The 55841-nt window shown below is 70.3% G+C and carries 54 protein-coding genes and 1 riboswitch (2 of these 55 only partly in view); of the genes, 29 read left to right on the forward strand and 25 right to left on the reverse strand.

What is annotated here, in order from left to right; translation table 11 throughout:
• The 3 genes in view from bioD to bioB are tightly spaced (at most 3 nt apart) and all read right to left on the reverse strand, a layout consistent with a single transcriptional unit that may run on beyond the window.
• Nucleotides 1–594, reverse strand: partial view of a dethiobiotin synthase gene (gene bioD / locus AB0M67_RS22920; RefSeq protein WP_365748129.1) — the 5' portion only. 165 nt of this gene lie to the left of the window's left edge; the window shows 594 of its 759 coding nt (coding positions 1–594); the start codon lies at nucleotides 592–594; its stop codon lies off the left edge, out of view.
• Between the two features lie 3 nt (nucleotides 595–597).
• Nucleotides 598–1887, reverse strand: coding sequence for an adenosylmethionine--8-amino-7-oxononanoate transaminase (locus AB0M67_RS22925; RefSeq protein ID WP_365748131.1), 1290 nt, complete (start codon nucleotides 1885–1887; stop codon nucleotides 598–600).
• Nucleotides 1880–3034 carry a biotin synthase BioB gene (gene bioB / locus AB0M67_RS22930; RefSeq protein WP_365748133.1) on the reverse strand — a complete coding sequence of 385 codons (1155 nt, stop codon included), beginning with the start codon at nucleotides 3032–3034 and terminating at the stop codon, nucleotides 1880–1882. The genes AB0M67_RS22925 and bioB overlap by 8 nt, the downstream gene beginning before the upstream one ends.
• Nucleotides 3035–3176: 142 nt before the next feature.
• Here bioB and AB0M67_RS22935 point away from each other — a divergent pair, with 142 nt between their 5' ends.
• Complete coding sequence (locus AB0M67_RS22935) at nucleotides 3177–4328, forward strand: 8-amino-7-oxononanoate synthase (protein ID WP_365748135.1); 1152 nt, start codon at nucleotides 3177–3179, stop codon at nucleotides 4326–4328.
• A gap of 27 nt (nucleotides 4329–4355) precedes the next feature.
• Here the strand turns inward: AB0M67_RS22935 and AB0M67_RS22940 are convergent, their stop codons facing one another.
• Nucleotides 4356–4562 (reverse strand): DUF397 domain-containing protein, encoded by a 207-nt coding sequence (locus tag AB0M67_RS22940; protein WP_365748137.1) that lies wholly within the window; start codon nucleotides 4560–4562, stop codon nucleotides 4356–4358.
• Nucleotides 4563–4570: 8 nt separating this feature from the next.
• The gene (locus tag AB0M67_RS22945) at nucleotides 4571–5425 is read right to left on the reverse strand and encodes a helix-turn-helix transcriptional regulator (protein ID WP_365748139.1); all 855 of its coding nucleotides are present in this window, start codon (nucleotides 5423–5425) and stop codon (nucleotides 4571–4573) included.
• Nucleotides 5426–5681: 256 nt separating this feature from the next.
• Between AB0M67_RS22945 and AB0M67_RS22950 the strand changes: the two genes are divergently transcribed.
• Entirely contained in the window at nucleotides 5682–6122 is a 441-nt protein-coding gene (locus AB0M67_RS22950; RefSeq protein ID WP_365748141.1) for an ATP-binding protein, read from the forward strand.
• Nucleotides 6123–6311: 189 nt separating this feature from the next.
• Here AB0M67_RS22950 and AB0M67_RS22955 read toward each other — a convergent pair whose 3' ends face one another.
• Nucleotides 6312–6785 carry a C40 family peptidase gene (locus AB0M67_RS22955; RefSeq protein WP_365748143.1) on the reverse strand — a complete coding sequence of 158 codons (474 nt, stop codon included), beginning with the start codon at nucleotides 6783–6785 and terminating at the stop codon, nucleotides 6312–6314.
• A gap of 3 nt (nucleotides 6786–6788) precedes the next feature.
• Nucleotides 6789–6985, reverse strand: a riboswitch (cyclic di-AMP (ydaO/yuaA leader).
• A 318-nt stretch (nucleotides 6986–7303) separates the two neighbouring features.
• Nucleotides 7304–7951 carry an ATP-dependent Clp protease proteolytic subunit gene (locus AB0M67_RS22960; protein WP_365748145.1) on the reverse strand — a complete coding sequence of 216 codons (648 nt, stop codon included), beginning with the start codon at nucleotides 7949–7951 and terminating at the stop codon, nucleotides 7304–7306.
• Between the two features lie 131 nt (nucleotides 7952–8082).
• Between AB0M67_RS22960 and AB0M67_RS22965 the strand changes: the two genes are divergently transcribed.
• From AB0M67_RS22965 to AB0M67_RS23000, 8 genes are all read left to right on the forward strand, one after another.
• Nucleotides 8083–8397, forward strand: coding sequence for a type II toxin-antitoxin system Phd/YefM family antitoxin (locus tag AB0M67_RS22965; RefSeq protein ID WP_365748147.1), 315 nt, complete (start codon nucleotides 8083–8085; stop codon nucleotides 8395–8397).
• A 232-nt stretch (nucleotides 8398–8629) separates the two neighbouring features.
• Nucleotides 8630–8932 carry an urease subunit gamma gene (locus AB0M67_RS22970; RefSeq protein WP_365748149.1) on the forward strand — a complete coding sequence of 101 codons (303 nt, stop codon included), beginning with the start codon at nucleotides 8630–8632 and terminating at the stop codon, nucleotides 8930–8932.
• Between the two features lie 16 nt (nucleotides 8933–8948).
• Complete coding sequence (locus AB0M67_RS22975; RefSeq protein WP_129769228.1) at nucleotides 8949–9260, forward strand: urease subunit beta; 312 nt, start codon at nucleotides 8949–8951, stop codon at nucleotides 9258–9260.
• Nucleotides 9253–10974 carry an urease subunit alpha gene (locus AB0M67_RS22980; RefSeq protein WP_365748152.1) on the forward strand — a complete coding sequence of 574 codons (1722 nt, stop codon included), beginning with the start codon at nucleotides 9253–9255 and terminating at the stop codon, nucleotides 10972–10974. Before AB0M67_RS22975 ends, AB0M67_RS22980 begins: the two co-directional genes overlap by 8 nt.
• Nucleotides 10974–11648: an urease accessory UreF family protein gene (locus AB0M67_RS22985; protein ID WP_365748154.1), complete on the forward strand. Its 675-nt coding sequence runs from the start codon at nucleotides 10974–10976 to the stop codon at nucleotides 11646–11648. The genes AB0M67_RS22980 and AB0M67_RS22985 overlap by 1 nt, the downstream gene beginning before the upstream one ends.
• A gap of 62 nt (nucleotides 11649–11710) precedes the next feature.
• Entirely contained in the window at nucleotides 11711–12388 is a 678-nt protein-coding gene (gene ureG, locus AB0M67_RS22990) for an urease accessory protein UreG (protein WP_365748156.1), read from the forward strand.
• A complete protein-coding gene (locus AB0M67_RS22995) occupies nucleotides 12385–13146 on the forward strand; it encodes an urease accessory protein UreD (protein ID WP_365748158.1) in 762 nt (253 codons plus the stop codon). The genes ureG and AB0M67_RS22995 overlap by 4 nt, the downstream gene beginning before the upstream one ends.
• A gap of 143 nt (nucleotides 13147–13289) precedes the next feature.
• A complete protein-coding gene (locus AB0M67_RS23000) occupies nucleotides 13290–14867 on the forward strand; it encodes an alpha/beta hydrolase (RefSeq protein ID WP_365748160.1) in 1578 nt (525 codons plus the stop codon).
• 153 nt (nucleotides 14868–15020) lie between these two features.
• Here AB0M67_RS23000 and AB0M67_RS23005 read toward each other — a convergent pair whose 3' ends face one another.
• Together AB0M67_RS23005 and AB0M67_RS23010 are read right to left on the reverse strand one after the other, a co-directional pair.
• Nucleotides 15021–15737: a lysophospholipid acyltransferase family protein gene (locus AB0M67_RS23005; RefSeq protein WP_365748162.1), complete on the reverse strand. Its 717-nt coding sequence runs from the start codon at nucleotides 15735–15737 to the stop codon at nucleotides 15021–15023.
• A gap of 185 nt (nucleotides 15738–15922) precedes the next feature.
• Nucleotides 15923–17125, reverse strand: a complete 1203-nt coding sequence (locus tag AB0M67_RS23010; protein WP_365748164.1) for an erythromycin esterase family protein — start codon at nucleotides 17123–17125, stop codon at nucleotides 15923–15925.
• A gap of 69 nt (nucleotides 17126–17194) precedes the next feature.
• On the opposite strand from AB0M67_RS23010, the gene AB0M67_RS23015 reads away from it, so the two are divergent.
• From AB0M67_RS23015 to AB0M67_RS23060, 10 genes are all read left to right on the forward strand, one after another.
• Nucleotides 17195–17956 (forward strand): TioE family transcriptional regulator, encoded by a 762-nt coding sequence (locus AB0M67_RS23015; protein WP_365748166.1) that lies wholly within the window; start codon nucleotides 17195–17197, stop codon nucleotides 17954–17956.
• Nucleotides 17957–18178: 222 nt separating this feature from the next.
• Nucleotides 18179–18457, forward strand: coding sequence for a DUF6296 family protein (locus tag AB0M67_RS23020; RefSeq protein WP_365748168.1), 279 nt, complete (start codon nucleotides 18179–18181; stop codon nucleotides 18455–18457).
• A gap of 57 nt (nucleotides 18458–18514) precedes the next feature.
• Nucleotides 18515–18910, forward strand: a complete 396-nt coding sequence (locus tag AB0M67_RS23025; RefSeq protein WP_365748169.1) for a DUF2267 domain-containing protein — start codon at nucleotides 18515–18517, stop codon at nucleotides 18908–18910.
• A gap of 220 nt (nucleotides 18911–19130) precedes the next feature.
• On the forward strand, nucleotides 19131–23219 hold the full coding sequence (locus tag AB0M67_RS23030; protein WP_365748171.1) for a Pls/PosA family non-ribosomal peptide synthetase: 4089 nt from the start codon (nucleotides 19131–19133) through the stop codon (nucleotides 23217–23219).
• Nucleotides 23216–23917, forward strand: coding sequence for a BPL-N domain-containing protein (locus AB0M67_RS23035; RefSeq protein WP_365748173.1), 702 nt, complete (start codon nucleotides 23216–23218; stop codon nucleotides 23915–23917). The genes AB0M67_RS23030 and AB0M67_RS23035 overlap by 4 nt, the downstream gene beginning before the upstream one ends.
• A 145-nt stretch (nucleotides 23918–24062) precedes the next feature.
• Nucleotides 24063–25382 carry a histidine kinase gene (locus tag AB0M67_RS23040; protein ID WP_365748175.1) on the forward strand — a complete coding sequence of 440 codons (1320 nt, stop codon included), beginning with the start codon at nucleotides 24063–24065 and terminating at the stop codon, nucleotides 25380–25382.
• The gene (locus tag AB0M67_RS23045) at nucleotides 25375–26085 is read left to right on the forward strand and encodes a response regulator transcription factor (protein ID WP_365748177.1); all 711 of its coding nucleotides are present in this window, start codon (nucleotides 25375–25377) and stop codon (nucleotides 26083–26085) included. The genes AB0M67_RS23040 and AB0M67_RS23045 overlap by 8 nt, the downstream gene beginning before the upstream one ends.
• A 187-nt stretch (nucleotides 26086–26272) precedes the next feature.
• The gene (locus AB0M67_RS23050) at nucleotides 26273–27085 is read left to right on the forward strand and encodes a class I SAM-dependent methyltransferase (protein WP_365748178.1); all 813 of its coding nucleotides are present in this window, start codon (nucleotides 26273–26275) and stop codon (nucleotides 27083–27085) included.
• A 135-nt stretch (nucleotides 27086–27220) separates the two neighbouring features.
• Nucleotides 27221–28276 (forward strand): chitinase, encoded by a 1056-nt coding sequence (locus AB0M67_RS23055; protein ID WP_365748260.1) that lies wholly within the window; start codon nucleotides 27221–27223, stop codon nucleotides 28274–28276.
• A gap of 268 nt (nucleotides 28277–28544) precedes the next feature.
• Entirely contained in the window at nucleotides 28545–30164 is a 1620-nt protein-coding gene (locus AB0M67_RS23060) for a chitobiase/beta-hexosaminidase C-terminal domain-containing protein (protein ID WP_365748180.1), read from the forward strand.
• A gap of 83 nt (nucleotides 30165–30247) precedes the next feature.
• Here the strand turns inward: AB0M67_RS23060 and AB0M67_RS23065 are convergent, their stop codons facing one another.
• The gene (locus tag AB0M67_RS23065) at nucleotides 30248–33004 is read right to left on the reverse strand and encodes a beta-galactosidase (RefSeq protein ID WP_365748181.1); all 2757 of its coding nucleotides are present in this window, start codon (nucleotides 33002–33004) and stop codon (nucleotides 30248–30250) included.
• A gap of 330 nt (nucleotides 33005–33334) precedes the next feature.
• On the reverse strand, nucleotides 33335–34099 hold the full coding sequence (gene aztA, locus AB0M67_RS23070) for a zinc ABC transporter ATP-binding protein AztA (protein ID WP_365748183.1): 765 nt from the start codon (nucleotides 34097–34099) through the stop codon (nucleotides 33335–33337).
• Nucleotides 34100–34115: 16 nt separating this feature from the next.
• On the opposite strand from aztA, the gene aztB reads away from it, so the two are divergent.
• The 4 genes from aztB to aztD all read left to right on the forward strand — a co-directional run bounded on the left by aztB (nucleotide 34116) and on the right by aztD (nucleotide 38508).
• A complete protein-coding gene (aztB, locus tag AB0M67_RS23075; protein WP_365748185.1) occupies nucleotides 34116–34964 on the forward strand; it encodes a zinc ABC transporter permease AztB in 849 nt (282 codons plus the stop codon).
• A gap of 21 nt (nucleotides 34965–34985) precedes the next feature.
• On the forward strand, nucleotides 34986–36221 hold the full coding sequence (locus AB0M67_RS23080; RefSeq protein ID WP_365748187.1) for a hypothetical protein: 1236 nt from the start codon (nucleotides 34986–34988) through the stop codon (nucleotides 36219–36221).
• Nucleotides 36218–37195 carry a zinc ABC transporter substrate-binding protein AztC gene (gene aztC, locus AB0M67_RS23085; RefSeq protein ID WP_365748189.1) on the forward strand — a complete coding sequence of 326 codons (978 nt, stop codon included), beginning with the start codon at nucleotides 36218–36220 and terminating at the stop codon, nucleotides 37193–37195. Before AB0M67_RS23080 ends, aztC begins: the two co-directional genes overlap by 4 nt.
• Nucleotides 37196–37287: 92 nt before the next feature.
• A complete protein-coding gene (gene aztD / locus AB0M67_RS23090; RefSeq protein ID WP_365748191.1) occupies nucleotides 37288–38508 on the forward strand; it encodes a zinc metallochaperone AztD in 1221 nt (406 codons plus the stop codon).
• Nucleotides 38509–38558: 50 nt separating this feature from the next.
• Here aztD and AB0M67_RS23095 read toward each other — a convergent pair whose 3' ends face one another.
• The 3 genes from AB0M67_RS23095 to AB0M67_RS23105 all read right to left on the reverse strand — a co-directional run bounded on the left by AB0M67_RS23095 (nucleotide 38559) and on the right by AB0M67_RS23105 (nucleotide 42121).
• Nucleotides 38559–39176, reverse strand: coding sequence for a DedA family protein (locus AB0M67_RS23095; protein WP_365748193.1), 618 nt, complete (start codon nucleotides 39174–39176; stop codon nucleotides 38559–38561).
• A 215-nt stretch (nucleotides 39177–39391) separates the two neighbouring features.
• Nucleotides 39392–40201: a pectate lyase gene (locus tag AB0M67_RS23100; protein WP_365748194.1), complete on the reverse strand. Its 810-nt coding sequence runs from the start codon at nucleotides 40199–40201 to the stop codon at nucleotides 39392–39394.
• Between the two features lie 135 nt (nucleotides 40202–40336).
• Nucleotides 40337–42121, reverse strand: coding sequence for a rhamnogalacturonan lyase (locus AB0M67_RS23105; RefSeq protein ID WP_365748262.1), 1785 nt, complete (start codon nucleotides 42119–42121; stop codon nucleotides 40337–40339).
• 543 nt (nucleotides 42122–42664) lie between these two features.
• On the opposite strand from AB0M67_RS23105, the gene AB0M67_RS23110 reads away from it, so the two are divergent.
• Entirely contained in the window at nucleotides 42665–42886 is a 222-nt protein-coding gene (locus tag AB0M67_RS23110; RefSeq protein ID WP_249948713.1) for a hypothetical protein, read from the forward strand.
• 47 nt (nucleotides 42887–42933) lie between these two features.
• Entirely contained in the window at nucleotides 42934–44145 is a 1212-nt protein-coding gene (locus AB0M67_RS23115) for an SPFH domain-containing protein (RefSeq protein ID WP_365748196.1), read from the forward strand.
• Nucleotides 44146–44237: 92 nt separating this feature from the next.
• Here AB0M67_RS23115 and AB0M67_RS23120 read toward each other — a convergent pair whose 3' ends face one another.
• From AB0M67_RS23120 to AB0M67_RS23150, 7 genes are all read right to left on the reverse strand, one after another.
• Nucleotides 44238–44612 carry a metalloregulator ArsR/SmtB family transcription factor gene (locus tag AB0M67_RS23120; protein WP_365748198.1) on the reverse strand — a complete coding sequence of 125 codons (375 nt, stop codon included), beginning with the start codon at nucleotides 44610–44612 and terminating at the stop codon, nucleotides 44238–44240.
• Nucleotides 44609–45070, reverse strand: a complete 462-nt coding sequence (locus tag AB0M67_RS23125) for an SRPBCC family protein (RefSeq protein ID WP_365748200.1) — start codon at nucleotides 45068–45070, stop codon at nucleotides 44609–44611. Before AB0M67_RS23125 ends, AB0M67_RS23120 begins: the two co-directional genes overlap by 4 nt.
• A 110-nt stretch (nucleotides 45071–45180) precedes the next feature.
• Entirely contained in the window at nucleotides 45181–45339 is a 159-nt protein-coding gene (locus tag AB0M67_RS23130; RefSeq protein ID WP_249948717.1) for a hypothetical protein, read from the reverse strand.
• Between the two features lie 61 nt (nucleotides 45340–45400).
• Nucleotides 45401–46351: a cytochrome c oxidase assembly protein gene (locus tag AB0M67_RS23135; RefSeq protein WP_365748202.1), complete on the reverse strand. Its 951-nt coding sequence runs from the start codon at nucleotides 46349–46351 to the stop codon at nucleotides 45401–45403.
• A gap of 128 nt (nucleotides 46352–46479) precedes the next feature.
• Nucleotides 46480–47505 carry a 6-phosphofructokinase gene (locus AB0M67_RS23140; RefSeq protein WP_365748204.1) on the reverse strand — a complete coding sequence of 342 codons (1026 nt, stop codon included), beginning with the start codon at nucleotides 47503–47505 and terminating at the stop codon, nucleotides 46480–46482.
• A 173-nt stretch (nucleotides 47506–47678) separates the two neighbouring features.
• Nucleotides 47679–48407 (reverse strand): glutamine amidotransferase, encoded by a 729-nt coding sequence (locus AB0M67_RS23145; RefSeq protein WP_365748206.1) that lies wholly within the window; start codon nucleotides 48405–48407, stop codon nucleotides 47679–47681.
• 49 nt (nucleotides 48408–48456) lie between these two features.
• Nucleotides 48457–49695, reverse strand: coding sequence for a MurT ligase domain-containing protein (locus AB0M67_RS23150; protein ID WP_365748208.1), 1239 nt, complete (start codon nucleotides 49693–49695; stop codon nucleotides 48457–48459).
• Between the two features lie 115 nt (nucleotides 49696–49810).
• On the opposite strand from AB0M67_RS23150, the gene def reads away from it, so the two are divergent.
• The gene (gene def, locus AB0M67_RS23155; protein ID WP_365748211.1) at nucleotides 49811–50356 is read left to right on the forward strand and encodes a peptide deformylase; all 546 of its coding nucleotides are present in this window, start codon (nucleotides 49811–49813) and stop codon (nucleotides 50354–50356) included.
• A 123-nt stretch (nucleotides 50357–50479) separates the two neighbouring features.
• Here def and AB0M67_RS23160 read toward each other — a convergent pair whose 3' ends face one another.
• Nucleotides 50480–51124 carry a TetR family transcriptional regulator gene (locus AB0M67_RS23160; protein WP_365748213.1) on the reverse strand — a complete coding sequence of 215 codons (645 nt, stop codon included), beginning with the start codon at nucleotides 51122–51124 and terminating at the stop codon, nucleotides 50480–50482.
• A gap of 176 nt (nucleotides 51125–51300) precedes the next feature.
• On the opposite strand from AB0M67_RS23160, the gene AB0M67_RS23165 reads away from it, so the two are divergent.
• Nucleotides 51301–52527 (forward strand): acyl-CoA dehydrogenase family protein, encoded by a 1227-nt coding sequence (locus AB0M67_RS23165; protein ID WP_365748215.1) that lies wholly within the window; start codon nucleotides 51301–51303, stop codon nucleotides 52525–52527.
• 58 nt (nucleotides 52528–52585) lie between these two features.
• On the opposite strand, the gene AB0M67_RS23170 is transcribed toward AB0M67_RS23165, so the two are convergent.
• Complete coding sequence (locus tag AB0M67_RS23170) at nucleotides 52586–53074, reverse strand: glutathione peroxidase (protein ID WP_365748217.1); 489 nt, start codon at nucleotides 53072–53074, stop codon at nucleotides 52586–52588.
• A gap of 129 nt (nucleotides 53075–53203) precedes the next feature.
• Here AB0M67_RS23170 and AB0M67_RS23175 point away from each other — a divergent pair, with 129 nt between their 5' ends.
• A complete protein-coding gene (locus AB0M67_RS23175; protein WP_249949069.1) occupies nucleotides 53204–53395 on the forward strand; it encodes a DUF6011 domain-containing protein in 192 nt (63 codons plus the stop codon).
• Nucleotides 53396–53417: 22 nt separating this feature from the next.
• On the opposite strand, the gene AB0M67_RS23180 is transcribed toward AB0M67_RS23175, so the two are convergent.
• Together AB0M67_RS23180 and AB0M67_RS23185 are read right to left on the reverse strand one after the other, a co-directional pair.
• The gene (locus tag AB0M67_RS23180; protein WP_365748219.1) at nucleotides 53418–54296 is read right to left on the reverse strand and encodes an acyl-CoA thioesterase II; all 879 of its coding nucleotides are present in this window, start codon (nucleotides 54294–54296) and stop codon (nucleotides 53418–53420) included.
• 37 nt (nucleotides 54297–54333) lie between these two features.
• Nucleotides 54334–55841 carry the 3' portion of a DUF3516 domain-containing protein gene (locus AB0M67_RS23185; RefSeq protein WP_365748221.1) on the reverse strand. It continues 1066 nt past the right edge of the window, so 1508 of the gene's 2574 nt are visible here — the last part of the coding sequence; the start codon falls outside the window, past its right edge; the stop codon is at nucleotides 54334–54336.

A 55841-nucleotide genomic window follows, 5' to 3' on the forward strand; every position in this document is an offset into this window, starting at 1 on the left:
CGCGCCCAGCAGCGGCGCTCCCGCGGACTCCGGCAGATCCGTCAGATTGCACCGCGCCGCGAGATCGGGCACGGCCGGCCAGCTGCCGATCACGACCCCCGCGAGCGTCAGCGACCTCGCCCGCAGCGCCTCCGCGGTCAGCGCGGTCATATTGAGCGTGCCGAGCCCGGCGGGGGCCACCATCAGCACCGGGGCCGCCAGCAGCCGGGCCGCGTCCGCGAGCGTCGCGCCCGTCTCGTCGAACCGTACGAGCAGTCCGCCCGCGCCCTCGACCAGCACCAGATCATGCTCGGTCGCCAGCTTCTCGGCCGCGTCGGCGATCTCCTCCGGCCCCACCGGCGCCGCGCCGGCCCGCCGCGCCGCGGTCGCCGGGGCCAACGGGTCGGGGTACCGCGCCAGTTCGACGGCGGTGACGGACCCCGCCAGCCGCGCGACCTCCGCCACGTCACCCGCCGCGTCAGGACCCAGCCCGGTCTGCGCGGGCTTGAGCACCGCGACCGAACGCCCGCGCGCCCGCGCGACCGCGGCCACCGCCGCCGTGACGACGGTCTTGCCGATCTCCGTCCCGGTCCCCGTCACGATCAGCACCGGCATACGTCAGCCCTCTCCCGCCGCCGCCGTCACCGCGCGGCAGATCCGTTCGACATCCTGGTCATCCGTGACATACGGCGGCATCGTGTACACCAGATCGCGGAACGGCCGCAGCCACACGCCCTCCCGCACCGCCGCCCGCGTCGCGGCCGCCATGTCCACCGCGTGATCCAGCTGGACGACGCCGATGGCGCCCAGCACCCGTACATCCCGTACACCGGGAAGGGACGCGGCCTGCGCGAGCCCGTCGCGCAGGCCCGCCTCGATCCGTTTGACCTCCCGCGCCCAGTCCTGGTCGAGCAGCAGCTCGATCGAGGCACGGGCGACCGAGGCGGCCAGCGGATTGCCCATGAACGTCGGCCCGTGCGCCAGCACCGGGACCTCGCCGCGCGAGATGCCCTCGGCCACCCGCGCGGTGCACAGCGTCGCCGCCATCGTGAGATACCCGCCGGTCAACGCCTTGCCGACACACATCACATCGGGCGAGACGCCCCCCTGCTCGGCGGCGAAAAGCGTCCCCGTACGTCCGAACCCCGTCGCGATCTCATCGAGGATCAGCAGCACATCGTGCTCGTCGCACGCCTCCCGCAGCACCCGCAGATACGCGGGGGAGTGAAACCGCATCCCGCCCGCGCCCTGTACCACCGGCTCGACGATGACCGCGGCCAGTTCGTCCGCGTGCCGGGCGATGAGCGCGCGCAGACCGTCGGCGTACGGCGCCTCGTACCCGGCGGGCGGCGCGTCCGCGAAGATCTGCCGGGGCAGCACCCCCGACCAGAGGTCATGCATCCCGCCGTCGGGGTCGCACACCGACATCGGCTGCCAGGTGTCGCCGTGGTAGCCGCCCCGCCAGGTCAGCAGTCGCCGCTTCGCCGGGCGGCCCACCGAACGCCAGTACTGGAGACACATCTTCACCGCGACCTCGACCGACACCGAGCCCGAGTCGGCGAGGAACACATGGCGCAGCGGCTCAGGCGTGATGTCGACGAGCAACGCCGCGAGACGCACGGCGGGCTCATGGGTGAGCCCGCCGAACATCACATGGCTCATACGGTCCAGCTGGCCGCGCGCCGCGGCGTTGAGCACGGGGTGGTTGTAGCCATGGATCGCCGACCACCAGGACGACATGCCGTCGACCAACTCGCGCTGTCCGTGGGCGGGTTCGGCGAGCCGCAGCCGTACCCCGGACGCGGACTCCACGACCAGCGGTTCGGCACGGCCGGGCATGGGGCCGTACGGATGCCAGACATGGGCCCGGTCCAGGGCCAGCAGTTCACCGGGGGCCATGTCAGGCATTGGGCGCCAGGTCGGTACCGGCGCCGCGGCGGCGTACCGTCACCAGGTCCGTACGGGGCGCCCCGGTGTCCGTGGCCTCATCGTGCGCGGCATCCGGAGCGGACCGGCCGGGTTCGTCCCCGCCACACGGACCGCATCCCCCGCGACGGTGCTCGGGCAGCGTGGTCGTGTCCGCGCCCTCCACCTCGAAGCCCGCGTCCGCGATCATCTCCAGGTCCGCCCGGCCCTCCTGGCCCTCGCTGGTGAGATAGTCCCCGAGGAAGATCGAGTTGACCAGATGGAGCGCGAGGGGCTGCATCGAGCGCAGATGCACCTCGCGCCCGCCCGCGAGCCTGACCTCCACATCGGGGCAGACGAACCGCGTCATGGCCAGAATGCGCAGACAGCGCTGCGGGGTGAGGTGCCACTCCTTGGCGAGCGGTGTCCCCTCGAACGGGATCAGGAAGTTGACCGGCACCGAGTCCGGGTCCAGCGCGCGCAGCGAGAAGACGACATCGACCAGATCCGCGTCACTCTCCCCCATACCGGCGATCAGCCCCGAACACGCGGACAGCCCGGCGGTCTGCGCCCGCCGCACCGTGTCCACCCGGTCGGCATAGGTGTGGGTGGTGGTGATGTCGCCGTAGGTGCCCTCGGACGTATTGAGGTTGTGGTTGTACGCGTCGGCGCCCGCGGCCCGCAGCCGCTCCGCCTGGCCGTCCGAGAGCAGCCCGAGACAGGCGCAGATCTCGACGTCCTCGTTCTGCTCCTTGATCGCCTCGATGGTCTGCGAGACCCGGTCGACATCCCGGTCCGTCGGACCCCGGCCGCTCGCGACCAGACAGACCCGCTTCGCCCCGCCCGCCACTCCGGCCGCCGCCGCCTTCGACGCCTCGTCCGGCTTCAGCCAGGTGTACTTGAGGATCTCGGCCTTGGAGCCGAGCCGCTGCGAACAGTACGAGCAGTCCTCGGGGCACAGCCCGGACTTCAGATTGACCAGATAGTTGAGCTTCACCCGCCGCCCGAACCACTGACGGCGCACCTTCCCGGCCGCGGCCACCACTTCGAGCAGATCGTCGTCGGAGGTCGCCAGTACGGCGAGCGCTTCTTCGCGGGTCGGCGGCTCGCGCCGCAGGCCCTTCTCCACCAGCGTGTTCAGCAGGTCCATGGTGCTGATCCTGGCCCACCGGGGACGTCCGGGGAAAGGAGGAACCCCACAACACCGTCGGATCGAGGTGTGTGTATGACCACACCCTGACCCGGTCGCCACCCGGTTAAGGTCTGTGCGCTGCCTACAAAAGGACCTGACCATGGAGCGCGACCCCTTCGGCTGGACCGACGACGAGGCGCGTCGCCGCGAACGGTCCGGTCTGGTCCGTACGCTCCGGCCGCGCCCGGCCGAATCCGAACTGCTCGACCTGGCGAGCAACGACTATCTGGGGCTCACCCGCCACCCCGCGGTGACCGGCGCGGCGGCGGAGGCCGCGCGCCGCTGGGGCGCGGGCGCCACCGGCTCCCGACTGGTCACGGGCAGCACCGAGTTGCACGCCGAACTGGAACGGGAACTGGCCGCGTTCTGCGGCTTCGAGGCCGCGCTCGTCCTCTCCTCCGGGTACGCGGCCAATCTGGCCGCCCTGACCGCGCTCACGGCCCGCGACTCGCTGCTGCTGTCCGACGCGGGCAATCACGCCTCGATCGTGGACGGCTGCCGGCTCTCGCGCGCCGAGACCGTGGTCGTACCGCACGCCGAGCCCGAGGCCGTACGCAAGACACTCGACGCGCACGCCGGGCGGCGGGCGCTCATGGTGAGCGACGCGGTGTTCTCGGTGGACGGCGACGCGGCGCCGCTCGGGGAGCTGGCCGAGGTCTGCCGTACCCGAGGCGCGGCCCTGCTCGTGGACGACGCGCACGGCCTGGGGGTGCTCGGGGCGGGCGGCCGGGGCACGCCGGACGCGGCGGGCATCGCCGGGGCGGACGGTGTGGTGGCCACCGTCACGCTCTCCAAGTCCCTGGGCAGCCAGGGCGGCGCGGTACTCGGTCCGGCACGCGTCATCGGCCATCTGGTCAACGCGGCCCGTACGTTCATCTTCGACACCGGACTGGCGCCGGCGGCCGTCGGGGGCGCGCTGGAGAGTCTGCGGCTGCTGCGCCGGGAGCCCGCCAGAGCGGACCGCGCGCGGGAGGTGGCCCGTACGCTGCACCGGCTGCTGACCCGGGCGGGCCTGACGGCCGTACGCCCGGACGCCGCCGTGGTCTCCGTACGGGCGCCGTCACCTGAGGCGGCGGTGCGCTGGGCCGCGGAGTGCCGGGCGGCGGGGCTGGTCGTGGGCTGCTTCCGTCCGCCGTCGGTGCCGGACGGTATCTCCAGAATCCGGCTCACCGCCCGTGCCGATCTGACGGATCAGCAGATCGGCACGGCGGTGGACACGATCGTCGCGCTCGCACCCGGGGGGACGAGCTGAGCCGACCGGGCCCGGCGGGCCGAGCGGTCAGTGCGTCGGCGCCCCGTCGCGCAGCGCGGAGACGAAGGAGGTCCAGGCGTCCACGGAGAAGAACAGATGAGGTCGGGTCACTTCCTTGGAGTCACGTACGGCCAGTCCGCCCGCGTCGCTGGGGGCGCACTCCACGCAATTGTTCGCGCCGGTGCTGTAGCTGCTGCGATGCCATGCGTATGGCCATGTCAGGTGGGGGGTCATGATGCTCCCTAGGCGCCGTCACCGATCCCGGCGATGAGATCCAATGAATCCTCTGTCGAGAGGGCATGCGCCTGCATAGTGCCGAACGCCGCGCAGTACGCCTCAAGGTCTTCTTTCCGTTCCAGATAGAGGCTATTCGTCAAATGGTCGAGGACGACCAAATCCAGATCAGTAATGTGCGGAAACGAGAAGATAACGAAAGGGCCGGTGAGTCCCACATAGCCACCGGCCGTGAACGGCAGCACCTGAAGACAGACATGCGGAAGCCGCGCCAGCTCCGACAGCCGTAGCAACTGCTCCCGCATCACGCCCGGTCCGCCCACCTGACGGCGCAGTACCGCCTCGTCCAGCACGGCGTGCAGCTCCAGGGGTATGCCGGTGCGCAGCACCTCCTGGCGGGCGAGCCGCACCTCGACCAGGGAGTCGACCGTCGCGGCGGGCAGCCCGCCGAGCGCGGCACGCGTCACGGCGCGGGCGTACGCGGGGGTCTGGAGCAGCCCCGGGACCACGGAGGTCTCCAGTGTGCGCGCGGTGCGGGCCTGGGACTCCAGGCTGATGAAGTCCCGGTACTGTGGCGGGATCACGCCGCCGTACGCCATCCACCACCCCTGTCCCTTGTTGGTGGTACCGGCCAAGGCACCGAGCAGCAGCCGCAGTTGTGGATCGGTGACGCCGAGCGCGTCGAGCAGCCCCGCCAGATCCTCGTCCTTCACCCCGCTGACGCCCGTCTCGATCCTGCTGACCTTCGACTGATGCCAGCCGAGCAGCCGCGCGGTCTGGCCGCTCGTCAGTCCCGCGCTCTGCCGCAGCTTGCGCAATTCCTCACCGAGCCTGCGCCGACGCACCTCTGGAATATGCCGCATGAATGATTGCCTCCCCGCCCTGTGTGGGTCGCCCCCTTGGGCGCCGCGGCGGAGAAGATATCTTTTCACCGCCCAAATACGGTCTCGCGTTGCAGAGTTCACCGCTTTGAGCGACAGATATATGCAGATCTCGGTGGATCGGCCCTGGGAACGGCACGATCAGTGGCAGGCTGGCGCGAAGCACGGTCCGAGGCCCTCCGCGCAGTCATCCACTCTGTGCCGGAGCCAGGCCCGGCGGGAAAGGGACGGCGTCGCCATGGCAGACCACCAGGAAGCATCCATCACCCTGCCGAGCGATCCCGCCTCGGTCACCGCGGCGCGAAGATACGTCGTGGACCTGCTGGCCGAGTGGGGGCTGCCGGCGCGGGAGGACATGGCCGAGACGGTCCGGCTGATCGTCTCGGAGCTGGCCACCAACGCGGTGCAGCACACCCTCGGCCAGTCACCCACGTTCACCGTGGAGATCCGGCTCGAACGCGACGAGCAGCTGCGCGTCGGTGTCACCGACAGCCATCCGCGCTGGCCGCAACGGCTGCCTGCGGCCGTGCAGCAGGACAACGGCCGCGGCATGGTGATCGTCCGCTCGCTCACCGCCGAGCAGGGGGGACAGCTCTCGGTCACCCCGACCCCGGAGGGCGGCAAGACGGTCTGGATCGTCCTGCCATGGGCGGCCCCGGTCACGGCCGACGCGAGCTGACCCCGGCGGCACGGGCCGGCCCCGGCGGCACGGGCCGGCCCCGGCGGACCGGGGCCGGCCCCGGCGGACCGGGGCCGGCCCCTCCGACGCTTCGTCAGCGTCCTTGCGCCCGGCGGCTGAGGGCGCTGACGGGGCTGAAGGGGGTGTGGAGGGCTGTGGTGGCGAGGGGGCCGGTGTCGGCGGCCGGGGTCAGTTCACCCGGCCGTACAGGACGCTTCGGGTCCAGATCCGTTCCAGCCGCACCAGCGCCCCGGTCTTCGGCGAGTGCCAGATCCTTCCCCTGCCGGCATAGATCCCGACGTGGTAGACGCTGTTGCCCCAGTGGAAGAACACCAGATCCCCCTTGCGCCGCTCGGAGGACGCGATATGGCGGGAGTTGTTGTACTGCTGCTGGGCTGTACGGGGGAGCTTCTTGCCGGCCTTCTTGAACGAGTAGAGCGTCAGCCCGGAGCAGTCGAAGCGATGGGGCCCCGTGGCTCCCCACCGGTACGGCGAGCCCTTCTTCGAGGCGGCGATCTTGAGTGCCTCGACCGCGCGCGTGGCGGCCTCGGCCTCGGACGTGGCGCCGGGCACGAGCATCGTGCTGCCGAGCGCGGCGAGTGTGAGGACCGAAACCGCACCGGTCCTGGACAACAGAGACGGGACAGTCGTCTGCGCGGTCATGTGCAACCCTTCGTCAGCCGCCTGTGAAGGATGACCTGTCGGGTTCGGGCTGGCGAAGTTGCCCGGCCGCTCTCACGGCTTCACCCCGAGGGACGACCACAACGGGCGTCGTCCCGTACTGCCTGGGTCCTCCACTCCTGCCGATCCACTCCTGTCGACCAGGCATCCGGTGCGGCGGCAGGACTCGGCGTCCGCCCGGACCGCCCCGCCGCGGTGGCGGGGGCTTGTCGTCCCACGGATCTTGACGCAGGAACAGGTGGATATCCGAGACGAAACGACTATATGTGAAGTTCGTCACGGATGATCCAAAAGGGTGGCGAAGGGGGTGTGTCGCGCCGGAGCCCGAGCCCTGATGAGGGCCTTACCCGCGCGGGAGTTGGGGAGCGCTTCACCGATGCGGTCGTTCCGCGCAAGTTGCGTCCCCTTACTCGTCCAGTCGGTTCATACGCCGAACGTGCGAGTCGTTCCCGTATGGGGGGCGTCCATACGGGAACGACTCGCCGCCCGGGCACCGGCGTTCATCGCTCGCCGAACGGGGAACGCGGCGTGTTGAGGGACGTCTTGCGGTTCTGTACGACGTGATCGAGCAGCCCGTACGCCTTGGCGGCCGGCGCGTCGAAGATGGTGTCCCGTTCGATGTCCTCGGTGATCCGCTCCGTGCTCTGCCCGGTGTGACGCGCCAGCATGGAGGTGAGCAGGGACCGTAGTCGGAGCATCTCCTTCGCGTGGATCTCCAGATCGGACGGCTGTCCCCGGACCGGTTCCTCGATGGCGGGCTGTTGGAGGACGAGCCGCGCGCCGGGCAGTGCCAACCGCTTGCCCGGCGCCCCGGCGGCCAGCAGTACGGCGGCGGTCGAGGCCGCCTGACCGAGGCAGATGGTCTCCACGTCGCAGGTGACGATCTGCATCGTGTCGTAGATCGCGGACATGGCGCTGATCGACCCGCCGGGGGAGTTGATGTAGAGCGAGATGTCCTGGTCGGGCGCGGCGTATTCGAGATGGATGAACTGCGCGATCACATCGTTGGCCGCGGTGTCGTCGACCGGGGTGCCGAGGAAGATGATCCGCTCTTCGAGGAGCTTGGAGTACGGGTCGAGGGTGCGGGTCCCGTTGGACGTCCGCTCGGTGAACTCGGGCAGGACGTAGCGGGCTGAAGGACGGTTCATGGCATGCCTCTCCTCGTACGCGGGTCTCGCGGGGCTCGCGGCTCTCTGTGAAAAATGTACAGGACGTACAGAAGGCGTCGCCCTCGGCCGATCGAACACTCGCGGTGCGGTGCCCTCTTAAGCTGGGGAACATGGCCTACGAGATTCCGGTGACCCAAGCCCGGGCAGAGCTCGCCGATCTGATCAACCGCGTGGTCTACGGCGGTGAGCGCGTGGTGGTGACCCGGCACGGGAAGCCGCTGGTCGCGCTGGTCTCCGCCGCCGACCTGGAGCGGCTGGAGAGCGAGCCGGACGCGGCCGAGGAGCAGGTGATCAGCTCGGTCTCGGCCATCCGGCCCGTGCCCTCCGTGCCCGGTGAGCGGCGGCGGTTCGGGATCGCGGCGGAGCATCGGCCCGACCGCCATGGCCCGGAGGGCGGTGACCGGCCTCCGGGCCATGGCAGGTGACGGCGACGGCTCCGTATACGACCCGGTCCTCGATCGCCCCGGGGGCGTCCCGGGTTGCGTGGCCTGATGTCCATGGGTGAGCAAAAGATCAGTTAACGCGCTGGAAAAACTTCCGCCCTAACGTGCAATGCCTGGCCCCGAACGACCCGATGATCGTTCAACAGAGTGTTGAAGTTGGCTAGGGTTCCGCTGCGCCCGGCCGTCACCGGGCCGGAGACGATGAGGTGGAAGCGTGCAACTGACCCCGCACGAGCAGGAACGCCTGCTCATCCATGTGGCCGCGGATGTGGCGGCCAGGCGCAGGGAGCGCGGACTGCGGCTCAACCATCCCGAGGCGGTCGCCCTGATCACCTCGCACATCCTCGAAGGCGCCAGGGACGGCCGTACCGTCGCCGAACTCATGGCCTCGGGGCGCGCGGTGCTCGGCCGGGACGATGTCATGGAAGGCATCCCCGAGATGATCCACGACGTCCAGGTGGAGGCCACCTTCCCGGACGGTACGAAGCTCGTCACCGTCCATGACCCGATCGTCTGACGGGGGAGCGCGGCCGATGATTCCCGGAGAGATCCTGTACGCCGACGGTCCGATCGCACTCAACGAGGGCCGCGAGGTCACCGCGCTGACCGTACTCAACACCGCCGACCGGCCCGTTCAGGTCGGCTCGCACTACCACTTCGCCGAGGCCAACCCGGGCCTGGAGTTCGACCGGGCCGCCGCGCGCGGCAAGCGGCTGCATATCGCCGCCGGTACCGCCGTGCGCTTCGAACCCGGCATCCCCGTCGATGTCGTACTCGTACCCCTCACCGGACTGCGCGTCGTGCCCGGCCTGCGGGGAGAGACCGGAGGTCCCCTCGATGACTGAGCTGTCCCGTGCCGGATACGCCGATCTGTTCGGTCCCACCACCGGCGACCGGATCCGGCTCGCCGACACCGATCTGCTGGTCGAGATCGAGGAGGACCGCTCGGGCGGACCGGGACTCGCCGGGGACGAGGCGGTGTTCGGCGGCGGCAAGGTGATCCGCGAGTCGATGGGCCAGTCCCGTACGACCCGGGCCGAGGGCGCGCCCGACACCGTGATCACCGGCGCGCTGATCATCGACCACTGGGGCATCGTCAAGGCCGACATCGGGGTACGGGACGGCCGGATCACCGGAATCGGCAAGGCCGGCAACCCCGACACCATGGACGGCGTCCACCCCGAGCTGGTCATCGGGCCCGAGACCGAGGTCATCGCGGGCAACGGGAAGATCGTCACCGCCGGCGCGATCGACGCGCATGTCCACTTCATCTCGCCGACCGTCGTCGACCAGGCGCTGGTGAGCGGAGTCACCACCCTCGTGGGCGGCGGCACCGGACCGGCCGAGGGGACGAAGGCCACCACCATCACCCCCGGAGCCTGGCATCTCGCGCGGATGTTCGAGGCGCTGGAGACCTTTCCCGTCAATATCGGGCTGCTCGGCAAGGGCAACACGATGTCCCGGGCCTCGATGCGCGCCCAACTGCGCGCCGGAGCACTGGGGTTCAAGATCCATGAGGACTGGGGCGCCACCCCCGCCGTGATCGACGCGTGCCTGCGGGTGTGCGAGGAGTCCGGGGCCCAACTCGCCATTCACACCGACACGTTGAACGAGGCGGGCTTTGTCGGCGACACGCTCGCCGCCATCGCGGGCCGCACCATTCACGCGTACCACACCGAGGGCGCGGGCGGCGGGCACGCCCCCGACATCATCACCGTGGTCGGCGAGCCGTACGTACTGCCCAGCTCCACCAACCCCACCCGGCCGCACACCGTCAACACCATCGAGGAACACCTCGACATGCTGATGGTCTGCCACCACCTCAACCCGGCCGTGCCCGAGGATCTCGCCTTCGCGGAGTCCCGTATCCGGCCCTCCACCATCGCGGCCGAGGACATCCTGCACGACCTCGGAGCCATCTCGATCATCTCCTCCGACGCCCAGGCCATGGGACGCGTCGGTGAGGTGATCATGCGCACCTGGCAGACCGCGCACGTGATGAAGAAGCGACGCGGCGCCCTGCCAGGCGACGGCCGCGCCGACAACCACCGCGCCCGCCGCTATGTCGCCAAATACACCATCAACCCGGCGGTCGCGCAGGGACTCGACCGGGAGATCGGCTCCGTCGAGACCGGCAAACTCGCCGATCTGGTGCTCTGGGACCCGGCCTTCTTCGGTGTCAAGCCGCGACTCGTCCTCAAGGGCGGCCAGATCGCGTACGCGCAGATGGGCGACGCCAACGCCTCCATTCCGACCCCGCAACCGGTGCTGCCACGGCCGATGTTCGGCGCGCTGGGCCGCGCGGCGGCGGCGGGCTCGGTCAACTTCGTCGCGGAGGCGGCGATCGAGGACGGACTGTCCGAACGCCTCGGACTGGCGAAGAGGTTCGAACCGATCGGCAACACCCGGGGGGTCACCAAGGCGGACATGCGGGAGAACGACGCACTGCCGCGCGTCGAGGTCGACGCCGACACCTTCACGGTCACCATCGACGGTGAGCCGGTGGAGCCCGCGCCCGCCGCCGAACTCCCGCTGGCCCAGCGTTACTTCCTGTTCTGATGAACCGCGCCGCACTGCTCGTACTCGCCGACGGCCGGTTTCCCGCCGGTGGTCACGCCCACTCCGGCGGGGCCGAACCCGCCGTCAGGGCGGGGCGGATCCATGACGCCGCCGGCCTGGCCGCGTTCTGCCGGGGCCGGCTGAACACCACCGGACTGACCGCGGCGGCCCTCGCCGCCGCGGCGGCCGGGGGTCTCGACCCGCTGGAGCTCGACGAGGCCGCCGACGCCCGTACCCCCTCACCCGCGCTCCGGGCGACCGCGCGCAAGCTCGGCCGGCAGCTGATGCGCGCCGCCCGCGCCACCTGGCCCAGCGGCGAACTGGACGCGCTCGCCGCCGCCCGGCCGCGCGGCGCGCACCAGCCGGTCGTCCTCGGCCTCACGGCCCGCTCCGCCGGGCTCACCCCCGAGGACGCCGCGTACTGCGCGGGGTACGAAACGGTCAGCGGCCCCGCGACCGCGGCCGTACGGCTGCTGAGTCTCGACCCCTTCGAGGCCACCGCCGTCCTCGCCCGCCTCGCACCCGAACTCGACCGGGTCGCCGGACGGGCCGCGGAACTGGCGGGGCGGGCGGCAAGGGACGGTCTCGACGCGCTGCCCGCCGCCTCCGCCCCGCTGCTCGACATCACCGCGGAGGCGCACGCGGGCTGGCCGGTGCGGCTGTTCGCCTCGTGAGACCCGGCCCGCCCGTCCCGCCCCCGCGTCCTCTCCCCGTACCGCCCGACAGGAGCCGCATCATGCATCTCGACCACAGCCACTTGGGCCCGGCAGCCGTCAGCGCCGACGCCCTGCGCCCCGACGGCAGGCGGCGCGCTCTGCGTATCGGCCTCGGCGGGCCCGTCGGCTCGGGCAAGACCGCGACGGTCGCCGCGCTCTGCCGTACGCTGCGTGACCGGCTGTCGCTCGCCGTCGTCACCAACGACATCTACACCCGCGAGGACGCGGAGTTCCTGCTCCGTCACGCGGTGCTGCCGCCCGAGCGCATCCAGGCGGTCGAGACCGGTGCCTGCCCGCACACCGCGATCCGTGATGACATCTCCGCCAACCTGGAAGCGGTCGAGGATCTGGAGGACGCCGTCGGCCCGCTCGATCTGATCCTCGTCGAGTCCGGCGGCGACAATCTGACCGCGACCTTCTCCAAGGGCCTCGTGGACGCCCAGATCTTCGTCATCGACGTGGCGGGCGGCGATGACATCCCGCGCAAGGGCGGGCCCGGTGTCACCACCGCCGATCTGCTGGTGATCAACAAGACGGACCTCGCGCCGTACGTCGGCTCCGACCTCGGCCGGATGGCCCGCGACGCCAAGGAGCAACGCGGTGAACTGCCCGTCGTCTTCACCTCGTTGACGGGTGAGGACGGGGTACGGCCCATCACGGACTGGGTGCTGGCGCGACTCGCCGACTGGACCGCATGAGCGTCCACGCCACCGCCCGTATCGTCGCCACCCGTGCCGGACTGCCCGTACTGACCGGCGAGGGACCGCTGGCCCCGCGCCGCACCCGCGCCACCGGGGCGGGCCTCCGGGTCACCGTCGTCGGCGCGATGAGCGCACCGCTCGGCGGCGACCGGCTCGCGATCGAGGCCGAGGTACGGGACGGCGCCCGGCTCACCGTGGACACGGCGGCGGCGACCGTCGCCCTGCCCGGACGCACGGCCGAACCCGCCCGCTACGACGTGCGGCTGACCGTGGGGGAGGGCGGTGAGCTGCACTGGCTTCCGGAGCAGCTCATCTCGGCGTACGGCAGCGATCTGCGGATGCGCACCCGGGTCGAACTCGCCGCCACCGCCCGGCTGGTGCTGCGCGACGAGCAGATCCTCGGCCGGCACGGCGAGGAGCCCGGCAGGCTTCTGACCCGGCTCACCGTCCACCGCGCCGGACGCCCGTTGCTCGACCAGGAGCTCGCCCACGGACCCGGCGCGGCCGGCGGCTGGGACGGCGGAGCGGTCCTCGGCGGCCATCGGGCCGTCGGCCAACTCCTGCTCGTAGGACCGGAGTTCGAGGAGAAGCCGATGCCACCGCGGCTGCTGGGCGACACCGCCGTACTCACCCCGCTGGCCGGACCCGGGGCGCTCGTCACAGCGGTCGCTCCGGACGCCCTGCGGCTGCGGCGGGTCCTGGACGAGGTGCTGCGCGAACACCTGAACCAGGGATCCGTCGCCGCGTACCGCTGAGCGGGACAGCGCGTACCGGTTATTGGTTCGGTAAAGAAATGGCCGGGTGGCCTGTTCTCAGCGGCCACACAGACGAAAGGATCCCGGGAACCAATCGAACGCGTTGCCGCAGGCGGCGCGCATCACTGAGGGGGAGGTTCCACTTGAGACGCACCGCAGTGCTCGGCTCGGCCGGCACGCTGCTCACGGGAACGCTCATAGCGGGCGCGATAGCCGCCCCGGCGGCCACCGCGGACGGCCGCCACCAGGCCGACCCGGCGGCGTACGGCGCCACGGTCGCCGCCGAGCGGGCCGCGAAGAAGGGCATCGACTGGCAGGACTGCCCGGCCGACTGGGCACTGGAGAAGCCCATCCAGTGTGGCTGGGTGAGCGTCCCGCTCGACTACACGAAGCCCAACGGCCGGCAGATCAAGATCGCCGTCGACCGGATCGGCAACACCGGCAGCCAGCCGGAGCGCCAGGGTTCCCTGGTCTACAACCCGGGCGGTCCCGGCGGCTCAGGCATGGCGTTCCCGCGCCGCGTCGTCACCAAGAACGCCATCTGGGCCGACGCCGCGAAGGCCTACGACTTCGTCGGGTTCGACCCGCGCGGGGTGGGCCACTCGACGCCCATCTCCTGCGTCGACCCGCAGGAGTTCGTCAAGGCGCCGAAGCTGGACCCCGTCCCCGACAGTGAGGCCGACAAGCGCGCACAGCGCAAGCTGGCCGCCGAGTACGCGGACGGCTGCCAGGAGCGCAGCGGCTGGATGCTGCCGCACATGACGACGCCCAACACCGCACGCGACCTGGATGTCATCCGGGCCGCGCTCGGCGACAAGAAGCTCAACTACGTCGGCGTCTCCTACGGCACCTACCTCGGCGCGGTCTACGGCACGCTCTTCCCGTCGCATGTGCGCCGCATGGTCGTCGACAGTGTGGTCAACCCGTCGAAGGAGAAGATCTGGTACCAGGCCAACCTGGACCAGGACGTCGCCTTCGAAACCCGCTTCCAGGACTGGATGGAGTGGGTCGCCAAGAACGACGCGTCCTTCCACATCGGGACCACCGTCGCCCAGGTCGAGAAGCAGTGGGACACCCTTCGCGCCACCGCGAAGAAGAACCCCATCGGCGGCCTCGTGGGACCGGCCGAACTGCTCAGCCTGTTCCAGAGCGCTCCGTACTACGACTCCAGCTGGGTGCCCGTCGCCTCGGTCTGGAGCAAGTACCTCGCCGGTGACACACAGGCGCTGATCGACGCTGCCGCCCCCGATATGACGGACACGGTGGGCAACGCCAAGTCCGAGAACGGCAACGCGGTCTACACCGCCGTCGAGTGCGCCGACGCCAAGTGGCCGACGAGCTGGAAGCAGTGGGACCGGGACAACACCCGGCTCCACCGCGACCACCCGTTCCTCACCTGGTCCAACGCCTGGATGAACCTGCCGTGCGCCACCTGGGGCAGCAAGCAGCAGACCCCGGTGGAGGTCAAGACCGGCAAGGGGCTGCCGCCGGTGCTGATCACGCAGTCCACCCGGGACGCCGCCACGCCGTACGCGGGCGCCGTCGAGCTGCACAAGCGGTTCAAGGGGTCGCGTCTGATCACCGAGCGCGACGCCGGTTCGCACGGCATCACCAATGTGCTGAACCCCTGCATCAACGACCGGGTGAAGTCCTACCTGCTGACGGGGGCGCTGGACAGCGCCGATGTGACGTGCGCTCCGCACGCCACGCCCAAGCCGTAGGGCCCGGGGCCATGAGGACGGGGGTGACCGGTTCGCCGGTCGCCCCCGTGTCCCGTCGCACCGATCACCACTGCGTTTCCCCTGGTCTTACGGGGACGCCAGAGGTACGGGAAGTCTCGCGGCCAGAGGCGTTCACCGGTGGCGATTCCGCTCTCAGCGGCGCAGCCGCGGGAACTTCCTGGCCGCTTCCGCCTTCGCCAGCTCCGCCTTCACCTCGGCCGCGTAACGGTCGACGTACTCCTGCCCGGAGAGCCCGAGGATCGCGTACATGATCTCGTCGGTGACCGCCCGGACCGCCGCCTTCTGGTTCTCCAGACCCGCGTAGCGCGCGAACTCCAACGGCTCACCGAACCGGATCGTCACCCGCTTGATCCGCGGGACGACCTGGCCCGGCGGCTGGATCTCGAACGTACCGACCATGGCGCACGGCACCACCGGCACCCCCGCCCTGATCGCCATCACGGCGACCCCGACCTTGCCCTTGTAGAGCCGGCCGTCGTGCGAGCGGGTGCCCTCCGGATAGATCCCCAGCAACTCGTCCTTGGCCAGCACCCCGAGCCCCTCCCGGATCGCCGCCTGCCCGGCCTCCTTCCCCGACCGGTCCACCGGGATCTGCCCGGCGCCGCGGAAGAAGAAGGCCGTCAGCCGCCCCTTCAGCCCGGGGCCGGTGAAGTACTCGGCCTTGGCGAGAAAGGTGATGCGCCGCTTGAGGATGGCCGGCATCAGAAAATGATCGGAGAACGACAGATGGTTGCCCGCGATGATCGCGGCACCGTCGGCGGGTATGTGTTCAAGGCCCTCGATACGGGGCCGGAACAGCAGCCGTAGCAGGGGCCCCAGCAGCACATATTTCAGCACGTAATAGAACACGGTATGCGCTCCTCACTGGCCCGGCCGGCCACAGGACGGCGTTGTCCCAGGTCAACGGGGGGATCCCGGCGGACGCAAGTGTATGTGCAGGTGTTGCCGGTTGTAACTGTCGGCGAGCAGGCAGGGGGGAGGCGGAGTCACCGGAAGGCGGGCGCGGAGAGGGAGCCGGTGCGGCCGGGCAGGACCTAGCTCTTCGGGACGTCCTTGATGAACACCATCCCGTCGTACGCGGCCAGTTGGGCCTGGTCGAGTGGGGCGTAGCCGAACCAGGGGGACACACGGGGCGCCCGCCGCGTGGCGCCGAGGGCGGTGGCCAGCCGGGGAGCATCGATGACGTAGCGGTCCTCCGGGAGCGTGTACAGGAGCCCTTCGAGGGTGTCCGGCGGCGGGGTGTCCACTCCCCGGTGCCGGATCGTGCCGAGGGCCGTGGCCAGGAAGGCGTACCCCTCGCCCAGCAAGGTGCTCATGATCGCGCCGGCGCTCCACCACTCCAGCGGCAGGTCGCCCATCCGCGTCGAGCTCTTGTCCCGCTGGAGATGGCCGTTGTGGGCGTGGATCAGTACCGGGCCGCGTTCGGCGAGGGCGAGGAGGTTGTCGGCCATCAGCTGGCTCCGCAGGCCCATCAGCCGCGTCAGGCGGCTCGGGGAGGCGTCGGCCATCCAGTGGTGGTAGCGCAGCAGGCCCGTCGCGGTGCGCCCGTACAGGCACGCCCGGTCCCAGTCGTCCCGTGAGGTCGCCGTCAGCAGCTGCGGAGTCCGCGCGGCGAGCAGCGCCACCAGATCGTCGGCGAGCAGCCGCAGTTCCTTGGCCTCGGCCGACTGCCCCACGGACCGGGACGGGTCCCTCATCACGGCGGGATCGGTCCACCGGTCGTCGACGCCGAGCAGACGGTCGAGTGTCTCCGCCGAGCAGGGGAGCAGGCCCGGGTCCACCCGGGCCGCGAGGTAGCCGTGGAGCGCGCTGAGGGCCACCCGGGGGCTCGCGGCACCGGTGATCTCCAGCGGGCCGTCGAAACCGGCGAAGCGGAGCCTCTCGGACGCGGGCCGGCCGTCGTTGTAGGCGCGCATCCAGCGCACGAGTTCACGGTTGGCCGCGGACGCCCCGAATCCGTGGCTGAACCCGTGCTCCATGACGTCGTCGAGAGTGCCCGTGCCCGAGGTGACGTAGTCGTCCACGACCAGGCCCATCAGGCAGTCGCTCTCGATGGTGACCGTCCGGTAGCCCTCCTCCTCGATGAGCCGCTGGAAGAGCTCGTTGCGCACGTCGAGCAGAGTGTCCTCGCCATGGGTTGGCTCGCCCAGGGCGAGCAGCCTCGGCCGGGCGGGAAGCAGCTTCATGACGGCGGCGGCCTCGACGGTATGGGCGGTGTGCGTGATGTCAGTTGCCATGCCATAAACGGTATCGTTGAACCCTCGGTGGAGACTTGGCCCGCGATCGGCCGCGCTATCGTCGGGTCCGTGGCACAGAACCTTCAAAACGTCGGGCATCTCAGGCCGATTGATCTGGCGCGCGGGCACGGTCTGTCCACGCAGGCCATCAGGAATTACGAGGAGGCCGGCATCCTTCCGGCCGCCGGTCGCACCCCCGCCGGTTACCGCGTCTACGCACCGCTGCACGCGCGGGCCCTGGGCGCGTTCCTGGCCCTGGTGCCCGGCCATGGCCACCCGACGGCGACATCGATCATGCGGGCCGTGAACGAGGGCGCGGTCGACGAGGCGTTCCGCCTGATCGACGAGAGCCATGCCCAGCTGCTCGACGACCGGCGGACACTCCAGGCCGTGGAGAGCGCCCTGCGCGGCCTGGCGCCCACCACGGGGACCACGCCGTCCGCACCGTCCGCACCGTCCGCACTCGACGCGGCGATGTCCGCGCCCGGCGGTACGTTCATCGGGCCGCTGGCGGGGGAGCTCGGGATCCGGCCCGCGACACTGCGCAAATGGGAGCGCGCCGGGCTGGTGCGCCCGCGCCGCGACCCGCTGACCGGTTACCGCGTCTACGACGAGGCCGACGTACGGGACGCCCGGCTGGCCCACCAGCTCAGACGGGGCGGCTACCTGCTGGAGCGGATTGCCCCGCTGATCGCCCAGGTGAGGGCGGCCGGCGGGCTGGAGCCGCTGGAGGCCGCGCTGGGGGACTGGCGTGCCCGGCTGTCCGCCCGCGGGCGGGCGATGCTGTCCGGGGCGGCCGAGCTGGAGTCGTACCTCCGCGAGCGCGGATGATGAGCCACCACCCCTGAGCCGCCGCTGAGCCACTACCGCGTGAGCCGCCGCTGAGCCACCGGCGCGTCCGACGCCCTGCGCGGCCGGGATGCGGCCATAGGGTCCGTTTGGTTTCATCGGTGGTGGGGCCCGCCGCGAGCGGGGCCCGCACGCCGCGACTACGGGCTCCCGATGCCACGAGGCACCGCTCTCCGTGACGGGTGAGCTGTTCCAGGAGGCCGCATGGGAAGGTCGGATACGTACACGCTGCTCTTCGCGTACCCGGACGCGCCCGCGAGCGATCCGGGTGACGAGGACGTCGTGGTGGTGCACCGTACGGACCGGCTGGGGCCGGGCGGACATCCGCTGTACGCGGACGAGACCGGCATCGTCCTGGCAGAGATCAGCGACCAGGACGAGGTACGGATGGTCGCCAGTGGCGGACACCAGGACCTCAAGGCGTCGGTCCGGGCACGCCCGGCCGAAGACCACCACGGCTCAGGCCGCGCGCGCCCGGCCTGAGCCAGGGTCTTCCCGTCGCGGCGTCGCGGTAGGTGCTGAGGAGGAGGTGCGGCCGCCATGGTGATGCGGTGGGACGCGTTCCTGGCCGCGGTCCAGGAGCGTGGCGAGTACTCCGCGCCGCACGAAGCCGAACGGGCGGTCCGAGTCGTGCTGGCCCTGCTCGGCGCCCATGTGGTGGGAACCGAGAGGGCCCAACTGGCCGCCCGGCTGCCGGAGTCCTGCGCCCTGGTGCTCCTCGATCCGCTCCCGGCGGCCGAACCGCTCACCCCGGAGCGGTTCGTACGGGCCACCGCCGCCTGGATCGACGGAGCGACCGACGAGACCGCGCAGTGGGATGTCGGGGCCGTCCTGAGCGTCGTGGCCGACGCCGCGGGCGAGGAACTGACGCGCCGGATCCTCCTCCAGCTCCCACCGGGGTACGACCTCCTCTTCGGCCGGCCGCAGCCGACCTGACCGAATCGGCCTCGGGGCCCGTCGGCTCGGGATGCCGAAATGAGCGGATGCCGTTTCACTGGTGAAGCAGCTTGATCGATCGCTGTATCGAACGATTCGCCGGGCGGGGACGGACCATGTCCCCCCGTCCGGGCTGGTGGCTCTCCCGTCGTAAGACAACCCGGGATTCGGATCTCACCCCCCGTAGTCCCGCCGTGCGCCGCGATGAAGGACAGACGTCATGAGATTGCTCGATTCCGCGCGTGGAACGCCGTCGGGAGGGGCGGCCCGGCGCCTGCACTCCGTGTTCGAGGCCGCGTGCGACCGTACCCCGTCGGCCACGGCACTGGAGTGCGCGCACCACGCGCTGACCTACGCCGAACTCGACGCGCGCGCCAACCGGCTCGCGCACTTCCTCCGTGGACTCGGGGCAGGCCCGGGGGCCCGGGTCGCGATCCTGATACCCCGGTCGGTGGAGGTGTACGTGTCCTTGCTCGGGGTGGGGAAGGCCGGTGCGGTGTTCGTGCCCGTCGATCCGGCGTCCCCTCCGGACCGGCTCGCCTTCATCACCGAGGACGCCGCCGTGGATCTGGTCCTGACCACGTCCGCTCTCGCGCCGGCCGTGGCCGGCCTCGCGTGCCGGGTGGTCGAGCTGGACTCGATCGGCCGTGAACTCGCCGGCGAACCCGCCACCCGGCCGCTCCCGTACGATCTCGATCCCGGCCTCGACCTCGTCCCCGGGGGCGGTCGGCCCGCCGCCTACATCATGTACACCTCCGGGTCGAGTGGCAGGCCCAAGGGGGTGAAGGTCGCCCAGTCGAGCATCTGCAACTTCCTCGATGTGGTGCCCAAGGTCTATGACGTACGGCCGGACGACCGGGTGTATCAGGGCATGACGATCTCCTTCGACTTCTCCATCGAGGAGATCTGGCCGACCTGGTCCGTCGGCGCCACACTCGTCGCCGGTCCGGACGGCGCCGGTCATCTCGGCGCGGAACTCGGCGAGTTCCTCCACGAGCGGCGGATCACGATGCTCTACTGCGTGCCGACGCTGCTGGAGACCATCCCGCCGGAGCTGCCGTACCTCCGCAGCGTCATCGTCGGCGGGGAAGCCTGCCCCGGTCAGCTCGTCGAACGCTGGAGCAGCCCGGGGCGGCGCATGCTCAACACCTACGGCCCGACCGAGGCCACCGTCACCGCGACCTGGGCGGAACTGACGCCGGGCAGGGCGGTGACGATCGGACGGCCGCTGCCGACCTACTCGGTGGTGCTGCTCGACGAGGAGCTTCGGCCCGTGGCGGACGGCGAGACCGGTGAGATCTGTATCGGGGGTCCCGGCGTCGCCGACGGCTACGTCGGGCGGCCGGAGCTGACCGCCGCCCGGTTCGTCGAACACCCGCTGGCGCCCCGGGGCGGTCGGCTCTACCGCACCGGGGACCTCGGCCGGATGACCCAGGACGGGGAGGTCGAGTTCCTGGGCCGGGCCGACGACGAAGTGAAGATCCGGGGATACCGGGTGGATCTCGGCGAGATCGACAGCGTCCTGCTTGAGGATCCCGGCGTGGCCGAGGCGGTCACCGCCCTGACGGCCCCTCCGGACCGGGTGGACGGCGGGGGAGCCGGCGAGCTGTGCGCCTATGTGGTCCGTGCGCCCGGCGGCGCGGCGGAGGAGGACGAGGACGCCCTGATCACCCGGGTGCACGAGAGTCTGCGGCGCAGACTTCCCGCGTACATGGTGCCGTCCTTCCTCGACATCCTCCCCGGTCTTCCCGCCATGGCCAGCGGCAAGGTGGACCGTAAGCGGCTGCCCGCCCCGACCGGCCGGCGGCTGGTGGGCGGCGGCCGGCTGGTGGCCGCCGAAGGTGAGCTGGAGACCCGGGTACGGGACGCCTGGGCGGAAGTGCTCGGGATCGAGCCCGGGATGCTGTCGGCCGAGGCGGACTTCTTCACCGACCTCGGCGGCCACTCACTCCTGGCGGCCCGGGTCGTATCGGTCCTGCGCGGCCGGGACATCGGCGCGAACACCGCGCTGCGCGACCTCTACGCGTATCCGACCGTGCGCGGGCTCGCGGCCCGGCTGAGCGCCACCGAGAACACCGGGCAGCGCTCCGCGCCACGGCGCCCCGCACCGATCCGTCACCCCAACAGCCGTATCGCGGGCGCGGGGGCGGCCCAGGCGGGTGTGATCTATCTGCTGCTGCTCGTGCTCAGCCTGCCGGTGGCGTATGTGTACAGCCGGCACGGCGGTCACGTCTCGGTCCTGACGTCGGCGCAGACCACGATCGGTGTGTATCTCAGCTATCTGGTCGTGCGCTGGCTCATACCGGTCGCGCTCGTGCGCCCGCTGTCGGCGGGTATCCGGCCGGGCCGCTACCCGCTGTGGGGCTCGGTCTACCTACGGCTCTGGACGGTGGATCTGCTGCTGCGGATCGGCCCGCTGCCGGTGCTGAGCGGTTCGCCCATGATGGCCGCCTATCTGCGGCTGCTCGGCGCCCGCGTCGGACCCCGTACCACCATCGCCACCAGCACGATCACCCTGCCCGCCCTGCTGCGGATCGGCGGGGACACCTCGATCGGCTACGGCGTCTCCGTGTGCCCCTGGCGGGTGGCGGACGGCTGGGTGACGGTCGCCCCGATCGAGATCGGGCCGCACGCCTTCGTGGGAGCCAACGCGGTCCTCGAACCCGGCGCCCGCATGGGAGCGGGGGCCGGACTCGGCGAACAGTCGGTCATCGGCCAGGGCGAGACGATTCCGGCCGGCGCGCGCATGGCCGGATCACCGCCGCGCCCGGTGGACGCGCTCGCCCCCGGTGTCGAGGAGATGAAGCGTGCCCACCGCGCGACCGACGGATGGCGGCCTCGTCATCTCGCCGCCGCGCTCGTCGCACTGGCGCTGCTGGAGATCGCCGCGGTGGCGATGACACTGCCCGGGATCGCGCTGTTCTGGTGGGCGACGCTGACCTGGGGCATCGCCGCCGGCATCGTCGCCACGGCGCTCTCCGGTCCGGTGTTCGTCGTCACGGTCTGCTGTGTGGTCGCCGCCGGCAAGCGGCTGACGCTGCCGAGTGTGCCGGTCGGGATCCATCCGGTGCGTTCCTCGCTCGGCGTCCGTAAGTGGGTGTCGGACAAGCTGCTGGAGATCAGCCTCACCTTCACCAACTCGCTGTACGCCACCCTCTACACCGTGCCCTGGCTCAGGCTGCTCGGCGCGCGGATCGGCCGGGGCGCCGAGGTCTCGACCGTCTCGCACATCGACCCGGACCTGCTCACCCTCCGGGACGGCAGCTTCGTCGCGGACCTGGCCAATGTCGGTGGTGCCACCTTCGCGGCCGGCCAGGTCGCGTTCGGCCCCACCGAGGTCGGGGAGCGGGCGTTCATCGGCAACTCCGCGCTCCTGCTCGCCGGCACGCGCACAGGACCGGGGTCCCTGGTCGGTGTGGGAACGGTCCCGCCGCAGGGTGACGTGGCCGACGGCACCACCTGGCTGGGCTCGCCCGCGATACGACTGCCGGTGCGCCAGAGCAGCGGATCGTTCCCCGAGGAACTGACCTTCCGGCCGACCCGAAAGGCCGTACGGCAACGCCTGGGCATCGAGTTCCTCCGCATCACGATGCCCACATCGGTGCTGGCCATGAGCGCGTACCTGTATCTGCTCGCGCTGTCCTGGCTGACCCGCCGTCCCGGCCTGCTGGTGCCGGTGCTCCTGGCGCCGGTCCTCATGATGATCGCGAGCCTTCTGGTGATCTCGTACTGCGCGGCGGTCAAGCGGGTGGTGATCGGGGTCTACCGGCCTCGCGTCGAACCGCTGTGGAGTCTGTTCGTACGCCGCACCGAGTTCGTCACCGGCCTCTTCGAGGCGGCGGCGGTACCGGCGGGCGTGGGCTTCCTGACCGGAACGCCGTATCTGCCGGTGATCCTGCGCCGGTTCGGGGCGCGCGTCGGCAGAGGCACCTGGATCGGCACCACCTTCCTCACGGAGTTCGACCTCGTGGACATCGGGGACAACGCCGCGATCGGTCTCCGTGTCTCGCTGCAAACACACCTCTTCGAAGACCGTGTCATGAAGATGTCGGTGGTCACGGTCGAGGACGGGGCGAGCGTCGGCACCCGTGCGGTCGTGCTCTACGACTCCGTCGTCGGCGAGGACGTCCAACTCGGCGCGCTGTCGCTGCTGATGAAGGGCGAGCACCTCACACCGGGCACGAGCTGGCGCGGCATCCCCGCCGAGGGCGTCGTCGAGCGCCGCCCCGTCCTGGCTCCCGAACCACCGGCTCCGCACGTTCGGGTCTTCGACATCCCGGCCTTCGACGCCCGGACGAGAGGCTCATGACATCCGCGGGACCGGACCTGGCCCTCGTCTACCGGGGGCCCGCCGCCAGGCCCGGCTGCCCGGAGGCCGTGGCCGGACTGCTCGCCGCCGGACCCTGGGGCCTGGACGTCCGCTACACCGGACCGGGGGAGGAACTGCCCCTGTCGGGCGCGTCGTTGGCCCGCGCCCGGGTGTACGCGCAGCCGGGCGGCGGAACGTTGTCGGACGGCTACCGGCACCTGAGGCGACAGCGCGACACCGTCCGTGCGTACGTCCGGGGAGGCGGGCGCTATCTGGGCTTCTGCCTCGGTGGCTATCTGGCCGGGGCCACCCCGGGGTTCGGCCTGCTGCCCGGCGACACCGACCAGTACATCTCCTCGCCCGGCTCAACGGTGCACGGCGAGGACGACACACTGGTCGAGGTGCGATGGCGCGGCCGGCCACGCACCCTCTTCTTCCAGGACGGTCCCCTCTTCCTCCTCGACGACGGCGCGAGCGCCACGGTGCTGGCCACCTACCCCAATGACGCCGTCGCCGCGCTCGTCACACCGTTCGGCGCGGGCCGCGTCGGGGTCGTGGGACCGCACCCCGAGGCCACCGAGAACTGGTACACCGATGTCCACCTCCCGGTGCACCACGCGCGCGACCTGGCGCTCGACCTCGTGAACGAGGTGCTGGCGAGGAGAGGCCCGTCCTGTACTCAAGTACCGCCTCTGTAGGTCGTAAGAACGAGCTTCCCGGACAAGACCATTGAGGGATGTCAGCGACCCCCGGCGCTTTCTAATGTCGACCCATGAGCTTTCGAACCACCCCTCTCCCCGCCACCCCTCTCCCCGCCGGCCCTCTTCCCGGACGGCGGATCTAGTGCGCGACACCACCGGCGGTGCCCCGCGTACCGCGGGCCGGGCCGCCGCGGTGGCCTTCGCCGCGCTGCGCGACGATCTTGTCCGCCATGCGCTCGTCCGGCGGCCCCTGCCCGCGCTGACCGAGTCACCCGCGCTCGACCGCGCCCGGCGCCCGCTGCCGCGCGGCCTGCGCGACACCGTCCGGTGGGCTCCGCACCTGGCGGTGTGCACCGTCGCCGTTCTGGTCATGCTGGCGCAGTCCTGGGTGTCCCCCTCCATCGGGATCGCGGCGGGCCTGCTGGCCGGCGTCCCCGTGGCGCTGACTCTGCTGATGCCGGTCTCGGCCTGGTGGCTGACCCTGCTCACGTCCATGGCCGCGGGGGTCGACCTGGCGGGACTCGGCGGCCTGCGGTGGACCGTCCTCTTCGTGACCGGCCCGCTGGTGCTGGTGCTGTGCACGGTGCGGCTGCGGCCCTGGGCAGCCGCCTGGATGTGGCTGATCAGCGCCGTCGTCCTCATCGAATTGGGCACGTTCGTGGGTGACGGGGTGGAGGACCCGCGCCTCGCCTTCGGTATCGCCCTGGTGATCGCCCTCTTGCTGAGCGGCTGGTCGAGGGCCGGCGTACGGGCGTCCGAGCAGGCTTCCGCCGCCGAGGACGAACGGGGCCGCCGGGCCCGGCTGGAGGAGCGTACGACCATCGCCAGGGAGCTCCACGACGTCGTCGCGCACCATATGTCGGCCGTCGCGATCCAGGCCGAGGCGGCCCAGTACCGGGTGAAGGACCCGCCGCCGGAACTCGCGGAGACGCTCGCGGCGGTCCGAGGGAACGCGGTCGCCGCGCTCACCGAACTGCGCCGTATTCTGGGCGTCATCCGCGCGGACACACCACCGAACGGGCCGGTGGGACGGGCCCCGGCCCCACAGCCCACGCTCGCCGGACTCGACCGGCTGATCGAGGCGGTACGTGTCTCGGGGGCGCCGGTGGAGAAGACGGTCACCGGGAAGGTACGTGAACTGGCCCCGGGCGTCGAGCTGTCGGCCTACCGGATCGTCCAGGAGGCGCTGAGCAACGCCATGCGTCACGCGCCCGGCGCGGACGTCCGTGTGGAGCTGTCCTACGTGGCGACCGGTCTCGGTGTGCGTGTGGTCAACGGATCCGCCGAGCGCCGGGCCGGGGCATCGCCCGGAGCCGGACACGGACTCGTCGGTATGCGCGAAAGAGTCGCCATGCTCGAAGGACGACTGACGACACAGCGGACCGCCGAGGGCGGGTTCGAGGTCGCCGCGTTCCTGCCCGATGTACCGCCCGCCGACGAGAACGGGAACCGGCATGGCTGAGCAGCGGGCCGTGCGGGTGCTGGTCGTGGACGACCAGGTCATCGTGCGCGAGGGGTTCTCCGTCGTACTGGCGGCGCAGCCGGGGATCGAGATCGTCGGCGCCGCGGCGGACGGCCGCGAAGCGCTCGTCAAGGTCGACGAACTCCGCCCGGACGTCGTCCTCATGGATGTCCGGATGCCCGAGATGGACGGCCTGGAAGCCACCTACGAGATCACCGCCAGGACGAGCGACACCAAGGTGCTGATCCTCACCACCTACGACCTGGACGAGTACGTCTACCAGGCGCTGTGTGCCGGAGCGAGCGGATTTCTGCTGAAGGACGCCTCCGCACGCCAACTCGCCGAAGGGGTACGGGTGGTGGCCGCGGGCGACTCATTGCTGGCCCCTTCCGCCACCCGTCGTCTGATCACCGAGTTCACCCGTCTGCACGGCGCCGCCGGGAGCGACACCGGCCCGCGCCCGCCGGCCAGGACCGGCATCGGCGATCTGACGGAACGGGAGACGGAGGTGCTGGCCCTGATCGCACAGGGGCTGTCGAACGTGGAGATCGCCGGCCATCTGTTCGTCACCGAGTCCACCGTCAAGACACATGTCAGCAAGATGCTCGTGAAGCTGGGGCTGCGGGACCGCACCCAGGCGGCGATCTTCGCCTACGAGAACGGGGTGGTGGTCACCACGGGCGCGGCCGAGCGCCGCCGGTGACCTGAACCCGACCTGAACCAGCTGCCCGCGCCGCCGGGCACCCCGCGTTTGCCACGTCCGCCTCGTCGTCGGCGTCTGCCGCGTCTCCCAGGCGCCAACTCCCTGCCCCCGCCTGCCCTTTTCCCTCCCTCCCCGTCCAGATGTCCCGACCTGTCCCCTGTCCCCCCTGTCTCACGAAGGACACGCAATGCCGAAGAAGACCGAGGCGTCCCTGACCGCCAACCGCTCCGCCCTCTCCCACCGCGTCGGCTACGCGCTGCGCAACCCGGCCCGGATCGCCCCGTACGTACGACGCTCCCTGCGGGACAAGTGGCTGAGCCACAAGCACCCTAACCACGTCGACTACTACCGCGCGGTGATGGCCTCCGACACCGGCCGTAACCCCGAGGCGGCCGTCGGCAGCCAGACCCACGAACGCTGGCTGGCGCTCGGCGAGATGCAGTTCGGGTATCTCGCCGAGCACGGTCTGACCCCGGGGCACCGCATGCTGGACATCGGCTGCGGCAATCTGCGCGCCGGCTGGCGCTTCATCGACTACCTCGACACCGGTAACTACTACGGCATCGACATCTCGCCCGACATCCTCATCTCCGCCAAGCGGACCCTCACCACCTACCACCTCCAGGACAAGCTCCCGCACCTCACCATCACCGAGAACCTGTCCCTGGACTTCCTGCCCCAGGAGCACTTCGACGTGATCCACGCGCACAGTGTCTTCTCCCACTCACCGATCGAGGTCATCGACGAGTGCCTCGCCCATGTGGACCGCGTTCTGGCCCCCGGCGGATTCTTCGACTTCACCTTCGACCGCACCGAGGGCGCCGAACACCAGGTGCTGCGCGAGGACTTCTACTACCGTACGGAGACCTTGATCGCCCTGGCCCACAAGCACGGGCTCACCGCGCGCTTCATGGACGACTGGGAGAAGCGGCCGCACGGCCAGTCCAAGATCCGGGTCTCCTCGCCCGAACACACCGCGGGGACCGGCCGACGACACTGACCCGGCCGATTGGTCCAGACCTATTGACGGCAGGTCTGGACCACTCTACGTTTCCCTCAACTACCCGCCGTACGTTCCCAGTCCGCCGCACCGACACGGTCGCGGGCGGACAGGGTCGGAAGGGAGCACAGCATGATCCGCCGAATATCGCGCGTGCTGGGGGTCGGCCTCGCCATGGCCTTCGTCATGCAGACACTGGTCGCCGCGGCGGCGCCCGGCGCGGCGCCGGCCGCCGACACCTGCGCGGTCAAGTCGAAGCCCACCGGCAAGGTGCTCCAGGGGTACTGGGAGAACTGGGACGGCGCGGCGAACGGTGTACACCCCCCGCTCGGCTGGATTCCGATCACGGACTCCCGTATCCGCGACCACGGTTACAACGTGATCAACGCGGCGTTCCCGGTCATCCGCTCGGACGGCACCGTCCTGTGGGAGGACGGGATGGACGCGACGGTGAAGGTCGCGACCCCGGCCGAGATGTGCCAGGCCAAGGCGTCCGGCCTCACGACCCTGATGTCCATCGGCGGTGCGGCGGCCGGGATCGACCTCAGCTCCAGCGCCGTCGCCGACCGGTTCATCGCGACGGTGGTGCCGATCCTGAAGAAGTACAACTTCGACGGCATCGACATCGACATCGAGACCGGGCTCGTGGGCAGTGGCAACATCAACACACTGTCGGCCTCGCAGGCCAATCTCATCCGCATCATCGATGGCGTACTGGCCCAGATGCCCTTGAACTTCGGCCTGACGATGGCGCCCGAGACGGCCTATGTCACCGGGGGCAGCGTGGTCTACGGCTCGATCTGGGGCGCGTATCTGCCCATCGTGAAGAAGTACGCCGACAACGGCCGGCTCTGGTGGCTGAACATGCAGTACTACAACGGCAGCATGTACGGATGCTCCGGCGACTCGTACTCCGCCGGTACGGTCCAGGGGTTCACCGCGCAGACGGACTGCCTGAACAGGGGCCTGGTCGTCCAGGGCACCACGATCAAGGTGCCCTATGACAAACAGGTGCCGGGACTGCCGGCCCAGCCGGGTGCCGGGGGCGGCTATATGGCGCCGAACCTGGTGTCGCAGGCGTGGAACACCTACGGCGGCGGGCTCAAGGGCCTGATGACCTGGTCGCTCAACTGGGACGGGTCGAAGGGCTGGACTTTCGGGAACAACGTGAAGGCGCTGCAAGGGCGTTGATCCACCACGTCCTGGTGGATCCGGGCGAACTCGCGGATCGGAAGGGGTCGGGCTCTCCGGAGTCCGGCCCCTTCGCCATGACGGTACTGGTTCCGTGCCGACAGGTGAGCCGGCCGACGTTCACAGATTTTTCATGAAGTGGTCAGGGAACTCCCCCTCGGTTGCCTGTGTGTGACACCTAACGTCTTTGGTTCAGACCGGTTATCGATTCGTTACGATTACCGCCTCGGAGACAAGGACCCCTGTGAAGTCGCCTGTGAAGTCCCCTGTGAGATTCACTCCTCTCGCCATCGCTGTCGTGTCCGCCGCCCTCGTGTCACCCGTCGTCGCCCACGCCGACACCCGGACCCAGGACGGCGCACCCGCCGCGCCCGGTGTCAGCGTCCCCGGCGGGCGGTACGAGAAGGCCGTCTCGGTCAAGCTGACGTCGGAGCGTGGCACCGTCGTCCGGTACACGCTCGATGGGACCACCCCGACGTACCGGAGCGGGCTGTACGTTCCCGGGAAGCCGCTGCGGATCAGCAAGGACACCAACCTCACGGCTGCCGCCTTCGACGGGAGGGAGAGCGGCGTGCCGGTGTCGTACGGCTATCTCATCAAGACCAGGGAGAAGCCGATCGCCGAGTTCGTGGTCATGTCCGATGTGCACACGGACAGCCACACGGGCGGCGACAAGAGGTACGAGGCGTACTTCGACACCATCGGATCGATCTTCCCGCGGCCCGACGCGATCCTTTCCAACGGCGACATGATCAACGACAACGGGGACGGCCGCGGCGCGGACCACAAGATCGTCTCGGAGATCTTCCAGGCGAATCTCGCCCGCAAGGGCATGACCGACACCCAGTTGCTCATCTCGAACGGCAACCACGACGCGAGTCTGGCGGCCGTACGGGCCGGGTATCCCCGCGAGTGGTTCCCGGACGCGGGCGGCGGCTATTACGAGTCGAACGTCAACGGGGTGCACCTGTTCACGGTCAACACCGAGACGTACAACGGCGACACGGCCCAGCGTGCCTGGCTCAAGAACCGTCTCGCGCAGATCACCGCCAACCCGGCGAGCATCACCAAGCCGATCCTCATCCAGGGCCACCGGCCCGCCCCCGGCACCGTCATGGACGGCCAGCAGACGGCCAACCCGCTGCTCACCCAGGACCTCGCCGACTTCCCGCAGGCGGTGTACCTCAGCGGCCACTCACACCTCAACATCAACGACGAACGGTCCATCGCGCAGAAGGACTTCACGGCCGTCAACGACGGCTCGATGTCGTACGTGGAGGTCGATCACGGCTATCAGGCGATCACGGACACCGGTCTCGCCGACCGCTTCGAGGCGACCACCGCGCAGGCTCTCTTCATCGAGGTCTACAAGGACCGCACGGAGATCGCGCGCGTCAACATGAACGCCGACAAGCACGACATCTACCAGGGCGGCCAGTGGTCGGCGAACCCCCAGCCGCCGTACGCCAGCTCGGGCACCCTCAGCGGACCGACCTGGGTCCTGCGGCTCAAGGGCACGACCAACCAGGAGATCAAGGACAATTTCCGCTACACCGCCGCCGCCCGCGACAAGGTCGCCCCGGAGTTCACCTCCCGGCAGCCGCTGAAGGCGGTCACCACCGACGCGGGCTCCACCGCTGTCCGCATCGCCCAGGCCAAGGACGACCAGATGGTCCACCACTACGACGTGAATGTCACCGAGACGGCGACCGGTGCGAAGGTCGTCTCCGCCAAGGTGCTCTCCGAGTACTACTTCATGCCCCGGCCCAACACTCTCGACATCCCCCTCCCGGCGGGTGCCGCCGGCGCGCGGTACACCGCGCGCGTCGTCGCCGTTGACGCGTACGGCAACGCCTCCCCGGCCGCCTCGCTGGCCTTCGGCGGGTAGCACCTGTCGCCGATAGGGGGCGAGGACCGTGCGGAGCCCCCTCCGCACGGGCCCCGCCCCTTCATGGCGGGGTCGAGGAACGATCAGGTCCAGGCTGCCTCACGCAGCGGGTTCCAGGTCCACCCGGGCAGACTCGGCATGGTGCCGGACGGGCGTGTGATGCCCTGGATCGCGTCGTCCCAGGCGGACACTTCGACCAGAAGGTCGGCGCGGTCGGTGTCGGTGAGGTTCTTCAGATCGATGGTCCAGGTCTCGTTGTGATAGAGGTCGTTCGTGATCTTCGTTCCCGCTCCGATCAAGGTCGCCTCGCCACCTCGGTAATCCAGGATCAGCTGCGCTTCGGCCAGGCCGGCCAGGTCCGCGGGATCGCTGGTGACGCGCCACCGGCCGGTGCCCGCGGCCGTGACCTTCGGGGCGGCGGGGGCGGCGCCGAGCCGGAAGGTGTAGCGCGCGAAGGGGCCACTGCCCCGAGCCTTGTCCCATCCGGCCCTCGGAGCGAGACCGCTCGCCGGCAGGATGTCGGCGGCGATGACGCTTCCCGCCCGGGCGGTGAACCGCACGGTCGGGGCCAGGCCGGAAAGCTGGGCCTCGTCCGCGATGATCAGCCGGTCGCGTCCGTCGAGCGTGGCGACCGCCGCGTCGAGTGACTCGGCCTCGCTCAGCACGACGATCCGCGCGCAGGGGGCCTGTGCGCCGGCCGCGCGCACCAGGAGGGAGGTGCGCCGCCCGGCCGGGACATGCGCGATCCGCTCGGTGCCGGTCACGGTCTGTGTGAAGGATCCCGACTCGTCGGTGAGGACGACGGACGCGTTGAAGGCGAGCGCCCGGTCGGTCCAGTCCGGTGCCCAGTAGACGAAGGTGGGGACGTCGTCGCCCGACACCTTCGCCAGCGGTTCAACGGTGGCCCAGCGCAGGTCGACGCCGTTCAGATCGGTCATGACGGGGAACGCGTTGCAGCGGTCCGGCGGCATGGTCAGCGGCTTGTCGGGCAGTGTGACCGTTCCGGCGGCCGTGTGTATCCGGATCTGCATGTCGTCACGGGTGGGCAGAGTGGCGTTGCGCTGGGTGTTGTTGACGAACACGAAGCCGCGGCCGTCGGTGTCGAAGCGGCCGATGTACCGCAGCCGGCTGGTCTGCGCCGGGTCCATGAGCTGGCCGGGGTCGCGGCTGACCCGCGTCCTGGTGAGCTCCTCGGTGTAGCTGGTGGTGAAGGTGTGCAGCCGCCGGTAGTACCGGTAGGAGTCCCTGGTCTGGCCGAATTCGCCCAGCGGGGCCTGGAAGTCGTAGGTGAGCGCCCAGTCGCCGTTCAGGCCGGCTGTCTGGGTCCCGCCGTGGAACATGTAGTAGCCCAGGTAGTTCGCGCCCCGGCCGACACTGTCGTAGGCATGCGCCACCACATGACCGCGTTCGACGCGGAAGCGGCTGGTGCCGCGCATCGGACTGCCGGTGCCCAGTTCGCAGAACCCGCGCGGGTAGTCGAGGGTGTCGTACCTCGCTTCGCCGATATCGGTGTTGGCGGTCCACTCGTCGGTGCCGTAGATGAACCCGGACACGGGAGAGGTCCCGCCGTTGGTCTCCCACCCGCGGTAGCAGTAGGCGCCCTGCAAGGGAATCGCGGTGTCCTTGGCGAAGTTGGAGTTGGCCGTGACCGTGTAGTACGGCACCACCATCCCGCGCTCCACGCACATCCGGCGCAGGGTGGTGATGTGGGCCGGGTCGCCATGGGCGAATTCGTTCTCCAGCTGGATTCCGACGATGGGCCCGCCGTCCTTCACGAACAGCCCCTGGAGCTGGTCCGCGAGCTGGGAGAAGTAGAGCCCGACCTTGGCCAGATAACCCGGATCATCGGTCCGCCCGCCGGTCAGCGCGAAGGAAGGGATGCCCCCGTTGGTGGTTTCCGCGTTGACGTAAGGGCCGACACGCAGCCAGACCAGCAGCCCCTGTCGCTGGGCGGCGGTCACGAACGCGCGAAGGTCCTTGCGGTCCGACCAGTTCCAGGTGCCCTGCGGCTCCTCGTGGTGGTTCCAGAACACATACGTGGCGACGGTGTCGAGGCCGGCGGCGCGCATCTTGCCCAGCTCGCGCTCCCAGCGCTGGGCCGGGTAGCGGACGTAGTGGAACTCGCCGCTGACCGGATACCAGGCTCGTCCGTTTCTGGACCAGGCGTTGTGTGTGACGCCGTAGGTGACCCCTGCGCCGACTCCTCCGGCGTTGGCCAGCGCCGTGTCCGTCCGCGGCTCGGCCGCCGCTGTGTCCAGGTGGTAGCCGCGCGAGGGCACGACCTTCCACAGCTGGCTCGGGTCCGCGGTGTCGGAGCGGATCTCGATCGTCGCGCCGCCGGTGGTGGCGGACCCCGCCACCGTGAGCAGCTTGCCACTGGGTCTGCTGACGATCTTCACTCGGCCCTGGCCCGCGTCGTCCAGGCGCCACTGCTGGTTGATGCCGCCGGTGCCGTGCCACTGGATCACCTGCGAGCCGTCGGTGGTGCCGACCCCGTACACATCGAGGAGCTTGGCCGACGCCACCGACCCGATCGTCACCCACCCGTCGCCCAATTGGGTCTGTGACCACTGCTGGTTGGTGGCACCGGTGGCCGTCCACTGGATGACCGCGGCTCCGTCGGCGGTGGAGCCACCGTTGACGTCGAGCCGGAGGCCGCTGCGTACATTGACCAGCATCACGGGCTCTGCCGCCGCGCTGTCGGCCGCCAGCGCTTCGGAGGGCCACAGCAGACCACCGAGGACGGGGCCGACGGCGACCGCCGCCGTACCGGCGCCCAGCAGTTTCATCGCCCCTCGACGGCTGACGGCATGGGATCGGGTGTCTGACGAGCGGTTCATCTCTTCTCCTCGGTGAGTGTCGTACTGACACGACGTCACAGCGACTCGGCAAGGTGGTCGGTCACGCGGCTGTGCTGGGGTGTCCGGTACGGCCGCCGGCTCACGGTCGGACTGCTTGTTGACGCTGAACCGCGTGGCATGGGTGACGGGCAGCGGGGCCGGAGAACCAGCCGATGACGGGACATACAACCGCCGTGTTACATCGGATGGATCGCCCTTCCATGTTCGCGTTAACACGAGCGGTTCGGGGGAGAGTTTGGAAGCGGCGCCCGGCGCTGTCAAGGACTTGGACAGGAACGCTCGTTGGATTGACCGGCCGCTATGTTTGCGTCAACATGCTGGTGACGGGCCCGCCGCACGGTGCCGGATCCGGGCCGGTGCCGATGTGGTGAGCACCTGGTCCGGGTGCCCTTGTCCGGCGAGGCGGCCGTCCTGGAGCAGGAGGCATACATCCGCCGCACGTGCGGCACTCAGGTCGTGTGTGGCGTGGACGACCGTCACGCCGTCGGCGACGAGCGCCGTCAGCAGTGCGCCGATCCGCTCTCTCGCCTCCGGGTCCAGGCCCGTGGTCGGTTCGTCGAGAAGCAGCAGGTCCGACTCCTGTGCCAATCCTTGCGCTATGAGGGCGCGTTGACGCTGCCCGCCCGACAGTTCCCCCAGTTGGCGCGAGGCGAGGTCGCCGATGCCGAGCCGGTCGAGCGCGGCGTCCGCCGCCGCGTGGTCCCGGCGGGTCAGCCGACGCCACGGTCCCCGTATGCCCCAGCGCCCCATCTCCACGGTCTGCCGCACGGTGAGCGGCAGGGTGTCGCCGACGGCTCCGCGCTGCGGTACGAACGCGGGTGGCCGTTCCCCGTCATGGTGCAGTTCGCCGGATGTCGGATGGATCACACCGGCGAGAACGCCGAGCAGGGTCGACTTGCCGCTGCCGTTCGGGCCGACGAGTGCCGTTGTCGCCAACTTGGTTATCTCTGAGCTGAGTTCATAAAGGACGGGTCGTCCTGGATAGCCGGCGCACAACCCGGTGAAGCGGACGAGGGGCATCCGCCCCCGGGCCGCGACGGGCGAGGGGTCTGGTTTCTTGAACATGATTTTCATTGTAGTGTCCGTCGGCATGGAATGGTTGACGGCCCCGTTCGAGGTGACCTTCGTGCAACGAGCCCTGTGGGGCGGGATGCTCGTGTCCGCGATCTGTGCGCTCGCGGGCACCTGGGTTGTTCTGAGGGGGATGGCCTTCCTCGGCGACGCCATGTCCCACGGTCTGCTGCCGGGGGTCGCGCTGGCCGCGCTGTCCGGAGGGAACCTGCTGGTGGGCGCGGTGGCCAGCGCCGCCGTCATGACGGCAGGCGTCACCGCACTGGGACGCACACCGAGGCTGTCCCAGGACACCGGCATCGGGCTGCTCTTCGTCGGCATGCTCTCGCTCGGCGTGATCATCGTGTCGCGCTCGCAGTCCTTCGCGGTGGACCTGACCGGCTTCCTGTTCGGTGATGTCCTCGCCGTCCGGCAGCAGGACCTTCTCCTGCTCGCGGTGGCGTTGTTCGTGGCGTTGACGGTGTCGGTGCTGGGGCACCGCGCCTTCCTCGCCCTGGCCTTCGATTCGCGCAAGGCTCAGACCCTGGGGTTGCGTCCGCGCCTGGCCCACGCCGTGCTGCTCGGCCTGCTCGGTCTGGCCATCGTGGCCTCGTTCCACATCGTGGGAACGCTGCTCGTCCTCGGCCTGCTCATCGCGCCCCCGGCGGCGGCCCTGCCCTGGGCGCGCGGCGTCCGAGGGGTCATGGCGCTCGCCGCGCTCCTCGGCGTCGCCGCCACCTTCGGCGGGCTGTTGCTCTCCTGGCACCTGAGCACCGCCGCCGGCGCGACCGTCGCGGCCCTCGCGGTGAGCCTGTTCTTCCTCTCCCACATGGCGTCCGGTCTGCGGCATCGCCGTGAGCGCCCCGCCCCCACCGCCCAAGTCAACTGAGAGAAACCCGAGGCGATCGTCATGACCGTCCGCAGAAACGTCACTCCGTGGGCTTCGGCCGCACTGGTGCTCAGCGCACTGCTCACCACGAGCTGCGCGGGGGAGAAGGACAAGGACTCACCGGCTGCGACGAGTTCCCCGTCCACCACTCCGCACGGGTATGTCGAGGGAGCACAGGAGACCGCCGAGCAGCGGTCCCGTCTGCTCCTCAATGACCCCGACAGCGGACACAGCAGGGTCCTCGACCTCATCACCGGCACGGTGCACAGGACGGCCCGGACGGAAGGTGCCGTCCGGCTGGTCACGGACGGACGGTTCGGCTACCTCCACGCCTCCGGCGGCACGTACGTGCTCGACAGCGGCGCCTGGATGGTGGACCACGGGGACCACGTCCACTACTACAGCGCGGCGATACGCGGCGTCGGCGAGCTTCCCGTGGGCCGTCAGGCGCAGATACGCGGCGACGCCGTCGTGACCGCCGTGACCGACGAGGACGGGAAGACCGTCCTCTACGACCGCGGCGAGCTGGAGAAGGGCAGGATCGCTTCGTCCGGGACGCTCGCGGGCACCTACACCGGGGCCGTCGTGCCGTACGAGGAGCACCTGCTCGCCTTCGCGGACGAGAGCGGCACCGCGAAGCTCGTCGTGCTCGACCGCGAGGGCGAGCGCGTCGCCTCCCCGGACGTGGAGTGTGACGAACCGCGGGGCGACGCCGTCACCCGGCGGGGCGTCATCCTGGGCTGCGCCGACGGCGCCCTGCTCGTCCGCGAGGAGGACGGCGCTTTCACCGCCGAGGAGATCCCGTACGACGAGGACGTGCCGGTGCAGGAACGGGCCACCTCTTTCCGCCAGCGCCCCGGCAGTGCCGTCCTCACCGCTCCGGCCGGGGACGACGCCGTATGGGTCCTGGACGTCTCCGAGCGGGCCTGGACCCGCGTGGACACCGGTCCCGTCGTCGCCGCCAACACCGCCGGAGAGGGCTCCCCCCTGCTCGTCCTGGAGACCGACGGCTCGCTGTACGGCTACGACATCGCCACCGGGAAGCGGATCGCGCGGACCAAGACGCTCCTGACCGGGGAAGAGCCGGCCGGCACCGACAGCGGCGCCCCCGTCATCGAGGTCGACCGCAGCCGCGCCTATGTCAACGACCCCGAGGGCAAGCGGGTGTTCGAGATCGACTACAACGACGACCTGCGCATCGCGCGCTCCTTCGACCTGGACATCGAGCCGGTCCTCATGGCGGAGACCGGCCGATGAGCCGGAGCGCGGCGAAGCGGCGCGTGAGGGTGAGCGCGGCACGGCCGCGCCATCTGGCCGTGGGCCTGCTCGCCCTCGTCATGGCCTCCGCCGCCTCCGCCTGCACCACCGGCGATGAGCGGCCCGACATCGTCGTCACGACCAACATCCTCGGTGACATCACCCGGGAGATCGTCGGTGACGAGGCCGAGGTCACCGTCCTGATGAAGCCCAACGCCGACCCCCACTCCTTCGGTTTGTCGGCGGTCCAGGCCGCCGAGCTGGAGCGCGCCGACCTCGTGGTCCACAACGGCCTGGGGCTGGAGGAGAACGTGACACGGCATGTGGACGCCGCCCGTGAGTCCGGCGTCGCCACCTTCGCGGTCGGCGACGCGATCGACCCGCTGGTCTTCCGTACGTCCGACGACGGCGGCCCCGGGGAAGAGGAAGGACAACCCGACCCGCACTTCTGGACCGACCCCGACCGGGTGCGCAAAGCCACCGGTCTGATAGCCGACCAGGTGATCGAGCACGTCGACGGCGTGGACGACAGCGCGATACGCGCACATGCCGACCGCTACGGCGATGAACTCGCGGACCTCACCGCCTGGATGGAGAAGTCCTTCGACCGCGTCCCCGAGGACCGGCGCGCCCTGGTGACCAACCACCACGTCTTCGGCTACCTCGCCGACCGCTTCGGCTTCCGGGTGATCGGCGCGGTCCTCCCCAGCGGCACCACCCTGGCCTCACCCAGCTCCTCCGACCTGCGCTCGCTCACCGAGGCGATGGAGGGGGCCGGCGTGCGCACCGTGTTCGCCGACTCCTCCCAGCCGGCCCGGCTCGCCGAGGTCCTGCGCACGGAACTGGGCGGCCGGGTCCAGGTCGTGGAGCTGTACTCGGAGTCGCTGACCGCCGAGGGCGAGGGCGCCGACACCTACCTGCGGATGATGCGCGCCAACACCACCGCCATGGCCGACGGCCTGACCGGCGGCTGACTCCCCGAGCCTTCAACGGGCACCGGCCGACCGGACCCGGAACCATCACGCACCCACCGCCGCCACCGAGCGGCGCGGAAAGGAACACACCGATGAACAAGTCGATACGCGGCAGAGCCCTCACCGGGACGGCACTCGCCCTGGCGGTGTCCACGGTCCTGGCCGCCTGCGGAGGGAAGGACTCCTCCTCCGATACCGAGGCCGAGGGCGCCGCGAGCGCCACGCCCACCGCCACGGTCAAGGACCCGCTGGTCGCCACCTTCGACGGCGGCCTGTACATCCTGGACGGCGAGAGCCTCGAACTGACCAGGACCATCGGGCTGCCCGGCTTCAACCGGGTCAACCCCGCCGGTGACAAGGACCATGTCGTCGTCTCCACCGACACGGGCTTCCGTCTGCTCGACGCCACCGGGCAGGCTCTCACCGGCATCGAGTACAAGGGTGCCAAGCCCGGCCACGTCGTACGGCACGCGGGCAGGACCGTGCTCTTCAGCGACGGAACCGGGGAGGTCAACGTCTTCGCCCCCGCCGACCTGAGCAGTGGCGAGAAGCCGGAAGGACGCACCTACACCTCCGCCGAGGCACACCACGGTGTCGCCATCGAACTGGCCAACGGCGAACTCCTCAGCACCCTCGGCACCGAGGAGAAGCGGACCGGCGCGCTGGTGCTGGACGAGAACGACAAGGAGATCACACGCAACGAGAAGTGCCCCGGCGTGCACGGCGAGGCGGCCGCCCGGGACGAGGCCGTCGCCGTCGGCTGCGAGGACGGTGTCCTGATCTACCAGGACGGTGAGTTCACCAAGGTCGACGCCCCCGACGCCTACGGCCGCATCGGCAACCAGGCCGGCAGCGACACCTCCCCGGTCCTCCTGGGCGACTACAAGACCGACCCCGAGGCCGAGCTGGAGCGGCCCACCCGCATCTCCCTCATCGACACCGAGAAGAAGAAGCTGCGCCTGGTCGACCTGGGCACCAGCTACTCCTTCCGCTCCCTCGCCCGGGGACCACGGGGCGAGGCCCTCGTCCTCGGCACCGACGGCGCCATCCATGTCATCGACCCGGACACCGGCAAGACCGAGAAGAAGATCCCGGCCGTGGGGGAGTGGCAGGAGCCGCTGGACTGGCAGCAGGCCCGGCCCACCCTGTTCGTCCGCGACGACACCGCGTACGTCTCCGACCCCAGCGGGAAGGCGCTGCTCGCCATCGACCTGGCGACCGGTAAGAAGATCGCCTCCGTGACCTTGCCGAAGGGCACCAACGAGCTGTCGGGCGTCGTGGAAGAAGGCGGCAGTCCGCGCCAGCGCCGCTGAGGCCGGACGGAGCGGTCCGGGGTGTGTCGTGGGCGTCGCGCCCGGTCCGGTCAGTGGTGCGGTGGGCGTGTCCGGCGGTGTCGCCGGTACGCCCACACGGCCAGCCCGAGCACGACCACCCCGGCGATCACGGCCCCGGCGATCTGCCCCAGCTGTGACTCGATCCGGGTGAACGCGGCCCCCGCGAAGTAGCCGACCGCCGTACAGCTCACGCCCCAGCACAGCCCGCCCAGCGCGTTGAACAGCAGGAACCGTCGGTACGGCATGTCCGAGAGCCCCGCCAGCGCCGGCATCAGCGCGCGGAGGAACGCGATGAAGCGGGCGAAGAACACCGCCGAGGCCCCCCGTACCCGGATCATCTCGCGCGCCCGCTCGACCTCGGTCCGGCGCTTGCGCAGGCTCCGGGTCGCCAGGATCCGGTCACCGAAGTGGTGGCTCACCGCATAGCCGGTGCTGTCGCCCAGGATCGCGGCGACCACCACGACCACCGTCACCCACCACACCGACACCTCGCCCTGGGCGGCCAGCAGCCCGCCCAGTACGGCGGCGGTCTCGCCGGGAAGCACGAAGCCGAAGAAGAGGGCGTCCTCGCAGAACACGAGCAGGCCGACCACGGCGTAGATCACGGGGCCCGAGAGACCGCCGAGCCAGTTGGTGATCGTATTCATCCGGAGAGTCCCTCCGTTCCGCCGCCGCCGGGCGATACCGGTCTTACCGATGATGACAGCGTGTACGCGGTCACGGGCGCAGCGCGCCGTATGCGGAGGCGTCCGGCCCGGGGCCGGGGGCGTGGGAGGCACGCGCCGCGCCCCTGCCGCCGACGACCGGCGGAGAGGGACGCGGCGCGCGCTCGGCTCACGCGTCGGCGTTCACTCCTGTCCGCCTACCTGTAGGTGAGGTCGGCGGCGCTGTACTTGCAGTACGTGCCGTCCGCGTCGGAGCCGTTCTTCGTCGGCTCGGCGCCGGTGTTGTTCCCGATGTACTTCTGGCACGGCACGATCTTCTTGCCGCTGTCCCCGACGATGGTGATACCCCGCAGGGTCAGTGAGTCACCGTAGTTGGTGTTGATGCCGCCGATCACACCGCCGGGAGCGGTGATCTCCGTGTCGGTCACATTGATCGTGCGCTTGTACTGGCTTGAGCAGTTGCCGCACGAGCGGACGAAGGTCTTGAAGTCCTGGCCGGCGAAGTTGGAGATGTTCAGTGTGCCGCCGCCGTTGAACTGGAAGATCTTGTCCGCGGCCTTGCGGGCGCCACCGCCATTGACGGTGAACGTCTTGCCGGTGCCGCGGAAGGTGGCCGCGTCCTCGCCGACATCCTCCCACCACACGTTCTGCAGGGTGCAGCTGCCGGAGCAGTGGATACCGTCGGCGGCGGGGGCGCCGATGATGACGTTCTTCAGCGTCGCTCCGTCGGCGAGCTGGAAGATCGGGTCCTGGTCCTCGTTCTGACCGTCGCCGCCCAGGTCACCGGTGCCGTAGTAGCGCCTCATACCGCCGTCCACCGAACCACTGATGGGCTTGGTGGCGCCGACCGCCTCGCTGCCGTTGGGCGACGGCCAGGTGGCGGCCGAGGCGGTGGGCAGGGTGAGTCCCGAGGTGAGGGCGGTGAGGACGAGGGCGGCGGCGCCGACGCCGCCGGCGATCACCCGCCGCTTCCCGGTGCCGAGTCGGGTGCCGTGTTGTCGCGTCATGCCGGGGGCTCCTTCTGTCGTGTGAACGGTGAGAAAGGCTCGATCGAGGTGATCGGTGTGATCGCTGTGATCGGTGCGGACCGCGGATTCAGGGAGTTCGCTGACGCACGGAGTCCGCGCACGGAGTCCGCGGACTCACGGGGTCGTGATGGCCGGCCGGGGAGGCGCGGGCATCTTGTCGCCGATGGGGAAACTGGGGTGCGGCGGCTGGTTGTAGGCGGTGTTCTGCCAGGCCAGCGCGGTCCGGTACATCCGGTCGTGCAGCAGTGTGGTGATCTTCCGGTCGGTCGGATGCGGTGTGGAGTAGATACGCAGCGCCGTGTTGTCGGCGGTGGGCCAGATGACCTCCTCCCGCCAGTCGCCGAGGATGTCGCCGGAGAGCGACGGGGTCGCCTTGGTGCCGTTGTTGGAGTGCACCCCCGAGCCGGTCAGCAGTCGGGCGTCGGACGACGGGCCGTACTTGTCGATGTGGGTGCCGTCGAGCAGTTCGCGCACCGGATCGCCGTCCCACCACGACAGGAAGTTGGCCGAGGACGGCTTACGGCCCTTGGCGGTACCGGCTCTGTCACGGATCGAACCGTCGGCCGCCGACCACATCTCCGCGCCGTCGTTGCCCGCCCAGATGTCCCCGGCCACACCGCGGCCGTTGTCACCGCCGGATGCCGTCTGCCACAGCACCTGGCCGGTTCTGGCGTCGGCGAAGTACGACGAGGGCTTGGAGGCGTCCTCGTCCACCTTGAAGTACTCAAGACCCGGGCGGGACGGGTCGAGATCGCCGAGGTGGGCCGCGTCGCCGTGGCCGTTGCGCGTCGTCCACAGCCCTGAGCCGTTGTCGTCCACGGCCATCGAGCCGTACACGATCTCGTCCCTGCCGTCGCCGTCCACATCGCCGACCGTGAGGGCGTGGTTGCCCTGGCCGTCATAGCCCTTGCCGCTGTTGGTGGAGCTGTTGGTGTCGAACGTCCATCTGCGGGTGAGCTGACCGCCGTTGAAGTCCCAGGCGGAGATCACCGTACGGGTGTAGTAGCCCCGCGCCATGATCAGAGAGGGGTTGGCGCCGTCCAGATAGGCGGTCCCGGCCAGGAAGCGGTCCACGCGGTTGCCGTACGAATCGCCCCAGGAGGCGACGGAGCCGCGCGGCGGCACATGGCCGACCGTACTCCGCGCGGCGCCCGTCCCTCCGTCGAACACCGTCAGGAACTCGGGCCCTTCGAGCACATACCCGCTGGAATTGCGGTAGTCGGCCGAGGCGTCGCCGATCACCTTTCCCACGTCGTCGACCGTGCCGTCGGCGGTCTTCATGGCGACCTCGGCCCGGCCGTCGCCGTCGTAGTCGAAGACCTGGAACTGCGTGTAGTGCGCGCCGGAGCGGATGTTACGGCCCAGATCGATGCGCCACAGCCGCCGGCCCTGGAGCGTGTAGCCGTCCAGGATCGTGTTGCCGGTGACCCCGGACTGGGAGTTGTCCTTGGCGTTGGTGGGCTGCCACTTCAGGACGAGATCGAGGTCGCCGTCCCCGTCGAGATCGCCGACCGAGGCGTCGTTGGCCTCGTACGTGTGGTCCGGTCCTGCCGCCGGGGCGGAGATCGGTACGTCGAGATAGCCCGGGCGGAACTGGACGGCGCTGGGCGAGGCGGGCTGCTCCGCGCCGTTGACGAGCGCGCGCACCGTGTAGTCCGCGGAGTTGGGGGCGCCCTTGTGCAGATAGTTCGTGGTGGTGATCGGCTCGGTGTTGATCTTGACGGAGCCCCGGTAGAGGTTGAAGGACACATTGTCCGGGTCGGTCGCCAGCCACCGCCAGCTGACCAGGTTGTCCTCGCCCGTGTGCACACTGACCAGGCCGCGGTCGAGCCGCTCCAGCCGCGCCGCGGCGGCCACCCCTCGCTCACCGGGCCGTGCCACGCTCGGCGCGGGCGTCATCAGCCCGGCGAGGACCGCGCCGGACACCGCGAGCACGCCCAGCGGCATCCCCCGGCGGACGAGGCCGCGTGGCGGTCGTGGTGGTCGCGGCGGGGATCCCGAACGTGCTGCGTGGGTGCCGGCTCTTGTCCGCACGAGTCCTCCAGAGGGGTGGGGGGTGTCTGTCCCTGTGTCCCCTGGTCGCCGCCCGCACGGAAAAGGTTGCCGCCCCTCCCGGCTCCGTCCACCACCGCCCCACAGCCGGCCCCGCGGCGCCCCCCACCGCCCTGGATCCGCTCGTCCGGGGCGGTGGCCCCCGGCGCCCGCCATGCTTCCGTGACCCCCTCCGGAGTAATGTGAAGAGAACGAGGCTATGTCGCCGTCGGCCGCTCTGCCGGGGGCGTCCTCGATGATGGACGAGGTCGGAGGCGCGGCCCCAGGAGCGTGATCGCCATGATCGCGACTGACGCGATGACCGTACGCGGGCTCACACGGACCGCGGAGCGACTCCGTCCGCCGGGGCCCGGCGCGCCGCCACGAGGGAGACGGGTGGAGCAACGACGTATGTCCGTGGCAGATGAGTCCGCGCAGAGCCCTGTCGGCGCGATCGGCAGGGTTACGGTCCCGATCCCGGCCGACGGTCCCGGTGAGGTGCTGGTGTCCGTACGGGGCGGATCCGAGGCCTACGCGGCCTGGGCGGACCATCCGATCGGCAGAAATCTCCGGGTGATCGTCGTCGAGTCGATCTCGGCGCGTTCGGTCATCGTGGAGCCCTTTCCGTCCTGAACCCTTCCCCAACCACAGAGAAGCAGGTAGTTCGACAGGAGTACCCCATGCTGTTCTGGCATGTTCCCGCGCCCAACGAGGCGATGCTCATATCCGGTTCCAAACGGCAGGCACAGGACACACAGTTCCGGATCGTCACCGGGCACGGCAGCTTCGTGATGCCCATCAAACAGAAGGCCCGCATGCTGTCGCTCGCGCTGCGCGAGGCGGAGATCGTCGAGGACTGTGTGACCCAGCAGGGCATCCGGCTCAAGGTCCGGGCGGTATCCGTGTTCAAGGTCGGCGACGACGCGGTGTCGATCGCCAACGCGGCCCGGCGCTTCCTGACGGAGCAGGAACACATGGAAGAGCTGGTCGGCCGGATCTTCGCCGGTCACCTGCGCTCCATCGTCGGCGGACTGACCGTGGAGCAGATCATCCGCGAGCGCGACCGGGTGGCCCAGGAGGTCAAGCAGGGCAGCCACAGCGAGATGGAGAAGCTCGGCATCGTGGTGGACGCGCTCCAGATCCAGGAGATCGAGGACGCGACCGGCTACATCAACAACCTCGCGGCCCCGCACGCCGCCGCCGTCGCCAGCCAGGCGCGTATCGCCCAGGCCAAGGCGGACCAGGAAGCCTCAGAACGCGAGCAGCAGGCCGCCGCGCTCAAGGCCGAGTACGAACGGGACACCGCGATCAAACGGGCCGGCTTCCTCGCCGAGACCGAGCAGGTCAACGCGCGCGCCGCGCAGGCGGGACCACTGGCAGAGGCCAGGGCCTCGCAGGACACCATCGAGCAGCAGACGGCCCTGGCGGAGCGTCAGGCGCGACTGGCCGCGCAGCGGCTGGAGGCCGAGGTCCGGCGCCCGGCGGACGCCGAGGCGTACCGGCAGCGGACACTCGCGGAAGCGGGCCGGGACCGGGCGAAGTTCGAGGCGGACGGAAACGCCTACAGCGAGCGTGCGCTCGCCCAGGCCCAGGCCGACGCGAACACCGCTCGCGCCGCGTCCCTGAAGGACGGCAACCAGGAACTCATCGCGGCCAACCGCATCGTGGAGAACCTGCCGACGCTGGCCGACGCGGCAGCCCGGGGCATATCGGGTGCGAACCTGACCGTCCTGAACGGCACCGACGGCGTCAACGACATGGCGGCGGGTCTGGTGGGCCAGGGCATGGCCATCCTGAACTCGCTCAAGGGCTCCGCGGCCGGCGCCAAGGAGGCGGGCGTGACCCCCGGCGTGAGCCGGAAGCCGGCGCTCCGCGTCACCGAATCCAAGTGACCCCGGAGGCGAGTGACCCCGAATCCAGCTGACCCCGGATCCACTGGGCCCCGGATGGGGCCCGGGACAGGGCCCCGGACCGGTCCAGGAACCTAGGACCGGTCCGGGGTTCTGTCTGCGGAAGCGTCCTCGGCGGAAGCGTCCTCGGCGAGACGCTTGATCGCCGTGAGCCGGGAGTCCCAGTCGGCGGCGACCCGGTCCATCCACCGGGCGGTGACACTGAGCCGCGCGGGGCGCACCGCGTATCGCGCCTCGCGGCCCGCCCGGTGCGAGGCGACCAGACCGGCCCGGTCGAGGACCGCGAGGTGTTTGACGATCGCCTGGCGGCTGACCGGCAGTTCCCCGGCCAGGACCGTGGCGGTCGCCTCGCCGTGCGCGGCGAGGGCGTCGAGTATCCGGCGCCTGGTCGGATCCGCCAGCGCGGTCAGGACCTCCGCCACGGTGTCCTGGTCGGCTTCTGCCGTCATGCGTCGAGTCGCTCCACGTAATCCCGGATATTGACGACCATGTCCGTCCAGCCTTCCGTGTGGCTCTTCTTCGAGGCGACGTCCTTCCTGTCCTCCGGGATCACGATATCGGCGAAGCCGGTCTCGACCACACGCAGCCTGGTCCCGTCGCCCTCCGGGGTGAGCGTGAACTCCACGAGGGTCGAGTTGCCCTCGCCGGCCACCTGCCCGGGGTACGCGCTCGCCCAGCGGTACGAGAAGTAGTGCGGTGGGTCGACCTTCACGATCGTCGTCGGGAACTGGCCGTACTGGCCGTGGTCCAGGTGCATGATGCCGCCCGGCCGCAGGTCGATGGGGGCGGGCTGCCCCTGGCCGAACCACTGCCCGACATGCTCGGGTTCTGTCAGCACCGCCCAGACGCGCTCCATGGGCGCCGCGATGGTGATCTCCCGTTCGATGCGGTCATCGGATGTGGACATGAGGGGAACCTTCCGCTGCTCGGAACCAACGTGCAACTTGATGGTTGCACTACTCCCTCAATAGTGCAACCCAAGGGTTGCGCGATATGGATTCCCGCGACGCGGCGGGTTCAGTGCCCGCGAGAGGCCGCCATGGCGATCGTGATCAGCGCCAGCACCACCCAGCCGAACCACAGCCAGCCGTTGCTGCCGAGCGCCGCGGTATAGCCCGTCACGACGACCAGCGCGCCGACGGTCACCACACCCATAGTCTTGGTGGATCCGGACATGTGCGCCCTCCTCCAGGCCGGGGCCATGACGCCCATCGTCGCCCGGGACCAGGGGTTCGCGCTACTGCCCCCGGGCCTGGAGTGAGGCCAGATAGGCGTTGTACGCGGCGAGTTCCTTGTCACCGTCCCGGTCGGCGGCCCGGTCCGAGCGCTTCGCCTGCCGCTGCTCCGAGCGGTACCACTGGTAGACCAGCGCGATCAGGACCAGCACCGACGGGATCTCGCTGAACGCCCAGGCGATACCGCCCGCCGCGTTCTGATCGGTCAGCGCGTCGATCCCGAGCGAGGCCGGGGGATCGCGGTACGCGGCCACCATCGGCTCGCTCGCCATCATCAGCGCGATCCCGAAGAACGCGTGGAACGGCATGCCGGCGAAGAGCTCCAGCATCCGCATCACATAACCGGGCCGGTGCGGGCCCGGGTCGATGCCCATGATCGGCCAGAAGAACACCAGCCCGACCGCGAGGAAGTGCACCATCATCGCGATGTGCCCGGTCTTGGACTCCATCAGGAAGTCGAAGAGGGGCGTGAAGTACAGCCCGTACAGGCTCGCGATGAAGAGCGGGATGGTGAAGGCCGGGTGCGTGACGATCCGTACGTAGCGGCTGTGCAGCACGGCCAGCAGCAGCTCGCGCGGACCCTTGTGGCCGCGTCCCGCGACCGGCAGCGCGCGCAGCGCCAGCGTCACCGGGGCGCCGAGCAGCAGCAGGATCGGCGAGACCATGCTGATGATCATGTGCTGGACCATATGCACGCTGAACATGACCATGCCGTAGTCGTTCAGCTTGGTGCACATCACCAGCGCCACGGTCAGTACGCCGAGGACGAACGCGACGGTGCGGCCCACCGGCCAGCTGTCACCGCGCCGCCGGAGCCGCAGTACGCCCCAGCCGTACAGGACCAGTCCCAGCAGACAGCCGATCAGGAAGAAAAGGTCCGGGGAGAACTCCAGTGCCCGTCCCAGCGTGAACGGCGGCAGATCCATGGTCATGCCGTGCCCGCTGTGATCCATCCGTCCGCTCCCGGATTCGTGTCGATTGTCCGCACCAGACTAGAACCGCCCCCGGTCGCGGCCGCGACCGGGGGCGGTTCCACCGTGGTTAGCGCGCGGTACCACCGCGGTTCAACCGTCGGTCGGAGTCAGAGCACGCACTCCGCCTCGGCGTACCGCTCGGCGGGCACCGTCTTGAGCGTCTCGACGGCCTCGCCCAGCGGCACCATCACGATGTCCGTGCCGCGCAGCGCGGTCAGCATCCCGAACTCGCCGCGGTGCGCGGCCTCGACGGCGTGCCAGCCGAAGCGGGTGGCCAGCACCCGGTCGTACGCCGTGGGGGTGCCACCGCGCTGGACATGGCCGAGTATCACCGGCCTGGCCTCCTTGCCGAGCCGCTCCTCCAGCTCGATCGAGAGCTGCCTGGCCACACCCGCGAAGCGCTCGTGGCCGTAGATGTCCTTGCCGCCCACGTCGAACTCCATCGAGCCCTCGCGCGGCTTGGCGCCCTCCGCGACCACCACGATCGCGAACCGCTTGCCCGCCGAGAAGCGCTTGCCGACCAGCTCGGTCAACTCGCCGATGTCGAAGGGCCGCTCGGGCACGACGATGGCGTGGGCGCCCGCGGCCATCCCGGAGTGCAGCGCGATCCAGCCGGTGTGCCGGCCCATGACCTCGACGATCAGCACACGCTGGTGGGACTCGGCGGTGGTCTTCAGCCGGTCGAGCGCCTCGGTGGCGACCCCGACGGCCGTGTCGAAGCCGAAGGTCACATCGGTCGAGGAGATGTCGTTGTCGATGGTCTTCGGTACGCCGACGATCGGCAGTCCGGCCTCGGAGAGCAGATGGGCGGCCTTGAGGGTGCCCTCACCGCCGATCGGGATGATCGCGTCGATACCCAGGTCGGCCACATGACCCCGGGCGCGCTCCACGCCGTCCCGCAGATGCGCGGGCTGCACCCGGGACGAGCCCAGGATCGTGCCGCCGCGGGCGAGGATGCCGGCGACCGCGTCCAGATCGAGCTTGCGGTAGTCGCATTCCAGGAGGCCTTTCCAGCCGTCGTGGAAGCCGATCACCTCGTCGCCGTGGTCGACGACGGCGCGGTGTACGACGGACCTGATCACGGCGTTGAGGCCGGGGCAGTCGCCGCCTGAGGTGAGCACACCAATTCGCATTGCCCGCAATACCTTCGCTTCGTGGGCCGACGGCCGGACCCCATCGTCCGACCAGGTCGCCGCCACCCTACCGGCGGGCGGTGGCGGGACCGAAACCCGGCGTCCGCCTGCTGGACAGGACCCGCCGGCGGCCCCGCCCGGGGGCGGGGTGCCGGAGACCGCGGAGAACGGCGTCAGGCGGGCTGGATCGCGGCGGCGACCCGCTCGGCGCGCAGCGCCTCGTACCAGCGGTCGTCCGTCGGCGGCAGCGCGTTCACATCGAGGGCCAGCTTCAGCAGCAGGTCCGCGATCTGCGGATTGCGGGCCATCACAGGACCGTGCATGTACGTGCCGAAGACGGTCCCGTTGTACGCGCCCTCCGTGCCGTCGCCGGTGCCGTTGCCGCGGCCGAGCCGTACCCGCGCGAACGGCCGGGCCGTCGGACCCAGGTGCGTGATGCCCTGGTGATTCTCGAACCCCGTCAGCTGCGGCAGATTCAGCTGCGGGTCGATGTCGGCCAGTACGTCACCGACGCACCGCTCGCCCTCGCCGCGGGTGGAGACCACATCGAGCAGCCCGAGGCCGGCCTCGCGCTCGCCCAGATCGTTGACGAACTCGTGCCCGAGGATCTGGTAGCCCGCACAGACCGAGAACACGATCGCGCCGTTCGAGACGGCCCGGCTGAGCCCGCCGTCGCGGCGCAGCCGCTCCGCGGCCAGCCGCTGGGGCCGGTCCTCACCGCCGCCGATCAGATAGATGTCGCCCGAGGTCGGCACCGGCTGGTCGCTGCGTACATCGACACGGGTGACGTTCAGACGGCGCTGGCGGGCCCGGCGCTCCACCACCAGGGCGTTGCCCTGGTCCCCGTAGGTGCTCAGCAGGTCGGGGTAGATCCACACCAGGCGCAGGCTGCTGTCGCTCATTCTCGCTCGTCCTTCATGGTTCCGAGGGGGCTGGTTTGCCGGTGCCGGGTCAGTTGCCGACACGGCGGCGCAGGTCCTGGAACGAGGTGTAGTTCGCGATCGCCTCGATCCGTCCGGGCGGCGCCATCTGCACGGCCTCGTCCGGGGTCTCACACACACGGAAGTCGAGACCGGCGACTTCGAGGCGTACCGCGAGGTCCAGCTTCCGGTCCCCGATGACGAAGATCGGATGGCCGGCCAGCCGGGTGTAGTCGACGTCCCACAGCCAGGAGGTGTCCGTGCCGTCCGCGCCACGGGCGTTGACGGCGAGGATCACCGGGGTCGGCGGCGGATCGATGAGGGAGAAGGTCTCCAGCCAGCCCGCGGGGTTCTTCGCGAGCAGCAGCCGCAGATCGCGGCCGAGGAACGACACCACGTCGTACCGGCCGGCCACGGCCTGCACCTGGTACATCCGCTCAAGCGCCACCTGCGGCGGCACTCCGAAGGTCGCCGCGACGGCGGCGGAGGTGGCGGCGTTCGCCTTGTTCGCGCGGCCGGGCAGCTGGAGGTGGATCGGCCAGGCGGAGCCGTGCGGGTCGAGGACATGGTCGCCGTGCAGCGCCCAGCTGGGGGGCGGCCTGCGGAATCCGCAGTCACCGCAGAACCAGTCGTCGCCGGGGCGCTGCATCACACCGCCGCAGGCGGGGCAGGACCAGGCGTCGTCCTTCCACTCCTGTCCCGCCGCGACCCAGACCACATTGGGCGAGGAGGAGGCGGCCCAGACGATCAGCGGGTCGTCGGCGTTGGCGATGACGACGGCCTTCGTACCGGCCAGGCCCTCGCGCCACTTCTCGGCGAGCATCCGGGTCTCCGCGGCGCGGTCGAGCTGGTCGCGGGAGAGATTGAGCAGGGCGATCGCCTTGGGCGTCGTGTCCCGTGCGACGCCGGCGAGGTACTTCTCGTCGACCTCGATCACGCCGTACTTGGCGTCGGAACCGCCCGCGAGGGCCGAGGTGATACCGGCCGGCATATTGGCGCCGAGAGCGTTGGAGACCACGGGCCCCGCGGCCCGCAGAGCCTCCGCGATCAGCCGTGTCGTGGTGGTCTTGCCGTTGGTCGCCGACACGAGGATGACGTCGAGATGCTGCGCCAGCCGTCCGAGCAGATCGGGGTCGAGTCTGAGCGCGACCTTCCCGCCGATCACCGATCCGCTGCCGCGGCCCGCGGCGCGCGACACCGCTGCCGCGGCCCTGCCCGCCGTCACGGCCAGCTTGGCCCGCGGCGTCAGCGGGTCCGTGTTGCCTGACATCGCCTTGATCCTCCTTGCGTCGGTCCGTGGGTCAGCCTATCGAGATCCGGCCAGGGGCCCGAACCGCGGCACCGGGCAGAAGGCGGGGGATACCACGGACCGTACCCTGACCGTCATGCGAAACCGTCCGATCCCCGGCAGTACCGGGCGAGTACGAGCCATGCGAATGCTCGGTGATCCCGTGCTTCACACCCCCTGCGAGCCCGTCACCGACTTCGGTCCCGCGCTCGCGGAACTGATCGAGGATCTCTTCGCGACGATGTACGCCGCCCGGGGGGTCGGGCTCGCCGCCAACCAGATCGGCGTACCTCTCCGGGTGTTCGTCTTCGACTGCCCGGACGACGAGGACGTCCGCCATCTCGGACACCTCGTCAACCCGCGATTGACCGAGGCGGACGGGATCACGCTGCGCGGCCCCGAGGGCTGTCTCTCGCTGCCGGGCCTTGAGGCCGGTACGGAGCGGTACGACCACGCCGTGGCCGAGGGCGTCACCCGGGACGGCGCGCCGGTGCGGATCGAGGGCTCGGGGTTCTTCGCGCGCTGTCTCCAGCACGAGAGCGACCATCTGGAGGGTCGGGTCTATCCCGACCGGCTCTCCGGGTGGCGGCGGGCGAAGGTGCTGCGGGCCGCGCGCAAGGCGCCCTGGGCCACCGGGTCGTAGCGCGTGAGCGCACCCGGGGCCCGGCGTGCGGGGTGCGCGCGGGGCGCGGGCGCGTTCCCCGTGCGGTCGCTCGCGGGTGCGCCGGTCGCTCGCCGGTGCGCCCTCGCGGTTCCTCGCGGTTCCTCAGAAGCCGGGGCCGCCCGCGCGGTCGCTCACATCCGCCAGCCGCCCCCACAGCAGATCCGCCAGGCTGCGTACCAACTGCTCCCGTGAGCAGGGCCGTTCCCCGAGCCACCAGTCGCCGGCGCCGTGCATCATGCCGACGATGCCATGACCCCAGACCCGGGAGAGCTGCGCGCTGTCGGGGCCGAGGTCGACCCGCTCCTCTATGACCTTGGCGAGTTCCTCGCCGAGACGGCGCAGCAGCGGCGCGGAGTGGCGGCCGACGTCGAAGCCCTGCTCGGGCAGGTGCGCGTCCTCGGCCGGATGCATCAGGAACCGGTAGACCTGGGGGCGCGCCTCGATCGCCGCGAGATAGGTGTCGAGCGTGGCCTCGACCCGCCGGCGCCGCTCGGCGGGGGCGTCGAGCGCGGTGCGCAGGGCGTCGAGCAGGGCGTCGGTGTGGCGCTTGGCGAGCGCGCGGTAGAGACCGCCCTTGTCGCCGAAGTGACGGTAGAGAATGGGCTTGGTGATGCCCGCCTCGGCGGCGATGGCGTTCATGGACGCCTGCGGGCCGTCCCTGAGCACCACTCGGTCCGCGGCCTCCAGAAGCTGGCGCCGTCGCGCCCGCGCCGACCGCTGCTGCTCGGCCTGCTGTGTGGTCTCCATAGGTCTGTCTCCCCGCCCCTGCGATTGCCTGACGCCCCGGCAACGTAACACCCTGCCCGCCATCGACGCTGATCAGGCCGTGGCCCGTTGACATTTCCCACGTACGGGTAACAGGCTAAGGTTACCGCAGGTAACAACGGTGACGGCTCAGCGGTCGCGCAGTGCTGGAGGGGAACATGGCCGAGTTCACGCTCGATCTCAACGACGACCAGAAGCAGATACGCGACTGGCTCCACGGCTTCGCCGCGGATGTCATCCGCCCGGCCGCCGCGGAGTGGGACGAGCGTGAGGAGACGCCGTGGCCGGTCATCCAGGAAGCGGCCAAGGTCGGCATCTACTCCCTGGACTTCTACGCCCAGCAGTTCTTCGACCCCACGGGCCTCGGTATCCCGATGGCGATGGAGGAGCTGTTCTGGGGTGACGCGGGCATCGCCCTGTCGATCGTCGGGACGGGCCTGGCGGCCGTCGGCGTCCTCGCCAACGGTACCGAGGAGCAGATCGGCACCTGGATCCCGCAGATGTACGGCGACGCGGACGATGTGAAGGTCGCCGCCTTCTGCTCCTCCGAACCCGACGCGGGCTCCGACGTGGCCGCGATGCGCACCCGCGCCGTGTACGACGGGGCGAAGGACGAGTGGGTGCTCAACGGCACCAAGACCTGGGCGACCAACGGCGGGATCGCCCATGTCCATGTGGTGGTCGCCGTCGTCGACGGCGACCTGGGCTCCAAGGGCCATGCCTCCTTCATCATCCCGCCGGGCACCCCCGGCCTCTCCCAGGGCCAGAAGTTCAAGAAGCACGGCATCCGCGCCTCCCACACCGCCGAGGTGGTCCTGGAGGACGTCAGGATCCCGGGCCACTGTCTGCTCGGCGGCAAGGAGAAGCTCGACGAGCGGCTGGCGCGGGCCCGGGAGCGGGCCGCGTCCGGCGGTGAACGGGTGAGGAACGCGGCGATGGCCACCTTCGAGGCCTCACGCCCGGCGGTCGGCGCGATGGCGGTGGGCACCGCGCGCGCGGCGTACGAGGTCGCCCTCGACTACGCGAGGACCCGTAGCCAGTTCGGCCGCCCGATCATCGACAACCAGGGCATAGCCTTCCAGTTGGCCGATATGCGCACCCGGATCGACGCCTCCCGGCTGCTGGTGTGGCGGGCCTCCTGGATGGCGGCCACGGGCAAGCCGTTCACCTCGGCCGAGGGGTCCATGTCCAAGCTGTACGCGAGCGAGACGGCGAAGAAGGTCACCGCGCAGGCCGTACAGATACTCGGTGGCAACGGCTTCACCCGCGAGTACCCGGTGGAGCGGATGCACCGGGACGCCGCGATTTACACGATCTTCGAAGGAACGAGCGAGATCCAGCGCCTGGTGATCGCCCGGGCACTGTCGGGGATGCCGATCCGCTGACGCCGCGCGCCGCCGAGGGGCCCGCGCGACCAAGGGCGGGCCGCTCGGCGGTCCCGGATCAGGCCGGCAGCAGCGCCTCGATCGCCGCCACGACCTCCGGTGCCTCCGGCTCCGTGCGCGGCCGGATGCGGCCGACGACCTCGCCCTTGGGGGAGATCAGGAACTTCTCGAAGTTCCACTGGACATCGCCGGCCTCGCCCTCGGAGTCGGCCGTCTTCGTCAGCTCCGTGTACAGCGCGTGCCGGGTCTCCCCGTTCACGTCCGTCTTCTCCAGCAGCGGGAACGTCACCCCGTACGTCGCCGAGCAGAACGTACCGATCTCCTCGGCGGTGCCGGGCTCCTGGCCCGCGAACTGGTTGCACGGCACGCCGAGGACCGTGAAGCCCCGGTCGCCGTACTGCTGCTGGAGCCGCTCCAGACCCGCGTACTGCGGGGTGAGACCGCACTTGGAGGCGACGTTCACCACCAGCACGGCCTTGCCCTCGTACGCGGCCAGGGAGGTGGGCTCACCGGTCAGCGTGTTCAGCGGGATGTCGTACAGAGTCATCAAGATCTCCTCGGTATCCGGTGTTCTCGGCTCATTGTGGACCCGCGGACGACCAACCCGGCGGGCAGGGCTGATACAGCTGGGACCGTGCAGGAATCACCACGCCCCTCAGAGCTCCACGACGACCGGCTGCCCGGCACGGAACCGGACGACCCCACGCACCGGACGGTCCGGTGCGGGATGTGCGGCAGGCCGCTCACCGGTACGGCGTCGCGCCGTACCGGCCTCGGGCCCGCCTGTGACGCCAAACTCCATCCGCCCGCGCCGGACATCAGAACCCGGCGGCGCGAGGCGGATCAGGACCCGCTCCCGGGGATCTGAGGGGTCTTCTCCGCCCCGGGCACTATCCCCGCGCGTCGTGGCGGCGGAACAGCCCCTCCTGCACCACCGACACCAGCAGCTTCCCCTCGCGGTCGTAGATACGCCCCCGGGCCAGCCCCCGGCCGCCCGTCGCGATCGGTGACTCCTGGTCGTACAGGAACCACTCGTCCGCCCGGAACGGACGGTGGAACCACATCGCGTGGTCCAGCGACGCCATGTCGAAGCCCCGCGGGCCCCACAGCGGCTCCACCGGGATGCGCACCGCGTCCAGCAGTGTCATATCGCTCGCGTACGTCAGCGCGCAGGTGTGCACCAGCGGGTCGTCGCCCAGCGGGCCCACCGCGCGCATCCAGACCGCGCTGCGCGCGTCCGCGTCCTTGATCTCCTCGCGTGTCCAGCGCAGCCGCTCCACGTACCGGATATCGAAGGGCTGGCGCCGGGCCATCCGCTCCAGCGGCTCGGGGAGTTGGCCCAGATGTTCCCGTACCTCCTCCGAGACCGTGGGCAGCGACTCGGGGTCGGGGAAGTCCAGCCGGGGCGGCAGCTGGTGCTCGAAGCCGCCCTCCTCGGGGCGGTGGAAGGAGGCCGTCAGATTGAAGATCGTACGGCCCTGCTGAACGGCCGTCACCCGGCGTGTGGTGAACGACCGGCCGTCCCTGATCCGTTCGACCTGATAGACGATCGGGACACCCGGGCGGCCCGGCCGCAGGAAGTACGCGTGCAGCGAGTTGACCGGGCGGTCCCCGTCCGTGGTCCGGCCGGCCGCCACCAGCGCCTGGCCCGCCACCTGCCCGCCGAAGACCCGTTGCAGGGACTCCTGGGGGCTGCGCCCGCGGAAGATGTCGACCTCGATCCGCTCCAGGTCGAGCAGATCGACCAGTCTCTCGGCGGGGTTTGTCATGGCGCTGTGTTCTCCCGTTCTCGGTGCTGTGCGTATCTCAGAGCTGGCCCACGGACGTGACCCGCACCACCGCGAGCCCCTCCTCGTCGGAGGCCGCGAGGTCGACCTCCGCGCTGATGCCCCAGTCATGGTCGCCGTTCGGGTCGGCGAAGGTCTGCCGGACCCGCCACAGGCCGTGCGCCGGGTCCTCCTCGATGGCGAGCAGCTTCGGCCCGCGGGCGTCGGGACCGGTGCCCAGGTCCTCGTACTCGTCCCAGTACGCGTCCATCGCCTCGCCCCACGCCTCCTCGTCCCAGCCCGACTCGGCGTCCAGCTCGCCCAGTTCGCGCACATGGTCCAGCGCGGCCAGCTCGACCCGGCGGAACATCGCGTTGCGCACGAGGACCCGGAAGGCGCGGGCATTGGCCGTGACCGGCCTGACCTGGTCGGCCTTCTCCTGCGCCTGCTCGGCGGTCTCCACCTCGGGGTTGGCCAGCTGCTCCCACTCGTCGAGCAGACTGGAGTCGACCTGCCGGACCATCTCGCCGAGCCAGGCCGTGAGATCCTCCAGATCCTCCGACTTGAGATCGTCCGGAATGGTGTGTTCCAGAGCCTTGTACGCGCCCGCGAGATAGCGCAGCACAATGCCCTCGGTACGCGCCAGCTCGTAGTGGGACGTGAACTCGGTGAAGGACAGCGCCCGTTCGTACATGTCACGGATCACGGACTTCGGCGAGACCGGGTGGTCACCGACCCATGGATGGCTCGTGCGGTACGTGTTGTACGCGTGCACCAGCAGCTCTTCGAGCGGCTTGGGGTACGTGACCTCCTGGAGCCGCTCCATCCGCTCCTCGTACTCGATCCCGTCCGCCTTCATCGCGCCGACCGCCTCGCCGCGCGCCTTGTTCTGCTGCGCGGCGAGGATCTGCCGCGGATCGTCGAGCGTGGACTCGACGACGGAGACCATGTCCAGGGCGTACGAGGGCGATTCGGGGTCCAGCAGCTCGAACGAGGCCAGCGCGAAGGTGGAGAGCGGCTGGTTGAGCGCGAAGTCCTGCTGGAGATCGACGGTGAGCCGGACGATCCGGCCCTCGGCGTCCGGGGTCGCCAGCCGCTCCACCACCCCGCCGTCCAGCAGCGAGCGGTAGATGGCGATGGCCCGCCTGATGTGCCGCAGCTGCTGCCTGCGCGGCTCGTGGTTGTCCTCCAGCAGCCGGCGCATCGCCTCGAAGGCGTTGCCCGGCCGCGCGATGACCGACAGCAGCATGGTGTGGGTGACCCGGAAGCGGGAGGTCAGCGGCTCGGGATCGGAGCCGATGAGCTTCTCGAACGTGGTGTCCGACCAGGCCACGAAGCCCTCGGGGGCCTTCTTCCGCACCACCTTGCGGCGCTTCTTCGGGTCGTCGCCCGCCTTCGCCAGCGCCTTCTCGTTCTCCACGACATGCTCCGGCGCCTGCGCGACGACCAGCCCCGCCGTGTCGAATCCGGCCCGCCCCGCCCGGCCCGCGATCTGGTGGAACTCCCGGGCGCGCAGGGTGCGGACGCGATTGCCGTCGTACTTGGTGA

The sequence above is a fragment of the Streptomyces sp. NPDC051662 genome (assembly GCF_040681655.1).
GTDB lineage: Bacteria > Actinomycetota > Actinomycetes > Streptomycetales > Streptomycetaceae > Streptomyces.

Excerpts from the sequence above, each read along its gene's own strand:
- AB0M67_RS22925 (WP_365748131.1), bottom strand. The coding sequence starts at position 1,887 with ATGCCTGACATGGCCCCCGGTGAACTGCTGGCCCTGGACCGGGCCCAT.
- bioB (WP_365748133.1), bottom strand. The coding sequence starts at position 3,034 with ATGGACCTGCTGAACACGCTGGTGGAGAAGGGCCTGCGGCGCGAGCCG.
- AB0M67_RS22935 (WP_365748135.1), top strand. The coding sequence starts at position 3,177 with ATGGAGCGCGACCCCTTCGGCTGGACCGACGACGAGGCGCGTCGCCGC.
- AB0M67_RS22940 (WP_365748137.1), bottom strand. The coding sequence starts at position 4,562 with ATGACCCCCCACCTGACATGGCCATACGCATGGCATCGCAGCAGCTAC.
- AB0M67_RS22945 (WP_365748139.1), bottom strand. The coding sequence starts at position 5,425 with ATGCGGCATATTCCAGAGGTGCGTCGGCGCAGGCTCGGTGAGGAATTG.
- AB0M67_RS22950 (WP_365748141.1), top strand. The coding sequence starts at position 5,682 with ATGGCAGACCACCAGGAAGCATCCATCACCCTGCCGAGCGATCCCGCC.
- AB0M67_RS22955 (WP_365748143.1), bottom strand. The coding sequence starts at position 6,785 with ATGACCGCGCAGACGACTGTCCCGTCTCTGTTGTCCAGGACCGGTGCG.
- AB0M67_RS22960 (WP_365748145.1), bottom strand. The coding sequence starts at position 7,951 with ATGAACCGTCCTTCAGCCCGCTACGTCCTGCCCGAGTTCACCGAGCGG.
- AB0M67_RS22965 (WP_365748147.1), top strand. The coding sequence starts at position 8,083 with ATGGCCTACGAGATTCCGGTGACCCAAGCCCGGGCAGAGCTCGCCGAT.
- AB0M67_RS22975 (WP_129769228.1), top strand. The coding sequence starts at position 8,949 with ATGATTCCCGGAGAGATCCTGTACGCCGACGGTCCGATCGCACTCAAC.
- AB0M67_RS22980 (WP_365748152.1), top strand. The coding sequence starts at position 9,253 with ATGACTGAGCTGTCCCGTGCCGGATACGCCGATCTGTTCGGTCCCACC.
- AB0M67_RS22985 (WP_365748154.1), top strand. The coding sequence starts at position 10,974 with ATGAACCGCGCCGCACTGCTCGTACTCGCCGACGGCCGGTTTCCCGCC.
- ureG (WP_365748156.1), top strand. The coding sequence starts at position 11,711 with ATGCATCTCGACCACAGCCACTTGGGCCCGGCAGCCGTCAGCGCCGAC.
- AB0M67_RS22995 (WP_365748158.1), top strand. The coding sequence starts at position 12,385 with ATGAGCGTCCACGCCACCGCCCGTATCGTCGCCACCCGTGCCGGACTG.
- AB0M67_RS23010 (WP_365748164.1), bottom strand. The coding sequence starts at position 17,125 with ATGGCAACTGACATCACGCACACCGCCCATACCGTCGAGGCCGCCGCC.
- AB0M67_RS23020 (WP_365748168.1), top strand. The coding sequence starts at position 18,179 with ATGGGAAGGTCGGATACGTACACGCTGCTCTTCGCGTACCCGGACGCG.
- AB0M67_RS23025 (WP_365748169.1), top strand. The coding sequence starts at position 18,515 with ATGGTGATGCGGTGGGACGCGTTCCTGGCCGCGGTCCAGGAGCGTGGC.
- AB0M67_RS23030 (WP_365748171.1), top strand. The coding sequence starts at position 19,131 with ATGAGATTGCTCGATTCCGCGCGTGGAACGCCGTCGGGAGGGGCGGCC.
- AB0M67_RS23035 (WP_365748173.1), top strand. The coding sequence starts at position 23,216 with ATGACATCCGCGGGACCGGACCTGGCCCTCGTCTACCGGGGGCCCGCC.
- AB0M67_RS23045 (WP_365748177.1), top strand. The coding sequence starts at position 25,375 with ATGGCTGAGCAGCGGGCCGTGCGGGTGCTGGTCGTGGACGACCAGGTC.
- AB0M67_RS23050 (WP_365748178.1), top strand. The coding sequence starts at position 26,273 with ATGCCGAAGAAGACCGAGGCGTCCCTGACCGCCAACCGCTCCGCCCTC.
- AB0M67_RS23065 (WP_365748181.1), bottom strand. The coding sequence starts at position 33,004 with ATGAACCGCTCGTCAGACACCCGATCCCATGCCGTCAGCCGTCGAGGG.
- aztA (WP_365748183.1), bottom strand. The coding sequence starts at position 34,099 with ATGAAAATCATGTTCAAGAAACCAGACCCCTCGCCCGTCGCGGCCCGG.
- aztB (WP_365748185.1), top strand. The coding sequence starts at position 34,116 with ATGGAATGGTTGACGGCCCCGTTCGAGGTGACCTTCGTGCAACGAGCC.
- AB0M67_RS23080 (WP_365748187.1), top strand. The coding sequence starts at position 34,986 with ATGACCGTCCGCAGAAACGTCACTCCGTGGGCTTCGGCCGCACTGGTG.
- aztC (WP_365748189.1), top strand. The coding sequence starts at position 36,218 with ATGAGCCGGAGCGCGGCGAAGCGGCGCGTGAGGGTGAGCGCGGCACGG.
- aztD (WP_365748191.1), top strand. The coding sequence starts at position 37,288 with ATGAACAAGTCGATACGCGGCAGAGCCCTCACCGGGACGGCACTCGCC.
- AB0M67_RS23095 (WP_365748193.1), bottom strand. The coding sequence starts at position 39,176 with ATGAATACGATCACCAACTGGCTCGGCGGTCTCTCGGGCCCCGTGATC.
- AB0M67_RS23100 (WP_365748194.1), bottom strand. The coding sequence starts at position 40,201 with ATGACGCGACAACACGGCACCCGACTCGGCACCGGGAAGCGGCGGGTG.
- AB0M67_RS23105 (WP_365748262.1), bottom strand. The coding sequence starts at position 42,121 with ATGACGCCCGCGCCGAGCGTGGCACGGCCCGGTGAGCGAGGGGTGGCC.
- AB0M67_RS23110 (WP_249948713.1), top strand. The coding sequence starts at position 42,665 with ATGTCCGTGGCAGATGAGTCCGCGCAGAGCCCTGTCGGCGCGATCGGC.
- AB0M67_RS23115 (WP_365748196.1), top strand. The coding sequence starts at position 42,934 with ATGCTGTTCTGGCATGTTCCCGCGCCCAACGAGGCGATGCTCATATCC.
- AB0M67_RS23120 (WP_365748198.1), bottom strand. The coding sequence starts at position 44,612 with ATGACGGCAGAAGCCGACCAGGACACCGTGGCGGAGGTCCTGACCGCG.
- AB0M67_RS23125 (WP_365748200.1), bottom strand. The coding sequence starts at position 45,070 with ATGTCCACATCCGATGACCGCATCGAACGGGAGATCACCATCGCGGCG.
- AB0M67_RS23130 (WP_249948717.1), bottom strand. The coding sequence starts at position 45,339 with ATGTCCGGATCCACCAAGACTATGGGTGTGGTGACCGTCGGCGCGCTG.
- AB0M67_RS23135 (WP_365748202.1), bottom strand. The coding sequence starts at position 46,351 with ATGGATCACAGCGGGCACGGCATGACCATGGATCTGCCGCCGTTCACG.
- AB0M67_RS23140 (WP_365748204.1), bottom strand. The coding sequence starts at position 47,505 with ATGCGAATTGGTGTGCTCACCTCAGGCGGCGACTGCCCCGGCCTCAAC.
- AB0M67_RS23145 (WP_365748206.1), bottom strand. The coding sequence starts at position 48,407 with ATGAGCGACAGCAGCCTGCGCCTGGTGTGGATCTACCCCGACCTGCTG.
- AB0M67_RS23150 (WP_365748208.1), bottom strand. The coding sequence starts at position 49,695 with ATGTCAGGCAACACGGACCCGCTGACGCCGCGGGCCAAGCTGGCCGTG.
- def (WP_365748211.1), top strand. The coding sequence starts at position 49,811 with ATGCGAAACCGTCCGATCCCCGGCAGTACCGGGCGAGTACGAGCCATG.
- AB0M67_RS23160 (WP_365748213.1), bottom strand. The coding sequence starts at position 51,124 with ATGGAGACCACACAGCAGGCCGAGCAGCAGCGGTCGGCGCGGGCGCGA.
- AB0M67_RS23165 (WP_365748215.1), top strand. The coding sequence starts at position 51,301 with ATGGCCGAGTTCACGCTCGATCTCAACGACGACCAGAAGCAGATACGC.
- AB0M67_RS23170 (WP_365748217.1), bottom strand. The coding sequence starts at position 53,074 with ATGACTCTGTACGACATCCCGCTGAACACGCTGACCGGTGAGCCCACC.
- AB0M67_RS23180 (WP_365748219.1), bottom strand. The coding sequence starts at position 54,296 with ATGACAAACCCCGCCGAGAGACTGGTCGATCTGCTCGACCTGGAGCGG.